The organism is Acidovorax sp. GW835-FHT14G06, from assembly GCF_058793595.1.
In genome coordinates, this window is the sequence record NZ_JBXAGA010000006.1 from 111,199 (window position 1) to 167,920 (window position 56,722).

The 56,722-nt window shown below is 65.9% G+C and carries 48 protein-coding genes, 4 pseudogenes and 1 riboswitch (2 of these 53 running past the window's edge); of the genes and pseudogenes, 25 read left to right on the plus strand and 27 right to left on the minus strand.

The window, feature by feature from the left end; all coding sequences use genetic code 11:
• Positions 1–646 carry the 5' portion of an RNA polymerase sigma factor gene (locus AC1Q64_RS12080; protein WP_492251491.1) on the minus strand. The gene continues 74 nt to the left of window position 1, outside the view, so the window shows 646 of its 720 coding nt (coding positions 1–646); it begins with the start codon at positions 644–646; the stop codon falls past the left edge of the window.
• Positions 647–798: 152 nt separating this feature from the next.
• Between AC1Q64_RS12080 and AC1Q64_RS12085 the strand changes: the two genes are divergently transcribed.
• Entirely contained in the window at positions 799–1,560 is a 762-nt protein-coding gene (locus AC1Q64_RS12085; protein WP_295944409.1) for a metallophosphoesterase, read from the plus strand.
• A gap of 24 nt (positions 1,561–1,584) precedes the next feature.
• On the opposite strand, the pseudogene AC1Q64_RS12090 reads toward AC1Q64_RS12085, so the two are convergent.
• The 3 genes and pseudogenes from AC1Q64_RS12090 to pobA all read right to left on the minus strand — a co-directional run.
• Positions 1,585–1,719: pseudogene (locus tag AC1Q64_RS12090) on the minus strand (integrase); the annotation flags it as partial.
• A 290-nt stretch (positions 1,720–2,009) separates the two neighbouring features.
• Positions 2,010–2,171 carry a hypothetical protein gene (locus AC1Q64_RS12095; protein ID WP_492251660.1) on the minus strand — a complete coding sequence of 54 codons (162 nt, stop codon included), beginning with the start codon at positions 2,169–2,171 and terminating at the stop codon, positions 2,010–2,012.
• Between the two features lie 414 nt (positions 2,172–2,585).
• Positions 2,586–3,758, minus strand: a complete 1,173-nt coding sequence (pobA, locus tag AC1Q64_RS12100) for a 4-hydroxybenzoate 3-monooxygenase (RefSeq protein ID WP_492251492.1) — start codon at positions 3,756–3,758, stop codon at positions 2,586–2,588.
• A gap of 215 nt (positions 3,759–3,973) precedes the next feature.
• On the opposite strand from pobA, the gene AC1Q64_RS12105 reads away from it, so the two are divergent.
• The 5 genes and pseudogenes from AC1Q64_RS12105 to AC1Q64_RS12125 all read left to right on the plus strand — a co-directional run bounded on the left by AC1Q64_RS12105 (position 3,974) and on the right by AC1Q64_RS12125 (position 7,386).
• Complete coding sequence (locus AC1Q64_RS12105; protein ID WP_492251493.1) at positions 3,974–4,882, plus strand: helix-turn-helix domain-containing protein; 909 nt, start codon at positions 3,974–3,976, stop codon at positions 4,880–4,882.
• A gap of 137 nt (positions 4,883–5,019) precedes the next feature.
• Positions 5,020–5,979, plus strand: coding sequence for a DUF535 family protein (locus AC1Q64_RS12110; protein ID WP_492251494.1), 960 nt, complete (start codon positions 5,020–5,022; stop codon positions 5,977–5,979).
• A gap of 231 nt (positions 5,980–6,210) precedes the next feature.
• Positions 6,211–6,588 carry a VOC family protein gene (locus AC1Q64_RS12115; RefSeq protein WP_288852515.1) on the plus strand — a complete coding sequence of 126 codons (378 nt, stop codon included), beginning with the start codon at positions 6,211–6,213 and terminating at the stop codon, positions 6,586–6,588.
• 65 nt (positions 6,589–6,653) lie between these two features.
• Positions 6,654–6,761: pseudogene (locus tag AC1Q64_RS12120) on the plus strand (VOC family protein); the annotation flags it as partial.
• Between the two features lie 70 nt (positions 6,762–6,831).
• Positions 6,832–7,386 (plus strand): EVE domain-containing protein, encoded by a 555-nt coding sequence (locus tag AC1Q64_RS12125; protein ID WP_492251495.1) that lies wholly within the window; start codon positions 6,832–6,834, stop codon positions 7,384–7,386.
• Positions 7,387–7,831: 445 nt separating this feature from the next.
• Here the strand turns inward: AC1Q64_RS12125 and AC1Q64_RS12130 are convergent, their stop codons facing one another.
• The 12 genes from AC1Q64_RS12130 to AC1Q64_RS12185 all read right to left on the minus strand — a co-directional run bounded on the left by AC1Q64_RS12130 (position 7,832) and on the right by AC1Q64_RS12185 (position 23,040).
• A complete protein-coding gene (locus tag AC1Q64_RS12130; RefSeq protein ID WP_492251496.1) occupies positions 7,832–8,542 on the minus strand; it encodes a hypothetical protein in 711 nt (236 codons plus the stop codon).
• A 167-nt stretch (positions 8,543–8,709) separates the two neighbouring features.
• A complete protein-coding gene (locus AC1Q64_RS12135; RefSeq protein ID WP_492251497.1) occupies positions 8,710–12,441 on the minus strand; it encodes a molybdopterin cofactor-binding domain-containing protein in 3,732 nt (1,243 codons plus the stop codon).
• Complete coding sequence (locus AC1Q64_RS12140; RefSeq protein ID WP_492251498.1) at positions 12,438–12,944, minus strand: (2Fe-2S)-binding protein; 507 nt, start codon at positions 12,942–12,944, stop codon at positions 12,438–12,440. Before AC1Q64_RS12140 ends, AC1Q64_RS12135 begins: the two co-directional genes overlap by 4 nt.
• A 17-nt stretch (positions 12,945–12,961) precedes the next feature.
• Entirely contained in the window at positions 12,962–14,134 is a 1,173-nt protein-coding gene (locus tag AC1Q64_RS12145; RefSeq protein WP_492251499.1) for an ABC transporter substrate-binding protein, read from the minus strand.
• Positions 14,135–14,264: 130 nt separating this feature from the next.
• Complete coding sequence (locus AC1Q64_RS12150; RefSeq protein WP_492251500.1) at positions 14,265–15,017, minus strand: ABC transporter ATP-binding protein; 753 nt, start codon at positions 15,015–15,017, stop codon at positions 14,265–14,267.
• Positions 15,014–15,799, minus strand: a complete 786-nt coding sequence (locus tag AC1Q64_RS12155) for an ABC transporter ATP-binding protein (RefSeq protein ID WP_492251501.1) — start codon at positions 15,797–15,799, stop codon at positions 15,014–15,016. The genes AC1Q64_RS12150 and AC1Q64_RS12155 overlap by 4 nt, the downstream gene beginning before the upstream one ends.
• Complete coding sequence (locus AC1Q64_RS12160) at positions 15,796–17,703, minus strand: ABC transporter permease (RefSeq protein WP_492251502.1); 1,908 nt, start codon at positions 17,701–17,703, stop codon at positions 15,796–15,798. Before AC1Q64_RS12160 ends, AC1Q64_RS12155 begins: the two co-directional genes overlap by 4 nt.
• A gap of 176 nt (positions 17,704–17,879) precedes the next feature.
• A complete protein-coding gene (locus tag AC1Q64_RS12165) occupies positions 17,880–19,091 on the minus strand; it encodes an ABC transporter substrate-binding protein (RefSeq protein WP_015012054.1) in 1,212 nt (403 codons plus the stop codon).
• An 81-nt stretch (positions 19,092–19,172) separates the two neighbouring features.
• Complete coding sequence (locus AC1Q64_RS12170; RefSeq protein ID WP_492251503.1) at positions 19,173–19,757, minus strand: amino acid synthesis family protein; 585 nt, start codon at positions 19,755–19,757, stop codon at positions 19,173–19,175.
• A gap of 55 nt (positions 19,758–19,812) precedes the next feature.
• On the minus strand, positions 19,813–20,454 hold the full coding sequence (locus AC1Q64_RS12175; RefSeq protein WP_099731557.1) for an amino acid synthesis family protein: 642 nt from the start codon (positions 20,452–20,454) through the stop codon (positions 19,813–19,815).
• Positions 20,455–20,475: 21 nt separating this feature from the next.
• Positions 20,476–21,396 (minus strand): UPF0280 family protein, encoded by a 921-nt coding sequence (locus AC1Q64_RS12180; protein WP_492251654.1) that lies wholly within the window; start codon positions 21,394–21,396, stop codon positions 20,476–20,478.
• Positions 21,397–21,408: 12 nt separating this feature from the next.
• On the minus strand, positions 21,409–23,040 hold the full coding sequence (locus tag AC1Q64_RS12185) for a 6-hydroxynicotinate reductase (protein ID WP_492251504.1): 1,632 nt from the start codon (positions 23,038–23,040) through the stop codon (positions 21,409–21,411).
• A 175-nt stretch (positions 23,041–23,215) separates the two neighbouring features.
• Here AC1Q64_RS12185 and AC1Q64_RS12190 point away from each other — a divergent pair.
• The 5 genes and pseudogenes from AC1Q64_RS12190 to AC1Q64_RS12210 all read left to right on the plus strand — a co-directional run.
• Positions 23,216–23,308: pseudogene (locus tag AC1Q64_RS12190) on the plus strand (ferredoxin FdxA); the annotation flags it as partial.
• A gap of 273 nt (positions 23,309–23,581) precedes the next feature.
• Positions 23,582–23,815, plus strand: a pseudogene (locus tag AC1Q64_RS12195) (ferredoxin family protein); the annotation flags it as partial.
• 66 nt (positions 23,816–23,881) lie between these two features.
• A complete protein-coding gene (locus AC1Q64_RS12200; protein WP_056057159.1) occupies positions 23,882–24,658 on the plus strand; it encodes a ferredoxin--NADP reductase in 777 nt (258 codons plus the stop codon).
• 50 nt (positions 24,659–24,708) lie between these two features.
• Positions 24,709–25,425 (plus strand): TetR/AcrR family transcriptional regulator, encoded by a 717-nt coding sequence (locus tag AC1Q64_RS12205; RefSeq protein WP_291433310.1) that lies wholly within the window; start codon positions 24,709–24,711, stop codon positions 25,423–25,425.
• A 91-nt stretch (positions 25,426–25,516) separates the two neighbouring features.
• Entirely contained in the window at positions 25,517–26,704 is a 1,188-nt protein-coding gene (locus AC1Q64_RS12210; protein WP_291433309.1) for an amidohydrolase family protein, read from the plus strand.
• Positions 26,705–26,786: 82 nt separating this feature from the next.
• On the opposite strand, the gene AC1Q64_RS12215 is transcribed toward AC1Q64_RS12210, so the two are convergent.
• Complete coding sequence (locus tag AC1Q64_RS12215) at positions 26,787–27,584, minus strand: outer membrane lipoprotein (protein WP_291433308.1); 798 nt, start codon at positions 27,582–27,584, stop codon at positions 26,787–26,789.
• 318 nt (positions 27,585–27,902) lie between these two features.
• Positions 27,903–28,877 carry a YihY/virulence factor BrkB family protein gene (locus AC1Q64_RS12220; protein WP_291433307.1) on the minus strand — a complete coding sequence of 325 codons (975 nt, stop codon included), beginning with the start codon at positions 28,875–28,877 and terminating at the stop codon, positions 27,903–27,905.
• A 328-nt stretch (positions 28,878–29,205) separates the two neighbouring features.
• Here AC1Q64_RS12220 and AC1Q64_RS12225 point away from each other — a divergent pair, with 328 nt between their 5' ends.
• The 4 genes from AC1Q64_RS12225 (at position 29,206) to AC1Q64_RS12240 (ending at position 33,799) form a co-directional block, all read left to right on the plus strand.
• Positions 29,206–29,979 carry an SDR family oxidoreductase gene (locus tag AC1Q64_RS12225; protein ID WP_492251505.1) on the plus strand — a complete coding sequence of 258 codons (774 nt, stop codon included), beginning with the start codon at positions 29,206–29,208 and terminating at the stop codon, positions 29,977–29,979.
• 70 nt (positions 29,980–30,049) lie between these two features.
• Positions 30,050–31,741 (plus strand): long-chain fatty acid--CoA ligase, encoded by a 1,692-nt coding sequence (locus tag AC1Q64_RS12230; RefSeq protein ID WP_492251506.1) that lies wholly within the window; start codon positions 30,050–30,052, stop codon positions 31,739–31,741.
• Positions 31,742–31,848: 107 nt separating this feature from the next.
• Positions 31,849–33,000, plus strand: coding sequence for a serine hydrolase domain-containing protein (locus AC1Q64_RS12235; RefSeq protein ID WP_492251507.1), 1,152 nt, complete (start codon positions 31,849–31,851; stop codon positions 32,998–33,000).
• Between the two features lie 244 nt (positions 33,001–33,244).
• Positions 33,245–33,799 (plus strand): shikimate kinase, encoded by a 555-nt coding sequence (locus AC1Q64_RS12240; protein ID WP_492251508.1) that lies wholly within the window; start codon positions 33,245–33,247, stop codon positions 33,797–33,799.
• Between the two features lie 27 nt (positions 33,800–33,826).
• Here the strand turns inward: AC1Q64_RS12240 and AC1Q64_RS12245 are convergent, their stop codons facing one another.
• The 3 genes from AC1Q64_RS12245 to AC1Q64_RS12255 form a co-directional block, all read right to left on the minus strand.
• The gene (locus AC1Q64_RS12245; RefSeq protein ID WP_492251509.1) at positions 33,827–35,011 is read right to left on the minus strand and encodes a GGDEF domain-containing protein; all 1,185 of its coding nucleotides are present in this window, start codon (positions 35,009–35,011) and stop codon (positions 33,827–33,829) included.
• Positions 35,012–35,145: 134 nt separating this feature from the next.
• Entirely contained in the window at positions 35,146–37,962 is a 2,817-nt protein-coding gene (gene metH, locus AC1Q64_RS12250; RefSeq protein ID WP_291433363.1) for a methionine synthase, read from the minus strand.
• A riboswitch (S-adenosyl-L-homocysteine riboswitch) is annotated at positions 37,920–38,034 on the minus strand. (Overlaps the previous gene by 43 nt.)
• Positions 38,035–38,066: 32 nt before the next feature.
• Complete coding sequence (locus AC1Q64_RS12255; RefSeq protein WP_291433361.1) at positions 38,067–38,498, minus strand: PACE efflux transporter; 432 nt, start codon at positions 38,496–38,498, stop codon at positions 38,067–38,069.
• 105 nt (positions 38,499–38,603) lie between these two features.
• Between AC1Q64_RS12255 and AC1Q64_RS12260 the strand changes: the two genes are divergently transcribed.
• The 6 genes from AC1Q64_RS12260 to AC1Q64_RS12285 all read left to right on the plus strand — a co-directional run bounded on the left by AC1Q64_RS12260 (position 38,604) and on the right by AC1Q64_RS12285 (position 45,707).
• Positions 38,604–39,545 (plus strand): LysR family transcriptional regulator, encoded by a 942-nt coding sequence (locus AC1Q64_RS12260; protein ID WP_492251510.1) that lies wholly within the window; start codon positions 38,604–38,606, stop codon positions 39,543–39,545.
• 175 nt (positions 39,546–39,720) lie between these two features.
• Entirely contained in the window at positions 39,721–39,843 is a 123-nt protein-coding gene (locus tag AC1Q64_RS12265) for an AraC family transcriptional regulator (RefSeq protein ID WP_291433359.1), read from the plus strand.
• Positions 39,844–39,895: 52 nt separating this feature from the next.
• Positions 39,896–40,795: a PPK2 family polyphosphate kinase gene (locus AC1Q64_RS12270; RefSeq protein ID WP_291433296.1), complete on the plus strand. Its 900-nt coding sequence runs from the start codon at positions 39,896–39,898 to the stop codon at positions 40,793–40,795.
• Positions 40,796–40,942: 147 nt separating this feature from the next.
• Positions 40,943–42,250: a Glu/Leu/Phe/Val family dehydrogenase gene (locus tag AC1Q64_RS12275; RefSeq protein WP_291433294.1), complete on the plus strand. Its 1,308-nt coding sequence runs from the start codon at positions 40,943–40,945 to the stop codon at positions 42,248–42,250.
• Positions 42,251–42,546: 296 nt separating this feature from the next.
• Entirely contained in the window at positions 42,547–44,235 is a 1,689-nt protein-coding gene (locus AC1Q64_RS12280) for a class I adenylate-forming enzyme family protein (protein WP_492251511.1), read from the plus strand.
• 8 nt (positions 44,236–44,243) lie between these two features.
• Positions 44,244–45,707, plus strand: a complete 1,464-nt coding sequence (locus AC1Q64_RS12285) for an MFS transporter (protein WP_492251512.1) — start codon at positions 44,244–44,246, stop codon at positions 45,705–45,707.
• A gap of 19 nt (positions 45,708–45,726) precedes the next feature.
• Here the strand turns inward: AC1Q64_RS12285 and AC1Q64_RS12290 are convergent, their stop codons facing one another.
• Positions 45,727–46,869 carry a hypothetical protein gene (locus tag AC1Q64_RS12290; protein ID WP_492251513.1) on the minus strand — a complete coding sequence of 381 codons (1,143 nt, stop codon included), beginning with the start codon at positions 46,867–46,869 and terminating at the stop codon, positions 45,727–45,729.
• 207 nt (positions 46,870–47,076) lie between these two features.
• On the opposite strand from AC1Q64_RS12290, the gene AC1Q64_RS12295 reads away from it, so the two are divergent.
• From AC1Q64_RS12295 to AC1Q64_RS12305, 3 genes are all read left to right on the plus strand, one after another.
• Positions 47,077–47,724, plus strand: a complete 648-nt coding sequence (locus AC1Q64_RS12295) for a DUF8692 domain-containing protein (protein ID WP_492251514.1) — start codon at positions 47,077–47,079, stop codon at positions 47,722–47,724.
• 51 nt (positions 47,725–47,775) lie between these two features.
• Positions 47,776–48,417 (plus strand): hypothetical protein, encoded by a 642-nt coding sequence (locus tag AC1Q64_RS12300; RefSeq protein ID WP_492251515.1) that lies wholly within the window; start codon positions 47,776–47,778, stop codon positions 48,415–48,417.
• Positions 48,418–48,569: 152 nt separating this feature from the next.
• Positions 48,570–49,136: a hypothetical protein gene (locus tag AC1Q64_RS12305; RefSeq protein WP_492251516.1), complete on the plus strand. Its 567-nt coding sequence runs from the start codon at positions 48,570–48,572 to the stop codon at positions 49,134–49,136.
• Positions 49,137–49,151: 15 nt separating this feature from the next.
• Here the strand turns inward: AC1Q64_RS12305 and AC1Q64_RS12310 are convergent, their stop codons facing one another.
• From AC1Q64_RS12310 to AC1Q64_RS12325, 4 genes are all read right to left on the minus strand, one after another.
• Positions 49,152–50,528, minus strand: coding sequence for an SH3 domain-containing protein (locus AC1Q64_RS12310; protein ID WP_492251517.1), 1,377 nt, complete (start codon positions 50,526–50,528; stop codon positions 49,152–49,154).
• Between the two features lie 21 nt (positions 50,529–50,549).
• On the minus strand, positions 50,550–51,989 hold the full coding sequence (gene trhP / locus AC1Q64_RS12315; RefSeq protein ID WP_492251518.1) for a prephenate-dependent tRNA uridine(34) hydroxylase TrhP: 1,440 nt from the start codon (positions 51,987–51,989) through the stop codon (positions 50,550–50,552).
• A gap of 36 nt (positions 51,990–52,025) precedes the next feature.
• On the minus strand, positions 52,026–52,973 hold the full coding sequence (gene ttcA / locus AC1Q64_RS12320; RefSeq protein WP_291433278.1) for a tRNA 2-thiocytidine(32) synthetase TtcA: 948 nt from the start codon (positions 52,971–52,973) through the stop codon (positions 52,026–52,028).
• Between the two features lie 177 nt (positions 52,974–53,150).
• Entirely contained in the window at positions 53,151–54,215 is a 1,065-nt protein-coding gene (locus tag AC1Q64_RS12325) for a homocysteine S-methyltransferase family protein (RefSeq protein WP_492251519.1), read from the minus strand.
• 185 nt (positions 54,216–54,400) lie between these two features.
• Between AC1Q64_RS12325 and recQ the strand changes: the two genes are divergently transcribed.
• Positions 54,401–56,260: a DNA helicase RecQ gene (gene recQ / locus AC1Q64_RS12330; RefSeq protein WP_492251655.1), complete on the plus strand. Its 1,860-nt coding sequence runs from the start codon at positions 54,401–54,403 to the stop codon at positions 56,258–56,260.
• A 139-nt stretch (positions 56,261–56,399) separates the two neighbouring features.
• Here recQ and AC1Q64_RS12335 read toward each other — a convergent pair whose 3' ends face one another.
• Positions 56,400–56,722 carry the 3' portion of a hemerythrin domain-containing protein gene (locus AC1Q64_RS12335; protein ID WP_492251520.1) on the minus strand. The gene runs 106 nt beyond the window's last position, so 323 of the gene's 429 nt are visible here — the last part of the coding sequence; the start codon falls outside the window, past its right edge; its stop codon occupies positions 56,400–56,402.

Genomic DNA, 56,722 nt, shown 5'->3' on the forward strand with positions numbered 1-56,722 from the left:
CAGCAAAGGCAAATACGCTCTCGGCATGCGCCTCAATCTGTGCGCCAAGCGCATCTCGCAACAGGGAGCGAGCGCGCAGGTAGCGGGTTTTGACGACCGCGTCGCTCACCTGCAGGCAGTAAGCCGCTTCGTCCACGCTCATTTCTTGCACGGCGCGCAGGATGAAAACGCTGCGGTAAATGGGCGGCAGCCCCTCGATGGCGGACTGCAGCAGGGCGCGCAACTCGGTGCGTGCCAGCACGGATTCGGGCGATACGCCCGCAGGAGCGCTAAAGGACATCATGTGCTCCGGAGAAGGCTCGTGGTCCAGATCCTGGGAGTCGAGCGGCACTGACCGGCTGCGCTTGCGAAGCGCGTCCAGCGCCACGTTAATGGCAATGCGCGTCATCCAAGTCGCGAGCGATGCACCCCCCTGAAAATCCGGCAACCGGGTGAAGGCGCGCAGATAGGTTTCCTGCACCACATCCTGCGCCTCGGCGTCGTCGGAGACCACTCCGCGCGCCGCACGAAACAGCACCCGGTTGTGGCGCCGCATGATGGCTTCGAAGGCACTCTGCTCTCCTTGCAGAGCCCTCGCCACCAACTGTTCGTCGGAACAGGGGGTAGACACAGTGTGCGGAGCATTGGTCAGGGAGAAGGACTGCATGGTGGGCTCACTTTATTTGGGGCTTGTGACCATTGGACGCTGAAGACGCCAAAAAGGTGACAGCCCCCAAATATCCGCAATGGCCGCATGCACAGGCTGGCCTAGTACTCCGGTCCAGAATGGTCTCTGTATCGTTGCCACGGAACCCGCCCATGAAAATCGCTCTGCTCTCCGACCTGCACCTGTCCGTGCAGCCCCTGGAACTACCGCACACCGATGCCGATGTCGTCGTTCTGGCCGGTGATCTGCAACGCCCTGCGCAAGGCATAGCCTGGGCACGGCAGTTCAGCCAGCCCACGCTCTACGTCGCTGGCAATCACGAGTTCTATGGTTCCGACCTGGTGAGCACCATGGCCAACCTGCGCACCGAGGCGCAGGGCAGCCAGGTGCGCGTGCTAGAACGCGAGGAATGGCGCCATGGCGGCGTGCGCTTTCTGGCCTGCACGCTGTGGTCGGATTACCGGCTGTTCGACTCGCCCGCGCAGCGCGAGGACGGGCTGGAAAAGGCGCAGGCGTTTGTGCGCGACTTCAGCCGCATCGGTTTGACCCCGGATTTCCCGGACCGCTTTACGCCCGCCGTCTCGCAAATGCTGTTTGACCAATCCGTCGCCTGGCTGGAAGCACGCTTTGCCGAGCCCTTCGATGGCCCCACGGTAGTGGTCACGCACTTTGCGCCCTCTCCCGGCAGCATTGCGCCGCAGTTTGTCGGCTCACCGCTGAACGCCTGCTTTGTCTCCAACCTGGAAGCGCACATCCTGCGCTGGCAGCCCCGCCTGTGGCTGCACGGCCACGTGCACCACAGTTGCGACTACCAGGTGGGCGCCACGCGCGTCGTGGCCAACCCGCGCGGCTACGCGCCCAACGGTGTGGTCGAAAATGGGCGATTTGAGCCCAGTCTTTTGATAGACGTGTAGGCGCAGTTAGCGGTGCTCCCCAGATCACGAACTCACTGAGAGTTCCAAGGCGTCAGCCACTTCAATGCCGAGGTAGTGGTCAGCTGACTTGAGTTTGAAGTGTCTCAGCAACAGCTGAACCGTCTGGCAGTTCATCGTTAAGCGGTAGATGAGTGCTGAATCGCCTCCGGGCCTGGGCTATTCATAACGACAGGTGTTGGCGGATGCTGTCGTTCAGGTAAAGGGCCTTGAATGACTCCGATCAGCCTGAAGCAGGCCGCTCAAAAACACCTGCTTTGCTCGTGTCTTGCCCCGCTTGCGCAGGAGATCAATTCACGCCATCGATTACCAGCGGGTCACAGTGCTGAGGTTCCGCCAAATAATGGCCTTGGCAGGGCTGAACTTCTGGATTGGGGTGATTCGCAAATAGTTCGGTTGATGCAGCCCAGACCATCGTCAGAAATCAGCGACTATTCCGACGCGTCCAGCGTCTGTTCAGTCAAGCCTTGCTGCTTGCTGGCCTCTTCTTTTGCCTTCTTCCCTTGGTCGTGATGCCACTTGATGGCGTAGAACATGCAGGTGCCAAACACGAGCACCTTGAAGGTGATGAAGACTATCGGGACCCAATCCATTTTTGAGATTTTCCTGGCTGTTGATTGGCACTGTCGGGTGTGACGTGCATTGCCTCAAAACGCTGCGTCAGCAGCTTCATCGTGTTCAAGCCATCGTCGATTTGCACATCGACACCACGGGGCCAATGATCTGAAAACTTGGTGTGATGCTATCGGGCCTGGTATGCGGGCGTAAGCATCAGTTCTGCCTAAATTTTGCGTAGCAGATGGCGATTGCCGTGCACGGGGGCTGCATAGAAAGCGGCTTTGTCATTGGGTCCCGCAAGGGGGCCGCAGTACGCAAGTCGTAGGGCGCGCCGCGTGAACAGACGGAGCGCCGGTTGTAAGCAACGCCGACCGCACACACAAAAATAGGCCTGCATGAGGGAACCCCATGCAGGCCTTTGATTGGGTAGCAGTGCTACTGCCGGGCGCTCAAAACGGCAACCCCACATAGTTCTCCGCCAGCGACCCCAGCGCCTTCTCGGACGAGAACAGGTACGCCAGGTCCGTGTCCTGGAGCTTCTGGTCGTAGGCCAGCGACTCGGGGAAGGTGTGCAGCATGGTCGTCATCCACCACGAGAAGCGCTGGGCCTTCCACACGCGGGCCAGGGCCTTCTCGGAGTATTTGTCGAGGCCGGTGCTGTCGCCGTTTTGGTAGTGGGCCACCATGGCGTGGTACAGGTAGTAGATGTCCGACGCCGCGCTGTTCAGGCCCCGCGCGCCAGTGGGCGGCACGATGTGGGCGGCGTCGCCCGCCAGGAACAGGTTGCCGTAGCGCATGGGCTCGGCCACGAAGGAGCGCAGGGGGGCGATGGACTTTTCGATGGAGGGGCCGATGATGAGTTGGGCGGCCACCTCGACGGGCAGGCGGCGTTTCAGCTCGGCCCAGAAGGCTTCGTCGGACCAGTCTTCCACCGTGTCGGTCAGCGGCACCTGGATGTAGTAGCGGCTCAGCACCTGCGAGCGCAGCGAGCACAGCGCAAAGCCGCGTTCGTGTTTGGCGTAGATCAGCTCGGGCGAGACGGGCTTGGTGCGCGAGAGCACGCCCAGCCAGCCGAAGGGGTAGACCTTTTCATACTCCTTGAGCACATCGCGCGGGATGGACTTGCGGCTTACGCCGTGGAAGCCATCGGCGCCGATGACGAAGTCGCAGTCGATGCGCACCACCTCGTCGCCGTTGCGGTAGGTCACATACGGGTTGGCACTTTTCAGGTCGTGCGGCTGCACATCTTCGGCGTTGTGGATGACGATGCCCTTCATGCGGTCGCGCGCTTCGTACAGGTCGCGTGTCAGCTCGGTCTGGCCGTAGACCACCACCGAGCTGCCGCCGCTGTACTTGTGCAAATCGACCCGGTCCATCTTGCCGTCATGGGCAATGATGAAGCCGTCGTGGATCTCCCCTTCCTTGTCCATGCGCTCGCCGCACTGGGCCTCGCGCATGAGTGCGGCAAAGCCGTGCTCCAGCACGCCGGCGCGGATGCGGCCCAGCACGTATTCGCGGCTTTGGCGCTCCAGCACGATGGTATCGATGCCCTTGAGGTGCAAGAGCTGCGAGAGCATGAGGCCCGAGGGGCCCCCGCCAATGATGCAAACCTGGGTTTTCATGGTGTCTCCTGTAGTGGCGAGCGGCTCACAAAACTCCCCTGGCGTTGTTGTCCCGCCTTGCCGTACTGCTTGTACTGTCTGCGGCAGGACGCTTGGCCAGGGCCGCTTCGCTGAGTTGTGTGAGCCGCTCTGTTGGGTTGATGACATGGGTCAAAACGACCACCCAAAGATACGTGGCACAGTCGCCGCGTTGAATGGACGGATGGAGCCAGAACATGCACTTTTCGAACATCGATGGCATCCGCTCGTACAGCCTGTTCGGCGAGTCGCAGCACCTGCCCGATGTGCTGCACTGCGAGACGATTGCCGAGCGATCGGCGCTGCACGACTGGGAGCTGGCGCCGCACCGGCACACACGGCTGCACCAGGTGCTGCTGATCACCTCGGGCGGGGGCGTGGCGCACCTGGATGGCGAGCGGATTGCGCTGTTTGCCGGTGCACTCATCAACGTGCCGCAGGGGCATGTGCACGCATTCCGCTTTACGCAGCACACGCAGGGCTGGGTGGCCACGCTGGCCGATGAATTGATGGACGAAATTTTTGTGCGCGTGGGCGATGTGCGCCGCGACCTGGCGCGGCCCGCCGTGGCGCCTGCGCCGCCACAGCTGCACCAGGCCATGGGCCAGGTCTGGCAGGAGTTCTCGGGCCGTGCCAAGGCGCGTGCGCTGGTGCTGCGGGGCCTGAGCGCCACGCTACTGGGCTGGGTGGCGCGCGCGATGGAAGACCACAGCCCGGACGACACCCACGCGCCAGAGTCCAGCCTGGTGCAGCGGCTGGAGGCGCTGATCGAGGCGCATTTTCTGGAGCACTGGCAGGTGGCCGACTACGCGCGGGCGCTGGCTGTGTCGCCCACGCACCTGAGCCGCGTGGCGCGGGCCGCCACGGGCGTGTCGGCCCAGCGGCTGATTGAGGCGCGGCTGATGCGCGAGGCGCGGCGCAACCTGGCCTACACCCACCTGGGCGTGGCCACGATTGCCTACACGCTGGGCTATGCCGATCCGGCGTACTTCACCCGCGCCTTCACGCGCGATGCGGGGCTGTCGCCGCGTGCGTTTCGGGCGCAGGTGGCGACTGCCGGGTCGACAGCCAGCGCGGACAGAGGGGCGCTGGCCATCAGCGCCTGACGCCTGGGTTGACCCCTTTTCGCCAGCCATGCAACGGCGCGGGGCCGAGATGGGTCAGGTCATTCGCTTACCCAGGTTTACGTTAATTTACTTGTCTTTACAAAAGGGTACTATCCGCGAAATTTTTGATGTTGGTCATGACCCAGCTCCTTTTCGCGAATCCTCTGCGCCGCGCGTGGCGCTACACACCCCATGCTGTGCGCTATCCCAGTTGGCCGGGTATGGCCGACGTTTTGGGTGTGCAGCGCGCCCGGCGCCCTGGCGAGGGGGTGAAATATGGGCTGCGGGCTTGGTTGTTCCAGCGCAGCCGTCAGCGGTTTGCTCGGCAGTTGGCGTCCTTGCCTTCCTGGGCCGCCATGTTCCGGGACGACCCCACCCTGTACTTCATACCCTGGCGCGCGTTTCTGGATGGGCGCTGGGGCATGGCACAGCGCCTCTCTGCCTGCGGGGAGGATCTGGTTGCAGCCCATGGCGTCTTTGGCCCCGAGCGGTGCGAGCATCTGCGCCATGGCAAGCGCATTGTTCTGTGCCAGACAGAAGACTTTGCCATTCAACTGGGCAAGAACCAAATCTGCTGCCACGAGGGCTTTTGGGCGCTGACACTGCTGGACGCACAGGGTACGGCGCTGTTCAACCTGAGCTTTGGCTTTCTGGCGGAACGCCATGTCCTGGTAGCGTCGCTACAGGGGTTGCAGAAGTCCCAAGACGACACACAGGATCGGATTCGCCTGCTGACCAAGCGGGCCCATGGCCTGCGCCCGCCCATGCTGTTGCTCAATGTCTTCGTGATGCTGTGCCAGCACTGGGGCATGCAACGCATTCAGGGCATCGATCCCGACTTCCAGATCAAGCAACGCAACCGCGCCCCGGGCAAGGGCTTTACGTTTGACTACCGCGCCCTGTGGGAAGAAGCCGGAGGGAAGCGCGAAGGGTCAGGCCATTGGGATCTGCCCTGCGCACTGCCCGAGCGCGCTGCGGTCGACATCCCCACGCACAAGCGCGCCATGTATGCGCGGCGCTATGCCCTGCGCCACCAACTCGCGCAGCAGATTGCGCAGCAGTGGGCACAAGCCGACGCTGCGCCAACGGTGCGCTGACCACACCATCCGGCCGTTGCCGACGTACCCTGCTGGGTCCAGCTTGGCCCTGCAGGCAGCATCCTGCAGGGTTTGACCGCTGGCGGTTTCCCTTGCGGGGGCTGTTGCAGGGGTCTGTTGCAAGGGGACACACACCCCACCGAACCCTACTGACACGCCGCTGTCAGCAGCCTCCATTCACCATCACGGCTTCTTTCTTTCCATCACCCATTGAACGACAAGGAGCCTTTCATGAAAAACGCCATCGCCTGGTTTGAGATCCCCACCACCCAGCTGGACCGCGCCCAGGCCTTTTACGAAGCCGTGCTGGGCCAGCCCATGCGCCGCGAGAACATGGGCCCGAGCGAAGGCGCCGTGTTTGCCTACGACCCCGAAGCCGATGGCGCGGGCGGCGCGCTGATGATGGGCCCCACGGCGCCCCAGGTGTCGGGCAGCGGCACGCTGGTGTACCTGGACGCATCGCCCTCACTCGACGCCGCGCTAGAACGCGCGGTGGCCCAGGGCGGCCGCGTGGCCCTGCCCCGCCAGGCGCTGCCGCCGGGCATGGGCTTCTTTGCGCACATCCACGATCTGGATGGCAACCGCGTGGGTCTGCACGCGCTGGATTGACCCCCCGGAGGGCCGCCACATGGAAGCGCTGCAAATGCACCGAGGCCGGTTGATTGGCGAACGCGCCTAGCGACTACGCCGCGTTGGTGATGGACCCGGATGGCAACAACATTGAGGCGGTGTTCCATGGCGAGGCCCGGCGCAGCGCGCCGTCGGTTCAGATCACGTTCTGAAGCGTGGTCTGCAGCCCAGCTACACCGTGCCGGTATCCGTCACGGCATCTTTGCGCACGAGGCGCCTCTCATGACGAACACCATCATTCAACCGCCCCTGTGGCAAGACGCAGAACCCACGCGCATATTCACGCCACAGGCACAAACGCCCCGTGTGGCACAGCACCCGGTGGCCCAGGCGCGCCGCAACTGGATCGCGGTGGCCTGCGCCGATCACGCGCGCCGGGGCTGCGCTACGCCCGGCACGGGCTACATGCAGGTGTGCCATGGCAAGGCGGCGCCGCTGCAGCGCATACGGCCCGGCGACCGCGTGGCGTACTACGCGCCCACCGTGACTATGCGAGGCAAAGACAGGCTGCAGGCGTTTGTCTCCATCGGCATCGTGCTGCCGGGCGCGCCGTATGCGTTTGACATGGGCGGCGGGTTTGTGCCGTCGCGGCGGGACGTGGCTTACGTGCCTGCGCGCGAAGCCGCAATTGCGCCACTGCTGGACGCGCTGGAGTTTGTGGACGACCGCCAGCGCTGGGGCAGCAAGTTCCGGTTTGGGCTGTTCGCGGTCAGCGACCACGATATGCGCCTGATCGCGCAGGCGATGCAGGCGGAGCTGCAATCATTACATTTTTGATAGCGCCTCAGGCAATCAGCACTAGCGCATCCGGCCAAAATGGGCCCAAAGCAGCTCTGCGATGCCCCAAAGCGCCCCGCAGGCGCACGCAGCCACGGGGGGCGTCAGCACACCGCCATCAGCGTGTCCACCACCCTGCGTTGGGCGGCGGTCAGGGCGGTATAGCCTTCACGCAGCAGTCGCAGCACGATCTCGTGGATTTCCAGTTCACTAGCGGGCATGGTCTTCTCCTTGAACGACAGTGGGTGGCCGCCGCAGGGGCAGCCCGATGACATGGGCGCCAGCCACAACAATGCGGGTGCCCGGGCCTGCCCCACCATGGACCAAGCCCCGATGCCACTGTGCCGAGGTGGCGGCGCAGGCGGTGGCGCGATAAACAGGGAAGTTCGCGGCCTTTTTCGCGCGCCGCGGCCAAGCCGAAGCGCCTAGGGACCCTCTGCACGAATCAGGGCGCGGTGGCCCCGGGCACGTAGGCGTCGATGACCGGGGGCTCGCTGTCCCCCGCAGCGGTGCGGGCCAGCTTGAACCAGGTCCAGGTCTCCACATCGGGCGCGTCGTAGCTGCCGTAGGACTGCCCGCCCCACGAGAAGTACGAGCCTTTGTTGCCCGTGCTGAGGGTGCGCTTGCCCACAGCCAGTCCGCCATCCTTGAGCAGCGCCAGCCTGAAACCCTGCAGCACGCCCGAGGACCCAGGCTCTTTGCCCGACGGCGCGGTCTGCGGAACCAGGTCGAGCATGCCAGAGCTGCAACGTGCCTGTGCACCGCCGTAGGTGACCAGGCTCCACTGCCGGGTCAACGAGGTACGCACGTTGCGCGCGCGGTTGATGGTGCGCGTGCGCAGCGTGGTTTCGCCGCGCTGTTGCTGCACCCAGACCTGCATCTCGGGCGAGCCGGTAAAAAACGGCAGGCTGCCCCGCACGCCACCGGGCTCCACTGGCGGCCAGGCGTACACCCCTTGCAGGGACGGGCAGCCGAACCAGCTGCTCTGCACGGGGCCAAACGCCGGGGGCGGCTTGGGCGACCCCTGCACGTCAGGCCCGCAGGCTGTGAGGGCAAGGCAACACACGGCCAGCGTTGCGGCCCCGCCTATGCGCTGCACGCGCCGGTGCGGGGTGCGCAAGGCGCTATGCGATAGCGAAAGGACAGCGGGTGTCATGGTGTCTGGGCGGTGGTGCAGCCCGATTGTCAGGCCGAACACTGCACCTGTGGGCGCTCCACTTTTGATAGCTGCTTGCGCATATTCCACTAGCGCCTCAGCACCAAAAGGCTTCAAAACCGTTTTGGCGATCCCCCAGACATGACCTTGAGGATCGTCAGAACCGTCTAAGGATGCGCAGACCCCGCCCGCACGCGGGCCAATGCCTCGGGCACATCGCGCCATGCCGGGCGGCCCGGTGCGTAGCGCTGGCGCATATAGCCCGCCAGCTCGGTGATCTGCGCATCGCTGAGCGCGTGACCAAAGCCGGGCATGAAGCCGATGTCCCGCGCGGCGGGCTCACGGATGCCGTGCACGATGACCTGCAGCAGGTTGTCGGGCCGGTCGCTGTGCAGGTTGCTGTTGAGGGCCAGGGGCACGTTCACGCCCAGCAGGCGCGGGCCGTCGCCGTCGTGGTGGCAGGCGGCGCAGGCGCCGTCGAACAGGCGCTGGGCCTGGCCGGGTTGCGGGGCCAGCGCGGCAGCCTGGGCCACGGCGGTTTGTGCCTGCATCTGGGGGTCGGCCGCTGGCTCAGTGGCGGTGAACGAGGCCAGGTAGCCCGCCATGGCGCGGATGTCGTCGTCGGGCAAATGCGCCAGCTCGCGCACCACCGGCGCCATGGGGCCGGAGGCGCTGCCGTGCTGCGGGCTGTGGCCGTGGCGCAGGTAGCCGTACAGCGCATCGGCCGTCCACGGCACCGGCGCCTTCGACAGGCCCGTGAGCGCAGGCGCCTCCCAGCCATCAATCATGGTGCCCGAGAGGAACGCAGCCCCACCCAACTCGGCCCCCAGCGCGTTGCGCGGCGTATGGCAGGCGCCGCAGTGGCCCACGCCCTGCACCAGGTAGGCGCCCCGGTTCCATTCGGGCAGGCGGGCCGGGTCCGGCTTGAACGGCGTGGCGTCGTGGAACAGCGCGTTCCAGCCCGCCATGAGCGGGCGCACGCTGAACGGGAAGGTCAGCTCGGTCTTCGGCACCTCGGCCCGCACGGCGGGCTGCGCCATGAGGTAGGCGTACAGCGCGGTCAGGTCGTCGTCGCTCATCTTGGCAAACGACGTGTAGGGGAAGGCGGGGTACAGGTGTTTGCCGTCGCGCGAGATGCCTTCGCGCATGGCGCGCTGGAAAGCGCTGAACGACCACTGGCCGATGCCGGTCTCCACGTCGGGCGTGAGGTTGGTGGTGTAGACCTTGCCAAACGGGGTGTCCATGGCGCGGCCCCCCGTGTTGGGCGTACCGCCCGGTGCGGTGTGGCACACCACGCAGTCGCCCGCAGCGGCCAGCAGGCGGCCCCGCTCGATGGTGGCGGCGTTGTAGACCGACGCGCCCGCCGTCTGCACCACGGGCGCGATGGAGGGGCGCCAGCCCAGCAGTGCCGCGCCCATGGCGATGCCACCAGCGGCCAGGGCCAAGGCGCGCGCCCAGGGGCTGCGTGTGCGGGGCCATGTGGCGCTGGCGGGCACGGTGGGTGCGGGCAGCTCCAGCGTGGGTAGTACCTCGGCAGGCTCGGTGGGTGCGGTGCTGCCTGCTGCGGCCTCGCCCGCGCTACCGGGCAGGCGGTTGAGCCCGGCGCGCACCACCTCGGGCGTGAAGGGCGGCGCACGAAAGCGCACACCGGTGGCATCAAAGATCGCATTGGCAATCGCCGCCGTGCCCGGCACGGACGACGACTCACCGGAGCCCAGCGGCGCCTCGTCCTGCCGGGGCATGTGCATGACCTCGATGACGGGCACTTCGCGGAAGCTCAGGATGGGGTAGCTGCCCCATTCGCGGTTGTCCACGGCCTGCTTGACGGGCTCGAACGTCACCTGCTCCTTGAGCGCGCGGCTGGTGGTCTGCAGCACGTTGCCGTGCACCTGCTGCTCCACACCGGCGGGGTTCACCATCAGGCCCGCGTCGTGCCCCACGACCACGCGGCGCACGTGCACCTCGCCGGTCTTTTTGTTGACCTCGACATCGGCCACCCAGGCCGCCCAGGCGGCGCCAAAGCCAGGCCACTTGCTGTGGATGTAGCGGGCGTAGGCGAAGCCCTGGCCTTGCACCCAATCACCATCCAGCTCGCGTTGCTGCGGGCCGGTGCGGCGAATCCAGCCCGCCTTCTCGGCCGTGGCCTGCACCAGCTCGGCGGCGCGCGGGTCGTTCAGCAACTGCAGGCGAAACTGCACCGGGTCCACACCCGCAGCGGTGGCCAGCTCGTCCACATAGGACTCGTGCGCGAAGGAATTGGGCAGCGCCGACACGCCCCGCAGCCACGACGCGCGCACGATGGGCGGCATGTCGTTGACGGCCACGCGCAGGTTGTCGTACTGGTACGGCGGGCGCGCCGTGCGGTCGCCCATCTCGTAGGCCTGGGCCACGGGCTCGATGGTGCGCGTAAGCAGCAGGGCCAGCGTGGGCGCGCCGTTGGAGGGGTAGGACGTCTCGAAGTCGTACGCCGCCACGGTGCCATCTGCCTTGAGCCCGCCGCGCACCTGCATGAGCTGGGCCGTGCCCTTGGGCTCCCACAAATGCTCCTGCTCACGCGTGAGCTGCACGCGCACCGGGGCGCCCACGGCGCGCGAGAGCAGTGCGGCATCGGCAGCTACATCGTCGGCGCCGTTGCGGCCATAGCAGCCTGCGGCCTCCATGCGGATGAGGTCGATGTCCACATCGGCCAGGCCCATCAGGCGGGCCAGGTCGGCACGCAGCACATGGGGGTTCTGCGTGCCTGCCCACACCGTCATGCGTGGGCGGCCCGTGCTGTCATCACTGCGCCATTCGGCCACCGCGCACGATGGGCCGATGGAGCCATGCATCTGGTACGGCCACACATAGGTGCGCGGCATGGGCTGGCCGTCAGCAGACAGCGCGGCCAGGGCGCCCTCCACATCGCCCTCGTCCACCAGGCGGCGCTGCGTGGCGGGGTTGGCACGGATGGCTTGTTCCAGCGCCTCGGTGCTGTCCTGGCGGGGGAAGCCGGGCCAGTCCTTCCAGTGCACTTTCAGGTCACGCAGCGCCTGCTCGGCCTGTTCCTCGCGCTCGGCCACGATGCCCACAAAGTCGCGGATCACCACCACGGCGCGGATGCCGGGGATGTGCGCGATGGACTGCTGGTCCACCGATTCGAGCGTGTTGCCGATGAAGTCGCCATGGTCCGCCCCCGCATACGGCGGGCGCACCACGCGGCCGTGCAGCATGCCGGGCACGCGCATGTCGTGCACAAACACCAGCTCGCCACTGACCTTGGCGGGGATGTCCACGCGCGGCACGGACTGGCCGACCACGGTGTAATCGGCGGCGGCCTTGGTGGGCGTGGCGTCCACCAGCTCCAGCGTGGTGTGCGCGCCTGCCAGCAGCGCGCTGTAAGCCACTTGCCGCGACGGGTCTGCAATGACCTGCACCACCCCCGCACGCACCTGCAACTGATCCACTGGCACGCCCAGCCGCTCTGCGGCCTGCGCCACCAGCCAGTGGCGCGCCTGCGCGGCAGCGGTGCGCAAGGGTTTTGCGTGGATCTGGATGGACGCGCTCGCAATGGTGGCGCCCTGGTTGGGCGCGCGTGTGGTGTCGCCCAGCACCATGTTCACTTGGGCCAAGGGCACATCCAGCTCTTCGGCCACGATCTGCGCGAGTGCGGTGCGGATGCCGGTGCCCAGGTCCACATGGCCGCTCAGCGCAGTCACGCTGCCGTCGTCCCACACGGCGATCAGTATCTCCACGCCCTCGGCGGGGTTGCCCGCCACGAGCGCGGGCTGGCCCTTGACGGGCGGTGGTGCGGGGGGCGGGTTGCGCACCACCAGCAGCACGCCCTGGGCGGCATGGAAGTCGGCGCGGGTGAGCGGGCTGTGGGCGCGCAAGGGTGCGGCATTGTCAGGTGTGGCGCTCATGCCTGGGCCTCGCGCATCAGCACTGCCGCGCGCAGCACGGCGCGGATGATTTCGACATGCGTTCCGCAGCGGCACAGGTTGCCCGACAGCTCGCGGCGCACGGCCGCTTCGTCGGGGTCAGGATTGCGCTCCAGCAAGGCCACGGCCATCATCACCATGCCGTTGAGGCAGTAGCCGCACTGCGCGGCCTGCTCATCCACAAAGGCCTGCTGCACCGGGTGAAGTCCTGCGCTGCTGCGGCAGCGCCCAGGCAGACCCTCCAGCGTGGTCACCTCGCGGCCTGCCACGCCCTGCGCCGGGATCACGCAAGCCCGCGCGGCAATGCCATCCACCAGCACAGTGCAGGCACCACACTGCCCCAGGCCACAGCCGTACTTGGGCCCGTTGAGCGACAGGTCGTTACGCAGCACGTGCAGCAGCGTGGCGCTGGCCAAGGTGCTCTGCGGCAGGGCAAACGGCTGGCCATTGACGACGACCAGGGAGAGTGAAGCGGGCGCGTGCATGTCTCGGTGGGGTGTTCTCAGCGTCGCAGCGACCCGCTGCGCGTGTACATCTCCAGGTCCACAAAGTTGGACCCATTGTGGTTGCCCGGGCCGTACACCAGCGGAAAGTCGCCGATCTTGGTGGTGCCCATGTCTTCCATGGCCTTGATGAAGCCTTCGCGCGTGAGCGCTTTGCCTGCGCGCTTGAGGCCCTCCACAAACACGCGCGCGGCGATGTAGCCCTCGAGCATGGTGTAGCTGTCGATCTTTTCGCCCGCGTCCGCGCGGTCCTTGCGGTAGTCGGCCACGATACCCATGCGGCTGGCCTGCGGCGAGGGCACGATGCTGGCCGTGACCAGTCCTTCGATGCCGCCGTTCAGGCGCTGGGCAGACCCCGGTGCATCGGTGATGCCCACCGAGATGGTGTACAGCGGCGACGCGGCACCCGCCGCCCGGTAGTCGCGCAGGAACACCTCCACCATCTTGCCCGCCATGATCATCACCACCGCGCCCGGCTGGGCCTTGGTGAGCTGTGCCACCTGGGGCTTGGCGTCGGTGGCGGCGATCTCCATAGGCACGGAATCGACCACCCGGACCTTCAGGCCCTGGGCAATCTGCAGGCAGGTGTCGAGGTTGGATTTGCCAAACGCGCTGTTCTGGTAGATGACGGCGATGTTGTTGATGCCCAGCGTGGCCAGGTGGCCCACGATCTTGCGCAGCTCGGTCTCGTAGCTGGCGCGCACGTGAAACAGGTAGCGGTTGTGGTTGGTGCGAAACGAGGTGGTGCCCACCAGCGGCGCGAACATGGGCACGCCCGCCTTCTCTGCCAGGGGCATGGCGGCGATCAGGTTGCCGGTGGCCACATAGCCGATCAGGGCGAAGACCTTGTCTTCGTCAATGAGTTTGGCGGTGTTCTCGGCGGTCTTCTTGGGTTCGTACGCATCATCGTGCGACACCAGCTCCAGCGTGCGCCCCTGCACGCCGCCGGTCTTGTTCACCTTGTCGAACGCCAGCGCAATGCCCGCCTTGTAGTCCACCCCGAAATCCTTGGCCGGGCCGGTGAACACCGCCGACTGCCCCACTTTGATGCGGGTGTCCGTCACACCGGTCTCGGCAGCAGCCGGGCCTGCCCAGGCCATCCCTGCCGCCGCCAGGCCCACCATGGCGCTGCGGCGGTCGATGCATCCATCCTCCACTCCTTGACACTTCATGTAGTGCTCCTTACATCAAAGGCCAAAGTTTCCGTGCGAGGGCAAACATCGTGCAAGTGCTTGTAGAGGTGTTTTTTGTAACCAACGGCACACGTGGGCCACACACCACACGCGCGCGTCGGCAGTGGGTTCAGACGCTCAGGTAAGCGCGCCGCACCTCTTCGTTGGCGGCCAGCTCTTCCATGCTGGCCTGGTAGCGGATCTGGCCCTTTTCGAGCACATAGGCGCGGTCGGACACCAGCTCGGCAAAGTGCATGTTCTGCTCGGACAGCAGGATGCTCACACCCTGCTCCTTCAGCTCCAGGATCATGTGCGCCATCTGCTCCACGATCACCGGGGCCACGCCTTCGGAGGGCTCATCCAGCAGCACCAGGTAGGGGTTGCCCATGAGCGTGCGCGCCACGGTGAGCATCTGCTGCTCGCCACCGCTCATGCGACCGCCAGGGCGCTGGGGCATCTCGCCCAGGTTGGGGAAGAGCTTGAACAAGCGCTCGGGCGTCCACACAGGCGCAGCGGTGCCGTCGGGCCAGGTGCGGGCGGGCTGGCGGCCCACTTCCAGGTTCTCCATCACCGTGAGGTCGGTGAACACGCGGCGGTCTTCAGGCACAAAGCCCAGGCCCAGACGCGCGGCGTCGTGCGGGTCGCTTTTGGAGATGTCCCGGCCCATGAACTGGATGCTGCCCTTGCGCTTGGCCAGCATGCCCATCAGCGTCTTGAGCGTGGTGGATTTGCCTGCGCCGTTGCGGCCCATCAAGGCCACGACTTCGCCACGGCGTACGTCCAGGTCCACGTCATACAGGATTTGTGCCGCGCCATACCAGGCCTGCAGCCCTTTGGCCTGCAGCAGCAGTTCTTTGGGTTCGTTGGTCGTCGTCATGCTCATGCGGCCTCAGCAGCAGCGGCTGCCGTTTTCTTCTCGAAGGTCTTGCCAGTGCCGAAGTAGACCTCCTGCACCTTGGGGTGGTCGCGCAGCTCCAGCGGCTTGCCCTCGGCAATCAGCCGCCCGCGCGCCAGCACGATCATGCGGTCGGCATAGGCAAACACCACGTCCATGCTGTGCTCGGTGAAGAGCACGGCCATGTGGCGGTCGATCACCAGCTGCTTGGTCAGCGCCATGAGTTCGTTGCGTTCCTTGGGCGCCATGCCGGCGGTGGGTTCGTCCATGAGCAGCAGCTTGGGAGAATTGGCCATGGCAATCGCCAGCTCCACGCGCTTCACATCGCCATAAGCGAGCACGCTACAGGGCCGGTCGGCCTGCGACTTCATGCCCACCTGGTCGAGCAACGCCAGGGCTTCTTCGCGTTTGTGGTCGGCAGCCCTGCGCCACATGGAGAACAGCAGACCGTCGTTGGAGATCAGTGCCATCTGCACGTTCTCCACCACCGTCAGCGATGCAAAGGTTTCGGCGATCTGAAAGGTGCGGCCCACCCCCATGCGCCAGATGTCGCGGGGCTTGCGGCCCACCAGCTCCTGGCCGTTGAGCTGGATGGAGCCTGCATCGGCAGGCAGCTGGCCGTTGACCATGTTGAACGTGGTGGACTTGCCTGCGCCATTGGGGCCGATGAGTGCCAGCAGCTCGCCCGCCGCCAGCTCGAAGTGGATGCCATCCACTGCCTTGACGCCGCCAAACGATTTGCCCAGGCCGGTAACTTTGAGGAGGCTCATGCTGCGCCCTCCTTGGTGTTCTTGGCGTAGCGCATGTTGTCAAAAATCTGTTTGATGGTGCCAGCGATGCCCTGCGGAAAAAGCAGCACCAGGATGAGGATGATGGCGCCCAGCATGGCGCGCCAGTAGTCGGTGTTGCGTGCCACAGTGTCGTGCAGCCAGGTGAAGGTGACCGCACCCACCACGGGGCCCGCCAGCGTCTGGATGCCGCCGAGCAGCACCATCACCAACCCGTCCACCGATTTGCCCACGGCCAGCGACTCCGGCGAAATGCTGCCCTTGGAGAACGCATACAGCGCTCCCGCCAGCCCTGCAGCCGTGCCCGCCACCACAAACGCCGCCCACTGCATGCGCTTGACGTCGATGCCGATGGCGTCTGCCCGCAGCACAGAGTCGCGTCCCGCGCGCAGCGCATAGCCAAACGGCGAGAACAGCACGCGGCGCAGCCACCACACCCCTGCACCCACCAGTGCCAGCGTGAGCCAGTAATACATGCGCTTGTCTGCCAGCCAGGCCGCAGGCCAGACACCGGTCAGGCCGTTGCTGCCGCCCGTGAAACTGTCCCACTGGTAGGTGATGGCCCAGGTGATCTGGGCGAAGGCCAGCGTCAGCATGGCGAGGTACACACCCGACAGCCGCACTGCAAACCACCCGTAAACAAACGCCCCGGCCGCCGCCACCAGCGGCGCCACCACCAGTGCGATCTCCATCGGTAGCCCGAGCGAGCGCACCAGCAGGGCCGCGCCATAGGCGCCCAACCCGAAGTAGGCGGCATGGCCGAACGAATGCATACCCGCAGGCCCCATGATGAAGTGAAGGCTGGCCGCAAACAGCGCTGCGATCAGCAGGTCAATCAGCAACACCGTGGTGTACGGCGACTGCGCGGTCAGCAGCGGTGCTGCCGCCAGCAGCAGGCCCAGCACGGCGGCCGCTACCAGATAGGCCTTGCCCGGCCGACGCAGCGGCTCCTCCTGCATGCCCACATAGCGGCTGGGTGCCTGTGGTCGGCCAAACAGCCCCCATGGGCGCCAGACAAGCACCACAGCCATCACCAGAAAGTCGACCACCAGGGTCAGCTTGGAGAAGGAAATGCTCATGCCGAACACGTCGACCACACCCAGCCAGATGCAGATGGCCTTGATCTCGGAGATCAGCAGGGCGGCGGCGTACGCGCCCGGGATGGAGCCCATGCCACCCACCACCACCACCACGAAGGCGGCACCGATGGTGTGCAGGTCCATCTCCAGCGTCGCGGGCTCGCGCGGCAGTTGCAGTGCGCCACCCAGCCCGGCCAGCATCGCGCCCAGCGCAAACACGGCCGTGAACAACCAGGCCTGGTTGACGCCCAGGGCGCTCACCATCTCGCGGTCTTGCGTGGCGGCACGCACCAGCGTGCCGAACCGGGTGCGCGTGAGGAGCAGCCAGACCGCGCCCAGCACCAGCGGACCGACCACGATGAGGAACAGGTCGTAGCTGGGAAACTGCCGCCCGAGCAGGCTCACGGAACCCGAAAGGCCCGGCGCGCGCGGGCCCAGCAGTTCGTCGGGGCCCCAGAGCCACAGCACGGCGTCCTTGATGACCAGCACCAGTGCAAACGTGGCCAGCAGCTGGAACAGCTCGGGCGCCTTGTAGATGCGGCGCAGCAGCACCACCTCGATCAGCGCCCCCAGCACGCCAACGATCAGCGCGGCCAGCGGCAAGGCCACCCAGAAGCCCAGGGCACCGCTCAGGCGCTCGACCAGCGAGTACGCGACGTAGATGCCCACCATGAAGAACGAGCCATGGGCAAAGTTCACGATGCGGGTCACGCCAAAGATCAGCGACAGACCCGCCGCCACGAGGAACAGCGACGACGCGCTCGCCAGCCCGTTGATGAGCTGAACGATGAAACCCGAAAAACTCATGTTCAATAAACCCTGTAGGGCCTGTTCACACTATTTTTGCCAGCGCGAAGGCCATGAAAGAAGCCGGCCGTGCCCCAGCCGACACCAGCCAGCACCCGCAGAATTTGCCTGTGCCGGGCTGCCGGTAGCGTCTGCCGGGACCGAGGCGCGGCAGGCGCCTCAGACCTCAGAGGGAATCAATCAGCGCTTCGCGACTTCTTCACGTCGGCAGCGGACGGCTGGTACTTGGCATCGGCGCCATCCAGGTAGACGTAGTCCACCATCACGCCCTTACCGCCTTCGTTCTTGGTGCGACCGACAAACGCGCCCATGGTGGCCTGATGGTCTTCAGGACGGTAGGTGATCTTGCCGAATGGGGTGTCTACCTGCAGACCCTTGAAGGCTGCGACCAGCTTGTCGGTGTCAGTGCTCTTGGCTTTGGCAATACCGGCTGCAGCCGACTTGATCATGCTGTAGCCCACCACCGAGCCCAGGCGCGGGTAGTCCTTGAACTTGGCCTGGTATGCCTGCTCGAACGCCTTGTGTGCGGGGGTGTTGATGCCGTACCAGGGATAGCCGGTCACCAGCCAGCCGTTGGGGGCCTCGTCTTTCAGGGGGTCCATGTATTCGGGCTCGCCCGTCAACACGCTGACCACCTCGATGCCCTTGAAGAGGCCGCGCGTGTTGCCTTCGCGCACGAACTTCGACAGGTCCGCGCCAAACAGCACGTTGAAGACGGCGTCGGGCTTGGCATCGGACAGCGCTTGCACGACGCTGCCGGCATCCACGCGGCCCAGCGGTGTGGCTTGTTCGGCCACAAACTCCACGTCGGGCTGCGCGGCCTTGAGCAGTTGCTTGAACGCCGCCACCGCAGACTGCCCGTATTCGTAGTTGGGGTAGACAACGGCCCAGCGCTTTTTCTTCATCTTGGCGGCCTCGGGTACCAGCATGGCGGCCTGCATGTAGGTGCCGGGACGCAGGCGGAAGGTGTACTGGTTGCCGCCTTGCCAGGTCATCTTGTCGGTCAGCGGCTCGCCTGCGAGAAAGAAGAACTTCTTCTGCTTGGCGAAGTCGGCAACTGCCAAGCCGGTGTTCGACAGGAAGGTGCCAGCCAGCACATCGACCTTCTCGCGCGACACCAGCTCTTCGGCCACACGAACGGCGTCGCCGGGGTTGGCGTTATCGTCGCGCGTGATCAGTTCGATCTTTTTGCCATTGACGCCGCCCGCAGCGTTGATCTCATCGACCGCCAGCTCCATGCCTTTCTTGTAGGGCTCCAGGAAAGCGGGCTGCGCCTTGTAGCTGTTGACCTCGCCAATCTTGATCACGCCTTGGGCAAAAACAGGGGCCAGGGTAAGGGCCAATGCAGCCGCAGCCGTGGCACGCATGAGGTTTCGTCGCATCGTCATGGGGAGACTCCTGAAGGATGGTTGGAGAGAGATCGAACGGGGGGTGAGACAGGACAGGTGTATGTTGTACGCGCGCCGGGCTCAGCGCAGGCCGTCAACGCCTTTTATTTCAGAGGCCGTGAGGCCGCCGACACGTGGCAACGGCCGTCCGCTGTCGGTCACGACAACGGCCACCACGATTTCATTGGCCCGCGGGGCATCGGCTACACGGGCTTCCATGGCGTCGAAATGGCTGCGCACGTAAGCCGCATCCTTGTGGCCCAGGGGCACGTCGATGGCCGTGCCGAGGCCGCCCATCTTCTTGCTGGATGGGACCAACGCGGCACCCTTCGCGACAGCCACACGCAGTGGTGCGCCCAGCTTGGGGTGGAGGATGGCGGCGGCGTGCTCCAGCTCGCCCGCCTCGCCCACGATGGCGGCCTTGCCGTAGCTGTGCGCATCGCCCGGGGCAATGCCCAGGGCCTGCACGCAGCGGGCGCCCAGAAGGCCTCCCAGCTCCTCACCGATAGCGATGAGTTCGTCGAGGTTTTCCACATAACGTCCGGCAAAGGGGTTCTCGATCACGGCCATGGCCAGCGCCTTGCGCACCGGGGGCTGAACGTCACGCCCCATTTCCACGCGGACCTCGTCGGTCTGGACGATGATCTTTCGAATCTTGGCTGGCATTTTTTGACTCCTTGGGATCTTGTCTTGTTCGATGGTGTGCGGGTCGGCGCGCGGCTCAGCGCAAGCCGTTCCACTGGCTGATGTCTGCCGCCTTGAGTCCTCCGACACGGGCGTGGATGCGCGGGCCCGTGGTCATGGCAAGTATGAACACGATCTCATCAGCGGAGGGCGCGCCCGGAACACGCACTTCGATCGCGTCGAAATGGCTACGTACATAGCTGGCGTTGATGTGGGTGAGCGGCACGTCCAGCGCCGCACCGGGGCCACCCACCTTCTTGGTGGAGGGCACGATAGACAGCGCATTCGCGGGTTGCCCGGTCTTCTCTTCGGCCTGACCCTTGGCGTAGGCGTTGCGGTCGCCCTTCCAGCCCAGCAGTTCGCGCATGGCGTAGCCGCCGGGCACATGCCACAGCGCGCCGTGTTCCAGCTCGCCGGCCGCGCCCACGATGGCGCCTTTGCCATAGGTCTCGATGCGCTCGGCAGGCACCGCCATGGCCTTCAGGAGGCGCTGGGCCATGTCCAGCCCCACGTCCTGCAGCGCGTCCATCATGGGGAGGATGTCGGGCTCGTAGCGCCCCGCAAAGGGGTTGGTCAGCACCGCGCCGATGGCACCACGCAGCAACGGCACATCGGCCACCGGCCCGAATTCGTGCCGGATTTCCTCAAGATGGGTGAAAACGCGTCGTATCTGGATCATTCTGTAAACCTGTGCAATTCGTTAAGCAAATACTGAACCAACTTCCGATTCCATCACTGCGTGTGGGAGCCACACGGCACCCGCCAGGGCTTGTGGTGCTGCGGTCGCCACGAACTGCCCCTGGCACGCCAGCAGTGCAAACCACAGCAGGCCGCCGGACTGCAATTCTTGCGCTTTTTGCAACCCCTGATGCAAGGCCCTGCGAACCTGCTCCTCGGGCAAGGCAGGAACGTCCACAGTGACGGGAATGGCACCCAGGTCACTGTCGTCCCGCACTTGCCACGCCGGCATGCGACCAATGCGCGCGTCCTGCACATCGACCGCATTGGCCACAATGGTCGCCGCCGCATCGGCCTGCGCCGCCGTGCGCGCCAGCACCGTGACACTGTCCGCAATACCCAGCGACTGGCTGCGCCCGCGCCACCCACTGGTGGCCACACCACGCACCGGCATGGCGCTGTCGATGCGGATCTGCCCATCCAGCACCAGGCCGTTGCGCAACTGTGCGGCGTTCAGTGCAGCGATGTCAGCGTACACCCCCACCGTGACCGACTGGCCATGCGCCAGGTGCAACGCAATGTCGCCCCCGTTGTTGACCCAGGCGCGGTCAATGCCAGGCTGGTCATAGCACGCCAGAATCTCCTGCGCCACCGAGCCTGCCACTGCCGCCATTGATGTAATGAAGCCCGTGCGGTAAGGACTGCAAGCAGCCCACATGCGACGCGCCACCACGCCCTGCACACCACAGCGTTCGCCCACCGGCGCCCGCAAACCCGGGAGTTCACTCACCAGTTCCTGCAACAGCCGGTCAAAGCGTTGCCATGCGCATTCATGCGCCTGCACTACGGCATTGCGCTCCCCTTCGGCCTGGAGGATGAGGTCCATCGGCCCATGCTGGAAATGCCAGCGGCCATCGGACAAGAGCTTGCGGCAGGCGTTCACAGAGCGACCCACTCAGCCCAGCAGAGGTGGGCGGCCCAACGGCCACGGATTGGCGGCAGGCAAGGTCTGCCAGACGCGCGCCTGCGGTGCACCATCGTTGTGCCACGCACCGCGCTCCAGCACGTCGCGCAGGCTGCGAATCTGTTCGGTGTGCCCGCCCAGCGCTTCGTAGTCCGCACGGCGCATGCTGAACTCGATGGGCGCCACGATGGCGGGCGTGGGCACGGTGCCAAAGCTGTTGTCCGGCATGCGCAGCACGTCTACCATCACGGTGATACCGCCGCCAGGCCATACATAGGCAGGGGCACCGCCACAGGTCACGTTGACCAGCGCGTTTTTGATGGAGCGCGTGAGCAGCACCGGGTTCTCGGTGACCCCTGCGCGCAGGCTGCCGCCGGCTCCGCCGAGGAACAGCACGGAGGCCAGCGAGGGCTCGCAGTTTTCGCCAATGCGGTCCACGATACGGCGCACCTCGGCAGGCATCTCGGATTCAACCGGATGGAGTTGCTCGTCCAGCACGTACCAGGAGGCATGCTCGCCGGTGGTGGAGGTCATCAACAAGCGCAGCCCCGGCCAGGCCACGGATTCGTCCCAGCCCTCGATGATGGACAGCGGGTCGGCAATGTCGGTGCCGCCCCAGCCGGTGCCCGGGTTGGCCACCTGAAAGTAACGGCCCGGTGTGGACTTGCGCCCGCGCATCTGGATGCCCGAAGGCTTCATGTCGAGGCAACGGCCCGCCTGGTGCTCGGTGAGCACGCCGGTGATGTGGTCATCCACCACCACCACCTCGTCCGCATGGCCGAAGAACTGGCGCGCAAAGATGCCAATGGCCGCAGAACCGCAGCCAACACGCATGCGCTGTTCGGCCACACCGTTGACGATGGGCGCCCGCCCCGCCTGGATCACCAGTTGCGAGCCACCGTCGATGGTGAACTCCACGGCCTGCTTGTTGCCCAACGCCTGCATCATCTCGGCGGTGATGCGGCCCTCCTTCTTGGTGCCACCCGTGAGGTGGTGCACACCGCCCAGCGACAGCATCTGCGAGCCGTACTCTGCCGTGGTCACATGGCCCACCACCTCGCCCTTGCAGCGCACGTTGGCCTGCTCGGAGCCGAGGAAGCGGTCGGTGTCGATCTTCACCTTGAAGCTGCAGTAGCTGAAGATGCCCTCGGTGACCACGGTGACCATGTCCACGCCATCGGTCTGGGAACCCACGATGAAGGGCGCAGGCTTGTAGTCGGGGTAGGTGGTGGACGAGCCCACACCCGTGACAAAAACCTCTTCACTCAACAGCAAGTCGCCAGACCAGGGCTGCGGCGCGACCGCAGACTCTGCGTCGGCACCCTCTTGCCCATCGCTAGTCCCTGCGCGGCTCACAAACGGCACCAGCGTGGCCTCGCCTGCCTCCAGGGTTTTGCGCAGCAGCACCACCGGATCCAGCCGCACGAGCACGCCGGCATGGTTGGCGTAACGGTCACACGCGCCTGCCCGGCCTTCGGAAATCTGGCACAGCACCGGGCACGCGTTGCACTCTACCTTGGCGGCGTTCATGCGCTCGTTACGGGGCCGGGCGCGCTCGAGCACCTGCGGCAGATCTGGCGCGTCCATGCCCGGCAGCCCATCGGTCTTGGTGTGTTCAGTCATCGTGGCAACCCATTCATTGCATTGTTGCAGGTGCTTGTACGCGCATTGCATTTTGTGTAGCATTCACTTAACTTAAATGTTGTGAACACTACATCTAATGTCAATGTAGCGGAATCAACCAGACTCTGCAATGGTGTTTTCGCACCCCCAAAAATGGTGCACAAGGAGCCCCAAAATGACGCACGTTGTGACGGACGCATGCATTCGGTGCAAGTACACCGACTGCGTCGATGTGTGCCCTGTTGATTGCTTCAAGGAGGGGCCTGGGAACCTGCTCAAGGTCTTTTCGGGGATCGCGTTGGAATGCAATCGGGATGAGTGGATGCTTCGGATGCGCCGCATGGGCTCATGCCCATGCAAGCGGCCGGGGCGTCCAATCACCCGATTTCATTCCAACCCTTCGGGCAAGTGCCTTTTCGGGTGGTCTGCAGCGTTGCGGCGCTTGCCAAAAGCACGGGCTATTGGCTGCACACCGCGCCTTGCATCCCACCCCGAGAAGGGACTTGCGCGACCCCGAAAAGACCTTGAGCAGGTTCCATCCCTGGTCATTGACCCCGACGAATGCATCGACTGCGCGGTGTGTATTCCGGAGTGCCCGGCCAACGCCATCTATGCAGAAGACGACCTGCCCGAAGGGATGGAAGTCTTTCTGCAGTTCAACAAAAAGCTGGCGCCCCCGCTCCCCACAATCACCAAAAGAAAAGCGGCTTTGCCAGATGCGGAACAATGGAGGGTTGTGAGCCACAAGCTTTCAGGCCTGAACATTGCGCTGTAGAGCGCATGTGGCCCTGCTCTTCAGCCAAATTCCTTATTTGCTTCCAACTTTTCCATCTAACGCACCATGAGCGCCTTTCTTGACGAACGCGTACTGACGGTCCACCACTGGACGGACCGCCTTTTCTCCTTCACCACCACGCGCGACACCGCGCTGCGCTTCTCCAACGGTCATTTCACGATGATTGGCCTGCGCGGCGAAAACGGCAAACCGCTGCTGCGCGCCTACAGCATCGTGAGCCCCAACTACGAAGAGCATCTGGAGTTCCTCTCCATCAAGGTGCCCGACGGCCCGCTGACCTCGCGCCTGCAGCACATCAAGGTGGGCGACACCATCGTGGTCGGCAAGAAGCCCACAGGCACCCTGCTGATCGACTACCTGCTGCCCGCCAAGCGCCTGTACATGCTCTCCACCGGCACGGGCGTGGCCCCGTTCCTGAGCCTGATCCGCGACCCAGAGACCTACGAGAAGTTCGAGGAAGTCATCCTGGTGCACGGCGTGCGCGAGGTGAAGGAGCTGGCCTACCACGACTACATCACGCAGGAGCTGCCGCAGCACGAGTTCTTGGGCGAGATGGTCACCAAGCAGCTCAAGTACTACCCCACCGTGACGCGCGAGCCCTTCAAGCACCAGGGCCGTGTGACCACCGTGATCGAAAACGGCCAGATGGCGCGCGACCTGGGCCTGCCCGCGCTCAACCCCGCCGAAGACCGCGTGATGATCTGCGGCAGCCCCGAAATGCTGCGCGACCTCAAGCACATGATGGAAGAGCGTGGCTTCAAGGAAGGCAACACCACGAAGCCCGGCGACTTCGTGATCGAACGCGCGTTCGCAGAGCAGTGATCCCCGGCTGGCCCGCTCTGCAGGGCCAGCGTCATCCACCAGGACCCGCCATGTCTGCCACTCCCACCAAGACCCGGACCGCGTCCACCCGTTCCACATCGGCCCGCAAGACGGGCGTGCGCGAGCAGGCCGCACAGACCACGCGCGACAACATCCTGAAGGCGGCGACCAAGGTGTTTGCCCGCTACGGCTACGAAGGCGGCAGCGTGGAGAAGATCTCCAAGGCGGCCAAGTCCTTCGATCGGATGATCTATTACTACTTCGGCAGCAAGGAAGGCCTGTTCATCGAGGTGCTGGAGGAAACCTACCGGCGCATGAACGATGCGGAATCCAAGCTCGACCTGGACACCACCCAACCGGTGGAGGCGTTGCAGGCCGTGATCCGCTTTGTGGTGGGCTACTACCGCAAGAACCCCGAGTTCATCACGCTGCTCAACACCGAGAACCTGCACAAGGGCAAACACATCTCCAAGTCGATGCGCGCCCGTGAATACTCGTCGCCCGCCATTGAGGTGATCCGCCGCGTACTCGAAAGCGGCCAGGCGCAGGGCCTGTTCCGCAAGGACGTTTCAGCGCGCGATGTGTACCTGCTGATTGCCGCCACGGGCTACTTCTACATGTCCAACCGGCACACGCTGTCGGCCTTTCTGGGCGAAGACCTGGAGACGCCCGATGCGCTGGCGCACTGGGAGTCCTTCGTCATCGACAGCGTGCTGCGCACCGTGGCGCCCGGCCCCAGCCTGCCCAAGGGCAAGGCGACCGTCTGATGGCCCTTCGCCACACACGAGCCCCACAGACATAACGATTTTTCTTAGCGAGGTCCGATGGGACCTGTGTCACACCCCACGAGGAGAATCCATGGCAGAAGCAGCAGCAGGCGGCAAGTCGGGCAAGGTCGTCATCCAGAACATCGGTCTTTTGTTGTCGGGCGACCTGGACCGCCCCATCCTCGACGCCGACACCATCGTGGTGAACGACGGCCTCATCGTGGCCGTGGGCCGCTACAAGGAGTGCGACACGGACCACGCCAACACCGTGATCGACGCACGCCAGACCTGCGTGGCGCCAGGCCTGATCGACAGCCATGTGCACCCTGTGTTCGGCGACTGGACGCCGCGCCAGAACCAGATCGGCTGGATCGACTCGACCATGAACGGCGGCGTGACCACCATGGTCTCGGCCGGTGAAGTGCACCTGCCCGGCCGCCCCAAGGACATCGTGGGCCTGAAGGCGCTGGCCATCACCGCGCAGCGCTCGTTCGACAACTTCCGCCCCGGTGGCGTAAAGGTGATTGCAGGTGCCCCGGTCATCGAGAAAGGCATGACCGAGCAGGACTTCAAGGACCTGGCCGACGCCGGCGTGACGCTGCTGGGCGAAGTGGGCCTGGGCTCCGTCAAGGCGGGCTACGAGGCCCAGCAAATGGTGGCGTGGGCGCGCAAGCACGGCATCCAAAGCACCATCCACACGGGCGGCCCGTCCATCCCGGGATCGGGCCTGATCGACAAGGACGTGGTGCTGGAGGCCGATGCCGACGTGATCGGCCACATCAACGGCGGCCACACCTCGCTGCCCTGGAAGCATGTGTGCGAGCTGTGCGAGAAGTCGTCCCGCGCCATCGAACTGGTGCACAACGGCAACGAGAAGATTGCCATCCAGGCCGCGCGGGCGGCCATCGAACTCAAGTGCCCACACCGCGTGATCCTGGGCACCGACGGCCCGGCCGGCTCGGGCGTGCAGCCACTGGGCATGCTGCGCATGATTGCGCTGATATCGAGCTTTGCCGACATTCCTGCCGAGCTGGTGTTCTGCTTTGCCACGGGCAACACGGCGCGCATCCGCAACCTGAACTGCGGCCTGATCGAGGTCGGCCGCGCGGCCGACTTCGTCTTCATGGACCGTGCCCAGCACACCGCCGGCACCACGCTGTTGGAGAGCGTGCAGCTCGGCGACATCCCTGGCATCGGCATGGTGATGATCGACGGCCTGGTGCGCTGTGGGCGTAGCCGCAACACGCCGCCTGCGACCGAGATCCCGGTGGTGCTGTAACCCACCCGCCAGTCAGCCATCGGCTGGACAAAACAAAAGCCCGCGTTATCGGGCTTTTGTTTGGGGGAAGCGACCGACTGGTTCAGTAGGTGTCCGACACCCGCACCGCACCCGGCTGGGGCTGTGGCTGCGCATAGGGGTCTGCAGCGCGGGCCGAGCCGCCCTGGTCCACGCGGAAGCCCTTGCCTTGCAATACCACGGGCGTGCCCACAGCAGTGGGTTCGGTGCGCTGGAAGTGGCGCAGCGAGCCATCTTCCATGCGCACCGCCACCTGGTACACCGTGTGGGTGCGGGTGCGCTCTTCGACCTTGTGGCCCACATAACCACCGCCCACGGCACCTAGCACGGTGGCAGCGGTGCGGCCGCTGCCCTTGCCGATCTGGTTGCCCACCACGGCGCCCAGCACACCACCGGCCACGGCCCCCACGCCTGTGGCGGGGGCGGCTTGTTGAACGGCCTGCACCGACTCGACGCGACCACAGCTGCGGCACACGGGCGCTGCAGAACGCACGGGCTGGGCAGCGCCCCCGGGGGCCATGCCACCCGCCATGTCGCCGGACCGGCCTGCGCTGCCGCCGGTCTGTGGACGGTAGTTTGCTCCGCTATTCATAGCACTCTGGGCAAGCTTAACCGGCGCTTGGGCCCGTTTTTCTTCAATGATCTCGGATTCGGGCGTGCGGGGGGCCGCCGCCAGGGTGGCGGGGGCTGCAGCATCGGCTGCCGAGGGCGTGCGGTTTTGCATCACCAGGGTGGCACCCAAGGCCAACACGCTCACGCCCAGCGCGCCAATGGCCGCCCACATCCATTTCAGGGCCGGGCCCGCAGGGGCTGCAGCAGGTACAGAAGCAGGCGGGTTGGGAGAAGAAACCGTCAGGTTCATGGTCATTTCCTTGTTCAGGTCAGAGGAGTCCGCAGGGGGTAGGCGTGTAGAAAAAGCGCTGTGCGCCCGCTACGGAATGGGGCCGTAGTGTTCCAACGGCCTGGATGGTGCAAAGGTACACAGCGGCAGGCGCTGAGGTGTGGCCGGTTTGTAAGTGGCCGTAAGCAGCGGTAAACCTCTTTGGCTGGCGCTTGCCGCCTCAGGCCAAGGGTGCGGGCGCTGCCCGCGCAGCCCGGCAGCGCAATGAGCGCGACCATGACGGCCTGCAGGACCAGGGCGCCGCGCCGGCGCCCGCTTGCTGCATGCTGTTGCCAACATTTACAGCTCCTGCACCCGTGCGCGGGCCAATGCCCTCCACCGTGCCCAGGCCGGTGGGCGGCGGGGGCCGGAGTGCAGGGCATCCTCCAGCGCCTGGGCGCAGCTGGCAGAAAAGAGCAGGATGGCCGATGAAAAATAGATCCACATGAGCAACACCACCAGCGAGCCCGCCGCCCCATAGGCCGACACCACGGCTGCCGTGGACAGGTACCAGGCCAGCAGCTGCTTGCCCACCGTGAACAGCGTGGCCCCCACCACGGCGCCCATCACCAGGTAACGCAGCGACGGTTTGGGGCCCGCGCCGATGCGCATGAGCCCCACAAACAGGGCCACCGCAAACCCGAAGGCAATGGCTTCGTTGACGACCTGCAGCAGCGGTGCCAGGGGCGCCAGGGTGGGCAGGTGGGCCATGGTCAGCCGCTCTCCAGCCCAGCCCGCCAGCAGGTGGATCAGTGTGGACAACGCCAGCGACACCATGAGCAAAAAGCCCAGCGCCAGCACATAGGCCAGCCCCCGCAGCCGCAGCGACGCCATGCGCCACCACGCGGCCCGCTGGGGCGGTGTGTAGCCATCCCGGCGCCACAGCCGCTCCAGCGCGGACTGCAGCTCCACAAACACCCCGGTGGCGCCCGAGACCAGCACCACAAACCCGATGGCCGATGCCAGCCGCCCCTCGGACGGCGCCTGGGCGCTGGCCATGGCCTGGCGCACCACATCGGCCACCTGCTGGCCCATCACCGACTGCACCTGGGCGACCAGGCTGCTCTCCAGGTAGCTGCGGTCCACCCACCAGCCCAGCACGCCCACCAACAGCAGCAGCAGGGGCGCCAGGCTGAGCATGCCGTAGAACGACATGGCCGCGCTCATGCGCAGCCCATCGGCGTCCAGCCACATCTGCGCGGCGCGCCAGAACGGCTGCACCAGGCGCCAGAGCGGCAACAGGGGCTGGGCGATGCGGGCAAGCGAAGTCGCCATCAGGGACGGAGGGGGCGCGGTCATCCCCGCGAGCGTAAGGCCTGGCGGCAGCCCCATCCATCCGCCGCAGCCGCGAGGCGGGGTAGGCGCTGTCCCACACGCAGCGTGCCGGGCGCAGCGCACAGAGTTTCAAAGGTGACAGCACCGGTTTTACACGGTGCCTGGGCAGGGCTAGCATGGGGCGCAGTCGGTTGACTCGACCGCCATTGACACAGCGGCCACCGCCGCCCCAGCCGCACCTCCTCACCCACTCTGCGAGCCACAAGCCGTCGGGCCGGTCTTGGCATTCATTCACCTTCACCCCTCTCTGCACGAAAGCGTTTTTTCCATGAGCGTCAAGCAACTCTTCGATCTCACCGGCCAGGTCGCCCTGGTCACTGGCGGCTCGCGCGGCCTGGGCCTGCAGATGGCCGAAGCCCTGGGCGAGATGGGCGCCAAACTCGCCATCACCGCACGCAAGGCCGACGAACTGGCCGAAGCCAAAAAGCATCTGGAAGGCCTCGGCTACGAGGTGCTGACCGTGGTGAACGACCTGCAAAAGACCGAGGACATCCCCGGCCTGGTGGACCAGGTGGTCGAGCGCTTTGGCACCATCGACATCCTGGTCAACAACGCGGGTGCCACCTGGGGCGCCAAGGCCGAGGACTACCCCGACGCCGCCTGGCACAAGGTGATGGACCTGAACGTGAGCGCGCCGTTCTTCCTGTCGCGCGAAGTGGGCAAGCGCTGCATGATCCCGCGCGGCAAGGGCTCGATCATCGTCACGGCTTCGGTGGCCGCGCTCAAGGGCACGCCCCCCGGCATGAACACGATTGCCTACAACACCTCCAAGGCCGCCGCCCTGCACTTTGCGCGCACGCTGGCGTCCGAATGGGGGCACTACGGCGTTCGCGTCAATGCGATCTGCCCCGGCTTCTTCCCCAGCAAAATGGCCAGCGGCCTGATTGAAAAGCTGGGCCCTGCGATGATCGAGCGCACGCCCCTGCGCCGCATTGGCGGCGAAGAGGACCTCAAGGGCGCGGTGGTGTTCTTGGCGTCCAACGCCTCGCGGCACATCACGGGCGAGTCCATCGTGGTGGATGGTGGCGCTAGCTTGATTTAACGCCCCCTGGGGCGCGACCTGCTTCGTCAGGTCTGCGCCCCGCACGAACCAACCCAGCGTTCCGTAACCCATGTCCGACCGCCACCTCGCCCATTGGCCGCCCGGCCTGTCGCGCCACCTCACGCTGCCGCAGACCCATCTGTTCCACAACGCCGAGGTGTCGGCCGCGCGTTACCCGGACAAGCCTTTTCTGGTGTTCTACGACACGCTGGTGACTTTCCGGCAGTTCCAGCAGCAGGCGGAGCACATTGCGGGCTTCTTGCAGCAGGTGTGTGGCGTGAAGGCGGGCGACCGGGTGCTGCTGTACATGCAGAACAGCCCGCAGTGGATCCTGGCGTTCTACGGCATCCTGCGCGCCAACGCGGTGGTGGTGCCGGTGAACCCCATGAACCTCACCGACGAGCTGCGCCACTATGTGCACGACAGCGGCGCGACCGTGGCCTTTGTGCCGCAGGACCTGCATGCACAGGCCCAGCCGCTGGTGGATGTGGCCGGCGGTGAAGGCAAGCTCCAGCACCTCATTGTGGCCGCCTACAGCGACTACCTGCAGGTACCCACCGACCTGCCCGTGCCCGCGTTCGTCAGCGCACCGCGCCAGGCGATTGATGCGCCCGGCGTTACGCTGTGGAGCGACATGCTGGCGCAGCAGCGCACCCCCGGCCCCATCACCACCGGGCCCGACGACTTGTGCGTGATGCCCTACACCTCGGGCACCACGGGCAACCCCAAGGGCTGCATGCACACGCACCGCAGTGCGATGAGCACGCTGGTGGGCGGTGTGCAGTGGTTTTCGCGCACGCAAGACGCCACCTACCTCGCCGTGCTGCCGCTGTTCCACGTCACCGGCCTGTCGGGCAGCATGAACGGGCCGCTGTTTGTGGGCGCCACCGTGGTCGTGCTGCCGCGCTGGGACCGCGACGCGGCCGCCCAGCTCATCCAGCGCTACCGGGTGACCATCTGGCAGGCCATCTCGACCATGGTGGTGGACTTTCTGGCCAACCCGTGCATCGCCGATTACGACATCAGCAGCCTGCAGGCCATCCGGGGCGGCGGCGCGGCCATGCCCAAGGCCGTGGCGCAGCAGCTGAAGGACCTGACCGGGCTGGACTACGTGGAAGGCTATGGCATGTCCGAAACCATGGCCGCCACGCACATCAACCCGCCGCACCGGCCCAAGCCACAGTGCCTGGGCATCCCGGTGTTCGACGTGGACTCCCGCGTGGTGGACCCGGCCACCTTTGCCGAACTGCCGCCGGGTGAGATTGGCGAGATCGTGGTGCACGGCCCGCAGGTCATGCTGGGCTACTGGAACAACCTGCAGGCCTCGGCCGACAGCTTTGTGACGCTGGACGGCAAGCGCTTTCTGCGTACCGGCGACCTGGCACAGGTGGACGATGACGGCTACTTCTTCATGGTGGACCGCTTGAAGCGCATGATCAATGCGTCGGGCTTCAAGGTCTGGCCCGCCGAGGTGGAGGCCATGATGTACGCCCACCCCGCCATCCAGGAGGTGTGCGTGATCGCCGCGCACGACGAACGCCGGGGAGAGACGGTGAAGGCGCTGGTCGTGCTGCGCGACGCCTTCAAGGGCCAGGTGGGCGAGCAGGCCATCATCGACTGGAGCCACGAACACATGGCCGCCTACAAAAGCCCGCGCATCGTGCAGCTGGTGGACAGCCTGCCCAAATCCGGCACGGGCAAGGTGCAGTGGCGCGAGCTGCAGGAGCAGGAGCGCAGCCGCGCCGCTGCCGCGGCGTCCTGAGACAACCACAAAAGGTCTGCGATATACGCTCTGTTTTTGGTAGCTACTAGCGCAACATCCACTAGCGCTATCGGCCAGATTCACCTCAAAACACACTTCCAGCCACCATGAACCCCACCGCCCTCGCCCGCCTGCGCTCCGTGCTGCAAACCCATGTGGACCGGGGCTTACTGCCCGGTGCCGTGGCCCTCGTCCACCACCAGGGCCACACCGTGCTGCACACGGCCGTGGGCCACCAGCGCCCACCCACCGCAGGATCTGCCACGCCCACCATGGCGCCCGACACGGTGTTTCGCATCTACTCCATGACCAAGCCCATCGCCTCGCTGGTGGCGATGATGCTCATGGAAGAAGGCCGCCTGCTGCTGTCGCACCCCGTGGCGCACTACCTGCCCGCGTTTGCGGGCCAGCGCGTGTACGACGAGGCCACCGGCACCACCGTCCCCGTGCAGCGCGAGGCCACGGTGCACGACCTGCTGCGCCACACCGCCGGCCTGAGCTACGCATGGGAGGCTGGCACCGTGCCCGACGCCTACCGCGCCGCGCGCGTCGGCTCGCGCCGCCACAGCAATGCTGATCTGGTCGCTGCACTGGGCCCATTGCCCCTGGTCCACCAGCCCGGCACCCGCTGGGAATACAGCCGCGCCACCGACGTGCTGGGCGCGGTGCTGGAGGTGATCGAGGGCGAGAGCCTGGGCGCCATCCTGCAGCGCCGCGTGTTCGGCCCTCTGGGCATGCACGACACCGGCTTCGCGGTGCCCGCAGCGCAGCAGCACCGCCTGGCCGAAGCCTTTGAGCGCGACCCGCAGACCGGGCTCGGCATGCCGCTGATCGACGTGACCGCCCCGCCCGTGTTCGAGTCGGCCGGTGGCGGCCTGGTCTCCACCGCCAGCGACTACGCGCGCTTTCTGCAGCTCATGCTGGGCCGGGGCACCGCCCCCGGGCCCGACGGCCCCGTGCGCCTGCTGGGCCGCTCCACCGTGGACTTCATGACCGCCGACCACCTGGGCAGCCTGCCTGTGGCGGGCGACATCCTGCCCACCGGCTACGGCTTTGGCCTGGGTGTGGCCGTGCGCACCGCCACCGGCCAGGCCACCCGCCCGGGATCAGCCGGGCACTACAGCTGGAGCGGCCTGGGCGGCACCTTCTTTTTTGTGGACCCTGTGGAAGACCTGTTCGCGATCCTGCTCACCCAGGCGCCCGGCCAGCTGCGGTACCTGTGCGAGCTGTACCCGGCGCTGGTGTATGCGGCATTGTGATTAGCCCCCCTGAGCGGCTTTGCCGCTTCCCCCCGCTCTCGCGCTGCGCGCGGGCGGGGGGACGACGCCCTCGCTGCGGGGCGGCCCTTGCTCGGCGTCCCTGGCGGGGGCGGCGCCAGTTGCAAAGGCTACGCTCTACGCCCGGCGCCAGAGGGGCAGGCTTACACTCAGCGTCCAGTCACGGCACGCAGCGGCCTCCCATACCTGCTGGCAAGCCCGTCCCCCAGACCTCTTTCTTGAACCTATGCAGATTCGCTGCGCACTGGTCGGCATGCCCGGCTCGGGCAAATCCACCGTTGGCCGGCAACTGGCCCACCGGGCGGGTGTGCCCTTCATCGACCTGGACCACCGGCTGGAACAGACCCTGGGCACCACCATTCGCAGCTTCTTCGAGGCCGAAGGCGAAGCGCGCTTTCGCGACATCGAATCCCAGGTGCTGGCCGAAGTGGCCCAGCAGCCCGGCGGCATGGTCCTCTCCACCGGCGGCGGCGCCGTGCTGCGCCCCGAGAACCGCGAGGTGCTGCGCCAGTTTGGCAACGTGCTGTATCTGCGCGCATCGCCCGAAGAAATCTTCAAGCGCGTCAAACACGACAAGACCCGCCCCCTGCTGCAAGGCGGTAACCCCATGGACAAGCTGCGCGACCTCTACGCCCAGCGCGACCACCTGTACCGCGAAACCGCCCACTACGTGATCGAGACCGGGCGGCCGTCGGTGCACACGCTGGTCAACATGGTGATGATGCAGCTGGAGATGGCGGAGAGTGCGGGGGGCTCCGACATGCCAAACACCCCCACCTGAAGATTCTTGCTGGGCTCGCGCAGCCCGTCAGGCGGGCAACCCCTGGGCCTGCGATGCCGGTGCGCACTCTACGCGATTGCGGCCCGACATCTTGCCCCGGTACAGCGCCGCATCGGCCTGTTGCAGCCTCTCGTCCAGCGCCTCTGCACTGGCAAAGCGCTCCGAAATCCCGAGGGTGGCCGTGCACCGGATGGCCTCGTGCGCATGGCCATCAGACACCTGGCTGCATTCAATCGCATCGCGCACCCGCTCTGCCAATTGCATGGCCCCGGTGCCGTCCGTATCGAAGGCGATGACCACGAACTCCTCGCCGCCCAACCTGCAGACCAGATCGCCCTGGCGAGCCGTGTGTCGAAGGACCTCGGCCACACCGCCCAGGACGAGATCGCCCACCTTGTGACCATAGGTGTCGTTGATGCGCTTGAAGTGATCGACGTCCACGATCAGCAAATGCGCCGTCGCGGCTGGGCGCGAGCGGAAATGCGCCTCCAGCGCATCCATCAGGCCACGCCGGTTCAAAAGCCCGGTGAGCGGGTCGTGCGCAGCCATCACGTGCAGATCATCCGTCAGGCGGTGCAGGACGAGCCATACCACCGCCGGGGGGAGCACCGTCCCCAGGAACGACATGTAAATGTAAAACGCCGTCTGGAAGGGGGTGCCCATATCGAGGCTCTCCAGGCCCCCTGAAAGAACCATCACAAGCTTCGCAGAGTTCATGGCACCCAGGCCGCCGATCAGGATCGCAAACACTGCCATCTCTGCACGCAGATGCCGGGCGAAGGTGCGGGTGCCATAGAGCAAAACCACTGCCATGGCCACAAAGAGCACAGCGCACGCAGCGGCCAGCAGCGCATAACGGGCCTCTGACCCCAGCACCGCGTGCACCAGCCACTGCGCGGCGGTGTAGCCTCCGGCCAAGGCGAGCAGGGGACGTGCCACGGGGACAGGCCGATCAAAAAACCGGGCTGCACCCAGCCCATAGGCCACGGGGGCGCAAAGCGTCAGGGTATGGTTGATGACACTCATCACCCCCCAGTGGGCAGCGCCACCCAGAAGCTGCAACACGTAGGCGATCCCCAGCAAAAGGCTACCGAGGGCAAAGACATCGGTGCCCATCTTCTTGCCACGCAGCCGGGTGCTGATCAGCACGAACATCCCGCTGAAGCAAAGAAGGTGCACGCAGAGCATGCCCAGGACAACGGTAGCGACCATGGATACGTGCAGGCTAGAAGGAAGCGACGGCGGCTGCACCGCCCGCGTCACAGCGCAACCACACGCCTGCTAACCGCCCGACCGATCGACGCTGTCTCTGTACGCAACTGTCCATGGCCGTCGCACGCGCAGCGCTACAGGTTCGGCGCCAGCAGCCGCTCCAGCACCTTCTCATCCATGCCCCTCCGCTGTGCCATGTCATGCAGCTGGTCTTCACCGATCTTGCCGACGTTGAAGTAAGCGCTGTCAGGGTGGCCGATGTAGAAGCCGCTCACGCTGGCCGCAGGGGTCATGGCCAGGCTCTCGGTCAGCCCCATGCCAATGTCTTCGGCGTTCAGAACGCGGAACAGGTCGGTCTTGGCGCTGTGGTCCGGGCAGGCGGGGTAGCCGGGCGCGGGGCGGATGCCCTGGTACTTCTCGGCAATCATGTCGTCGTTGCACAACTGCTCGCCCGCTGCGTAGCCCCACAGGTCAGTGCGCACACGATGGTGCAGGGCTTCGGCAAAGGCTTCGGCCAGGCGGTCGGCCAGGCTTTTGAACAGGATCGCGGAGTAGTCGTCCAGCGCGTCGATGAAGGCCTTTTCCTTCTTCTCGATCCCAAGGCCTGCCGTCACGGCGAACATGCCGGCGTAGTCGGCAACGCCGCTGGACTTGGGCGCCACAAAGTCGGCCAGGCAGCGGCTGGGGCGGGTCACGCCGTCGATGGTGTGTTTCTCGGCCTGCTGGCGCAGGCCGTACCAGGTCATGGCCACTTCGGTGCGGGTGTCGTCGGTATAGAACTCGATGTCGTCGTCGTTCACGCTGTTGGCGGGCAGCAGGGCCATCACGCCGCTGGCCGTGAGCCACCGGCCTTCGATGATCTTCTTGAGCATGGCCTGCCCATCGGCAAACACACGCGTGGCTTCCACGCCCACGATCTCGTCGGTGAGGATGGCAGGGTACGGGCCGGCCAGGTCCCAGGTCTGGAAGAACGGGCCCCAATCGATGTACTTGGCCAGCTCGGCCAGGTCGAAGTTCTTGAACACGCGGCGGCCCAGCGCGCGCGGCACGGCGGGCTGGTAGGCCGACCAGTCCACGGGCGTCTTGTTGGCGCGGATCTTGGCCAGGGGCCACAGGGGCGTGGCCTTTTTGTTGGCGTGCTGGGTGCGCACCTTGTCGTAGTCGGCATTCAGCTCGTCCACATAGTTCTGCACGCCATCGCCCAGCAGGCTTTGCGCCACGCTCACGCTGCGCGAGGCGTCGGGCACATAGACCACGGGGCCTTCGTAGTGCGGAGCGATCTTGACGGCGGTGTGCACGCGGCTGGTGGTAGCGCCGCCAATGAGCAGCGGGATCTTCTTGATGCGAAAGTGCTCATCCTTCTGCATCTCGCCGGCCACGTACTGCATCTCTTCAAGGCTGGGGGTGATAAGGCCCGACAGGCCCACGATGTCTGCCCCCTCGACCTTGGCGCGCGCCAAAATCTCGTGGCAGGGCACCATCACGCCCATGTTCACCACTTCAAAGTTGTTGCACTGCAGGACCACGGTGACGATGTTCTTGCCGATGTCGTGCACGTCGCCCTTGACGGTGGCGATGACGATCTTGCCCTTGCTGCGCACGTCGCGGCCTGCCGCTTCGTCCTGGCGCTTTTCTTCCTCGATGTAGGGGATGAGGTGGGCCACGGCCTGCTTCATCACGCGGGCGCTTTTGACCACCTGGGGCAAAAACATCTTGCCCGCGCCGAACAGGTCGCCCACCACGTTCATGCCGTCCATGAGCGGGCCTTCGATGACGTGCAGCGGGCGGCCGCCCTTGGCCAGGATGGCGCGGTAGGCCTCTTCAGTGTCTTCGGTGATGAAGTCGGTGATGCCGTGCACCAGCGCGTGGCTCAGGCGCTCGCCCACGGTCTTGGGGTGCTCGGGCGTGCCGCGCCATTCGAGCTTCTTGCTTTCGTCCTTGGCACCGCTCTTGGCGGTTTCGGCGATCTCGACCAGGCGTTCGCCGGCGTCGGGGCGGCGGTTGAGCACCACGTCTTCGACGCGCTCGCGCAGCACGGGCTCCAGGTCGTCGTACACACCCACCATGCCCGCATTGACGATGCCCATGTCCATGCCCGCCTGGATGGCGTGATACAGAAACACGGTGTGGATGGCTTCGCGCACGGGGTCGTTGCCCCGGAAGCTGAACGACACGTTGGACACGCCGCCCGACACCTTGGCGCCCGGCAGGTTCTGCTTGATCCAGCGCACGGCCTCGATGAAATCGACGGCGTAGTTGTTGTGCTCTTCGATGCCCGTGGCCACGGCAAAGATGTTGGGGTCGAAGATGATGTCCTCGGGCGGAAACCCCACTTCATCGACCAGCACGCGGTAAGCGCGTTCGCAGATCTCGATCTTGCGCGCGAAGGTGTCGGCCTGGCCTTGCTCGTCAAACGCCATCACCACGGCGGCAGCGCCGTAGCGCTTGACGAGGCGCGCCTCGTGCTTGAACTTCTCCACGCCCTCTTTCATGCTGATGGAGTTGACGATGCCCTTACCCTGGATGCAGCGCAGCCCGGCCTCGATCACCTCCCACTTGGAGCTGTCAACCATGATGGGCACGCGCGCGATGTCAGGCTCGGAGGCGATGAGCTGCAGAAAGCGCACCATGGCTGCCTTGCTGTCGAGCATAGCCTCGTCCATGTTGATGTCGATGACCTGGGCGCCGTTCTCCACTTGCTGGCGCGCCACGGCCAGGGCTTCTTCGTACTGGCCGTTCAAAATCATGCGCGCGAACGCCTTGGAGCCGGTGACGTTGGTGCGCTCGCCGATGTTGACGAACAGCGTGCCCTCGCCAATGGAGACGGGCTCCAGGCCGGACAGCTTCATGGGGGGCAGGGAACGGGCAGACGCGGACATAGGACTCACCTGTGCAGGGGCAGCAGAAAAACAGGTGAGCGTCGTTGCGGTGGTGGCTGGGGCCTTGCGCAGGCCCCGCGTGCCCAAGCCTGACGACCGCCCCCGAGAGGAAAGGGATGGGCCGCTGCAACGCTCCTTGGACAGCCTGTGATTTTAGCGGCTGACGTGCCAGCAGCTTAGGCAGCGGCAGGCTGCGCAGACGCAGGCAGGCCAAATACCCGGTCGAACCCCCAGTTGAAGACAAAGGTGTAGACGAGGAAAAACACGATGAGCGCCAGGTCCATCACGAAGGCCTGCCACAGGGTCACATCAAACCACCAGGCAAACAGCGGCACCAGGGTAAAGACCAGCCCCCCCTCAAACCCCACTGCATGGGCCATGCGGCGCCATACCGTGCGGCCCCGCACGGCCTGGCGGGCCTCCCAGCGCTCGAAAACCCAGTTGAACAGCAGGTTCCACGCCACGGCGATGACCGAGGCCGCAACCGACGCCACACCGGAGTGCGCCGCGCTCTGGCCGGTGAGCACCGCCAGCCCGAAGGTGGCCACCACGATGGCGATCAGCTCGTACAAGGTGACATACAGCACACGGCGGCGAACGCCCTGCAGGCCAGGCGCGGAAGAAGTCGAAGAAACATTCATGGAGCTACTTTATGTGCGTCATGCTGATATATAAAGTCAGCTTATTTCAGATTTACTGATAGATAGACCCCCATGGCCTTTTCGTCCGATAGCGTGCAGGTGTTTCTGGCGGCGCTGGACCACGGCTCGTTCTCGGCCGCCGCGCGGGCCTTGTCGCGTGTGCCGTCGGCGGTGAGCATGACCATTGCGCACCTGGAGGCCGAACTGGATGTACAGCTGTTTGACCGCAGCGGGCGCGAGCCCCGGCCGACCGCAGCCGCCCGCGCGCTGGAGCCCCAGGCCCGGCTGCTGGCGGGGCAACTGCAGCAGCTCAATGCCCAGGCGCTGGCGCTCACGCAGGGGCTGGAGGAGCGGCTGACCCTGGCGATTGCCCCCGAGCTGCTGGCCTCGCGCTGGACGGAGGCGCTGGCGGCACTGGCGCAGGAGCACCCACTGCTGCAGATCGAGGTGCTGGCCGCCCCGCAGGTGGATGCGCTGGCGCTGCTGCACAGCGGCCGCGCACAGCTGGCGCTGGTGTTCGAGCGGCCCAGCATCGATGGGCGCGAAGGTTTTCAGGAAGTGGGCACCGAAACCCTGGTGGCGGTGATGGCGCTGCAGCACCCGGTGCTGGTCGCTGCCCGCAGCGCCGTCCAGGCGCGCGGTGCACCGCCCGAGGACGCCATGCTGCGCGAGGAGCACCTGACCACGACGCGCCAGATCGTGGTGGCCAGCCGCGACCTGGCACAGACCGACCCGCGTTTTGTGTTTGCCCGCCACCACTGGCGCACCGACAACCACCTGGCCGCGTTGGGACTGATCGAGGCCGGCCTGGGCTGGGGCTGGCAGCCGCGCGCGCTGGTGCAGTCGCGCATCGAGGCAGGGAGGCTGGTGGAGATGCCGTTTGAGAACCTGAGCAACGGCACCGCGCTGTGGGTGGATGTGGTGTGGTCCAAGGAGCGACCTCTGGGCCTGGGCGCTGCCCGTTTTGTGGCGCTGATGCGCGACGACCGGGCACTGCAGGCTGACCTGGCGTGATATGGACCATTTCCGGGCGATAGCGCTAGTCGATCATGTCGTCAAAGCTATCAAATTCATAGCATTATCCTCGACCGCTGGCTTCCGATAGTCCCGGCACTTGCCATCTTGTGGTACCCACAGGCGGTGCACCCACCCACCGCGCGCTGCCAGGGCGCGCACCTGGGCACGGGTGGTGGGGCTCAAGCGAATTGCCGAGGACCTGGGCTTTGCCAGCGAGGCCGGACTGCACCGCGCGTTCCGCCTGGTCACGGGACAAACGCCGCGGGCCTACCGCGTGGCGCATGGGGTTCGCTGAGCCACGTTACGCTCAGCGGACCAAACACCGACACCAGCCCAAGGAGCCCTACATGCCCAACAACCTGCCCAGCGTTCAGACCTCCCCCGTTTTTCAGGCCAGCGACAAAGCCCTGGCCGAGCTCTGGGCCCAGTGGCAGCCGGGCCCGCCCCGCCTGCCTGGCCAGGGCGCAGGCAAAGCGCCCACGCTGGACCACTTCAGTCCTGGGGACAAGCCGCTTTCAGCGGGCAACAAGGCCGCTGACAAGGCAGCGGTCGAGGCCTTGGCCACTGAGTTGGATGCGCTGCAGAACCTGTTCTACGCGGACAAGCGCTACAAGCTGCTGGTGGTGCTGCAGGGCACTGACACCTCGGGCAAGGACGGCACCATCCGGGGCGTGTTTGGCCGCATGAGTGCACTGGGCGTGCACGCCGTGGGCTGGAAGGCACCCACCGAGACCGAACTGGCGCACGACTACCTGTGGCGCATTCACCAGCAGATGCCGCAAGCAGGCGACATCACGGTGTTCAACCGCAGCCACTATGAGGATGTGCTGGTGCCGGTGGTCAACGGCTGGATCACGCCCGAACAGCAGCTTCAGCGCCTCGCCCACATCAACGACTTCGAGCGCATGCTCAGCGAAACAGGCACCATCGTGCTGAAATTTCTGCTGCACATCAGCCCCGAGGAGCAACGCGAACGCCTGCAGGAGCGGCTCGACGACCCGGCCAAGCACTGGAAGTTCAGCATGGGAGACATCGAAGTGCGCAAGCAGTGGGCCGACTATCGCAAGGCCTACAACACCCTGTTGGCCGCCACGCACACGCCTTGGGCGCCATGGACCATCGTGCCGGCCGACTCCAAAACCCACCGCAACCTGATGGTGGCCACGCTGCTGCGCGAGGTGCTGCGTAATCTGGATCTGCGCTATCCCACGGGGGACGCTGAGCTCGAGCACTTCACAGTGGAATAGCACTGCGGCGATGCGGCAATGCAGCATTTCCGGGGCTTCGCCAAGTTATGCATTCAATGCATAACCCACAAACACACTGGCCTTGGACAGTGCCTCAGGCGAGGCATAAGCTTCGCAGCCTGAACTGATCCCACAAGGAAATTCACCATGTCGCAACCCGTCGGCGCCCCTGCCGCACAATCCCACCCCGTGCCCTCGTACCTGCAGGCCGACCACCTCGGCCCCTGGGGCAACTACCTGCAGCAGGTGGACCGCGTCACCCCGTACCTGGGCAGCCTGGCGCGTTGGGTGGAAACACTCAAGCGCCCCAAGCGCATCCTGATCGTGGACGTGCCGATTGAGCTGGACAACGGCACCATCGCCCACTACGAAGGCTACCGCGTGCAGCACAACCTGAGCCGTGGCCCCGGCAAGGGTGGCGTGCGCTTCCACCAGGACGTGACGCTGTCCGAAGTGATGGCCCTGTCGGCCTGGATGTCGGTGAAGAACGCGGCGGTGAACGTGCCCTACGGCGGTGCCAAAGGCGGCATCCGCGTGGACCCCAAGAAGCTGTCAATGGGTGAGCTGGAGCGCCTGACGCGCCGCTACACCAGCGAGATCGGCCTGCTGATCGGCCCGTCCAAAGACATTCCTGCGCCTGATGTGAACACCAACGGCCAGATCATGGCCTGGATGATGGACACGTATTCGATGAACACCGGCGCCACCGCCACCGGCGTGGTCACCGGCAAGCCCGTGGACCTGGGCGGCTCGCTAGGCCGTGTCGAGGCCACCGGCCGCGGCGTGTACACCGTGGGCGTGGAAGCCGCCAAGCTGACCGGCCTGGCACTGGACGGTGCCCGCGTGGCCGTGCAGGGCTTTGGCAATGTGGGTGGCATTGCCGCCAAGCTGTTTGCCGAAGCGGGTGCCAAGGTGGTGGCTGTGCAAGACCACACCGGCACCATCTTCAACAGCAAGGGCGTGGATGTGCCCGCGCTGCTGGCGCATGTGAAGACCCGTGGTGGCGTGGGCGGCTTTGCCGGCGCCGATGTGATGAAGGCTGAAGAGTTCTGGGGCGTGGACTGCGAGATCCTGATCCCTGCCGCCCTCGAAGGCCAGATCACCAAGGACAACGCGGGCCAGATCAAGGCCAAGCTCGTGATCGAAGGCGCCAACGGCCCCACGACCACCGAGGCCGACGACATCCTGCACGACAAGGGCGTGCTGGTGCTGCCCGACGTGATCGCCAACGCCGGCGGCGTGACGGTGAGCTACTTTGAATGGGTACAGGATTTTTCCAGCTTCTTCTGGAGCGAAGACGAGATCAACGCCCGCCTGGTGCGCATCATGCAGGAGGCCTTTGCGGGCATCTGGCAAGTGGCGCAAGAGCACAAGGTGAGCCTGCGCACCGCCACCTTCATCGTGGCCTGCCAGCGCATCCTGCACGCCCGCGAAATGCGCGGCCTGTATCCATAAGCCCTCGCCCGCCCCAACCGGCCCGCCCCTTACCCGGGGCAGGCCGCCACACCACCGCCAGCCGCTGCGATCCAGCCCTGGCGGTTTTTATTTGCCCAGGCCTTGCGCAGCCACCGTGGCTGTTGCGCCGTGGCGACGCTGCAAGCGCGCGCAACGGCCGTTCAAGGCCCCAGAACGACCGCGCAGCCGCCGCAGAAACCAAAAGATACGCACACATACAAATGGTGATCTTTCCCCCGGACCTTGCGTGAAAAACTGCCTGGACTTCGCACTCACGCCGTCTTCGGGAGATTCTGGTGGCCCTTCCATCCCTGCGCAGCCTGCTGGCGCGCTTTCTGCTCAGCCGCCTGCGCACCGCGCGCTCCGTGGCCCGTCTGGCGTACCGCCTGCACCCCCATAAACCCGCGCTCATCGACCGGCGCGGCACCCTCACCTACGCGCAGCTGCAGGATCGCGTGTACCGCCTGCAAGCCTGGATGCAGGCCCAGGGCGTAAAAAAAGGGGATGTGGTCTTCACCTGGCTGCCCGAGACCGGTGAGCAGTACGAAACCCGGCTGGCCACCTTCGAGAACGGCACCATCTTTGCCAGCTTCCACAAGCACCTGCCGGCCGAGGCAGCGCTCACGACCATGGGCCGCGTCAAGCCCGCCGTCTTCATCCATGACCCGCTGCTGAGCGCGCCCATCGTGCAGGCCGTGCGCGAGCAGCTGCCCGGCCTGCGCATGCTGGCGCTGGGGGATGAATACGAGCGCGCACTGGCGCAGCAGACCCCGTCCGCTGGTGCGACCGATGTGCACGAGGACGATGTATTTGCGCTGCACATGACCTCAGGCACCACGGGCCTGCCCAAGTCTATTGGCTACAGCAACCGCAAGTACCTGGACAGCGTGCGCCTGATCTCGCGCGCCATCGACTTCAAGCCGCCAGCGAACGGGCCGGACGTGAACATGCTGGGCCTGCCGCTCACCGGCCCGGGCTCGGGCCTGGTGCTGCCCACGCTGCTGGCGGGCGCGGCGCTGGTGATGCCCGAGGACTTCCGCGCCACCACGCTGGCCGGGCTGATCCAGAAGCACCGCGTGTCGCGCGCTTTCCTGTCGCCCTCGGCCATCATCGACCTGCTGGACGAGCCCACGCTGGGCCAGTACGACCTGTCGTCCCTGACCCATGTGCCCTACGGCTCGGAGATGATGCCCGCGCCCAAGATCGCCGAGGCCATCCGCCGCTTCGGCCCCATCTTCCAGCAGGGCTACGGCTGCCTGGAGGCCCTGCCCCCCATCACCTGGTTGCTGCCCCACGAGCATGTGGACGCGCAAGGCAACCCGCTGGGCAACGACATCCTCTCCACCGTGGGCCGGGTGATGCCGGGCGTGGACGTAGTCATCCGCGACGAGCAGTTTGCGCCGCTGCCGCTGGGACAGATGGGCCTGATCACCGTGCAGACACCGGTGCGGTTTGATGGCTACTGGCTGGACCCCGAAAAGACCAGCGAAACCCTGCGCGACGGCTGGGTGGTGATGGGGGACCTGGGCTATTTCGACGCCGCCGGCTATCTGCATGTGCTGGGTCGCAGCGCCGACCGCGTAGTGCGCCACGGCCAAGCACTCAACCCGCGCGAGATCGAGGAAGTGGCGCACTGCCACCCTGCCGTCAAGGAAGCCTGCCTGGTGCAGCACGGCGCCGCCGCCGTGCTGGTAGCCAGCCTGCGGCAAAGCTGGCGCAATGACCGGGGCACCCAGGCCCTGGAGCACGACCTGGCGGAGTTTCTGGTGCAACACCTGCCGCCTGAGATGCAGCCCGACGATGTGCGCCTGGTCACAGAGATTCCGCGCAGCTTCCTCAACAAGATGCTGCGGCGCGAGGTGCGCCTGATGCTGGAGGCCATGCCGCCGCGCAGCAGCGCGGCGCACACGGCGCGCGCAGAGCCTGTGGCGGGCTCGATGGCGACTGCTCCCCAGGCCGAAGCAATGGCATCCGCACACCCATGACAGCCCCCATGAACATACAGCCCGCTCCGCTCAGCCTGGGCACCAAGCTCGGCTACGCCGTGGGCAATGTCGGCCTGCAGATGCTGATTGCAGCCATGAGCTTCCTGCTCATGATCTTCTATACCGATGTGGCCCTGGTGCCTCCGGCCGTGGCCGGTGCAGCGCTGCTGGTGGGCAAGGTGTGGGACACCATCAACGACCCGCTGTTTGGCTGGCTGACCGACCGCACGCGCTCGCGCCACGGTCGCCACCGCGTGTACCTGATCTACGGCGCCCTGCCCCTGGCGGTGGTGGCTGCCGCCGTGTGGATGGTGCCGCCAGGCCTGAGCCCCTGGGCAGCGTTTGTGTGGATTGCCGTCACTTACACCTTGTTCGACACCGTGATGACGCTGGTGCAGCTGCCCTACCAGGCCATGGCCGCCAACATGACACAGGACTACGACGAGCGCACCAGCCTCACGGCTTTTGCATCCATGGGTGCCCTGCTGGGGTTTTTTGCGGGCAGCGTGTTCATGCCTCTGCTGGTGCGGGCCGCGCCGGATGCACGCACGGGCTACGCACTGGCAGGCGCCTGTTTCGGGCTGGCCGCCGGGGTGGCCGTGGCGGTAGTGGCCTGGCGCGTGCGCGAGCCCGCCACCACCGTCAACGCACCGCCCGCAGCCACCGCAGCGGCAGAACCCGGCTGGGTGTCGGTGCGCAGCACCCTGCTGGCCACGCTGCGCAACCGCCCGTTTGTGATGCTGGTGAGCGCTGCGGGTCTGGTCCGGCTGGGCCTCACGCTGGTGCAGGCCTCGCTCGCATATTTCGTCATCTACCAGCTGCAGGGCGACAAGGGCGATCTGCCACGCATCATGGGCATCCTGCTCGCGGTGGTGGGCGTGTCACTGTTCGTCTGGAAGCGTGTGGTGGACCGCTGGGAGAAAAACCGGGCCTACATCCTCGGGCTGGTGCTCTGCTGCGCAGGGCTGGTGGCGCTGTACTGGGTGGGCCCAGGCCAGCAGGCCCTGGTGACGGGCATCCTGGTGGTGGTGGGCATTGGCATGGGCGCGCACTGGATCGTGCCGTTTGCCATGGTGCCCGACACCATCGACCACGGCCATATGCAGGCGGGCGAGCGCCAGACCGGCATGTACTACGGCCTGTATGGACTGGTCGACAAGCTCGCGCGCACCCTGGCCACGGTGCTGGTGGCCGGTATGCTGGAGCTGACCGGGTATGTGCCCAACGTGGCCCAGTCTGCCCAGGCGCTGCAGGGCATCACAGCCATGACGGGGCTGCTGCCGGCGCTGTGCCTGGTGCTGGCGATTCCACTGCTGATGGCCTACCCCATCACCCGCGCCCGCCATGCGGCCATGGTGCACGGCGTGGGCGCAGCAGCCCCTGCCCACCAGAGCGAACACACCCACCGCCCTGCGTGGGAACCGTCACGCACCCTGCCCGGTGGAGGGCACGACTTCGCACACAGCCGTTAGAGAGCCTGAGGGCGCGCCCTCAGGCAGACGGCGAAGGCCCCACCGGCCCGGGTGGCAACACGCCACGCAGCGCCAGACAGAAAGGCTGCGCACACTCTGCGCGGGCTGCATACGGGCAACCCACGGTCTCGCACAGGCCAGATGCCCCATTGCGCGCACGCTCGTCCTCGCGCGGCACCTGCCCGCTGGCCTGCAGCACGGCCATCTGGGTCCAAGGGTCCAGGCGGCCCGTGGTCTGCTGCAGCATGTCGCGCCCGTACACGGTGGTGGCCAGCTGCGGCTGCAGGTCCAGCACCAGCAGCGCGCTGGTACGCGGCGCGGCGGCATCCATGCCCTGCAACACCAAGGCCATCACCCCCGATTGCAGCGCCTGCCCGCCCCCGGCAAAAGGCACCTGCAGCGCGCCCGCAACGCTGGCACCGGCGCCCGTCTGCGCTGCCGATACGCTGGCTGCTGCAGGTGAGGCCTGTGCCGCCAGCCACGGCACCGGCGCGCGCAGGGTGAGCGCCAGCCCGCGCGGCCCCTCGGGTGTTGCCACCACGCCCTGGCGCACCAGCCAGGTCTGCAAGGGCGGCTGTTCGGCATCCAGCGCCCCACTCTCCAGCGCCTGGGCCATGCCCATGGGCCAGGGCTGCGCGGCCACCACGCGCTGCGGCACCCCGGCCTGGGCCGTGACCTCTGCCACCAGAGCACTCACCATGCGCAGCAGCGGCGTGCTGAGGCCGGACGCGGGCCAGGCTGCGCCACTTGTGGCGGAGGCTGCGGACGCCGCCACATGGCCAAACGTACCCGGGGTTGCGCCACGGGGCAGCGCCGATGCCCCCGGGGACGCAGCCTGCGCGGCGCCCTCGCCCCTGGCGCCCTGCAAGCGGCGATCGGCCCCGCCCGCCCTGCGCGGGTCAAAGCCCGCCGCCAACTGTTCGCGCGCCTGGGGCGAGATGCTGGCCTGGTCCGCCGGTGTAGGCAGCGGCCCGCCGGGCGGGCTGGGTGATGTGACCGATGGCGGCGGCGCGCTGGGGTCTGCGGCAGGTAAGGGTGCCGGTGCAGCGGGTTTGGGTTTGTCCAGCCCCAGCAACGCCGTCTGCCGCTGCAGGGCCGCCTCGGCCAAGAACTGGGCCACCGGCGGCAGTGCCGTGCGGGACGGATCGATCGGGAAGGTCATGCCGGGCTGCCTGGGTAATGGATGTCCGATTCTGTAGCGATTCTTACGGCGTGAACAGGCCATGGTATGGGCTGGCTTGCCACGCGCCTCAGCTATCAACTACATAGCAAAAGGTGCAATAAAGTCCAGCGCTACCGGCGCTTTTTGCCCACAATCCGGTTCCACTGCCCGCCGCGTTGCCTCTCAGCGCGCAGCCACCTCCCCGCCATGCACCCGCACACCACCGCCCGCTCGCGCCTTGTTGATCGCCACCCCATGCCCCACACCGGGGTTGCGCCAGCCCTGCTGACGGCCGTCCTGGGCTTCCTGCTGTTCAGCGGGTGGATGTATGCGCCGCAATGGGAGCGAGCCTTCCGCTCGGACGGCTCGCCGGTGTCGTGGCTGTCGAGTGCTCTGCTGCTGGCGCTCAGCATCACGGCCCTGCGGATGGTGGGGGACCGCGCCTTGCCCCGGCGGCTGGGTGCCTGGCTGGCGCTTGCGTTTTTTGTACTGGCGCTGGACGAGCAGTTCATGCTGCACGAGCTGTGGAAGTTCCGCTGCCATGAATGGACGGACGCCTGCCGCTGGGCCCCCGTGCGCGAAGCCCCCATGCTCGCCGTGGCGGTGGTGGGCCTGCTCACCATGGCTTGGCTGCACCACGCCTTGTGGCACCCCGGCACCCGCGCGCTGCTGTGGGCGGGCCTGGCGGTGGGCTGGCTGGCGATAGGTGTGGACCAATGGCCCGAAGTGCAAGCGCACTGGTCCCGCCTGCCCGAGCTGCCCGCCCTGCTGGGCACGCTGGAAGAAGGGCTGGAAGTGGTGGCCGAGGCGCTGGTGCTGGGGGCGCTGTTGCGACAGCCAAGCCGCCAAGATTGACACACCATGCCTGCGACGCAGCTACGATTCAGCGCCAACAAGAGGTATTCCATGCCACGCGTTCACAACATCCTGGCCTTCGCCGTCGTCCTGGCCGCAGCCACCAATTGCGCACTCGCCCAAACCCCGGCCTTTGCCCACCCCGATGCAGCGATCGCAGCCCTGTTTCCACAGCGGACGTTCGTGGAGTGGACTTCCACCACCGGCGACTGGAACGGTGACGGCGTGCCAGACATCGCCTTGCTTCTCAATGAAGTCAATGGCCCCTCGGACCGGCCCATGGAAATCCGCCTGGTGGTTCTGGCAGGCAAGCCGGGCGGCCAGTACGCGCCACTGTCTGCCTCTGCCGGTTACTGCCGGGCCCAGAAGTTCTTCAACCTGGAGGCCAAGGGCACATCGCTGTTTGTCACTGCGGTGGACAAGGCAGAAGACAACGCGTCGGGCCACACCACACTGCAGTTCCGTTTCAACCCACAGCGCGGCGACTTTGAGCTGATCGGCAAGGAGACCGTCTGGACCTCTGGCAAGGAAGGTGGCCGCAGCAGCGTCAACTACCTGAGCGGCAAGTTCATCACTTCTGAACGGGTCAAGGGACGGCTCAAGACCAGCCAGGAAAAGCGCTTTGCGGTACCTGCGCTGGCGGTGTTGAAGGGGTTTGACTGTGATGTCTACGATGACGGGGGGACGCCTTGAGGCGTGACTGCTATGCGGGTTTCGCAGAATTTTTATACTTGGAAGGTCAAAAAGGCCCCCGCTCGCAAGCCTTTGCTGTAAACCACTTTCCGGAGAAATCAGTGTCCCCAATATCCCGCACGGTCACGTTGAGCGTCAGGGGAGCCCCGCTGATGAAACTCAAGACCCTGGTGCTACTTGCGCCCCTGCTTCTAGGTGTCGGGGCGGGCTACGCCTCCGAGGTCAGTAGCAAGCGGTACGACCAAACGTTTGTCTACTGCCGTGATGTGGATGGGTACTTGGTGACACCACCGGAATGGAAGCAACCTCAGGCTCCGCAAGAGATATCGGCAAGCAACAGCTTTTCACCGCTCCCCGATGCCCTGCTGCGGCAACTCAAGGTCAAAGGGAATGTGCTGACTCCCGCCGCCATCAAAAAGCTGGAGCTGACGGTGGACGCACTCAGTCTTCCCCAGCACGGCAACATCAGGGACCTCACGCCCCCCGATAAGCAGTATGAGACCCACATTGCTGGTGGGAAGACGGCACCCCTCCCCCTCGGAACCACGTCCTACCACTACACCTTCATGCCCCACCTCGGGTATCTGGGGAAAGACCAAGCGGCGTACGAAGTCCGAGCAAACGGAAAGCGCTACAAGGTGGTCGTCCACTTTTTGGTCGTGACTGCGGTCAGAGAACGTGGCCCGTCACAGTGCAGCGCCGAAAAGTTCAACGACTGACGCCCCATCACGCCTTCACGTGCACTCCTGGTCCACCCAATACCCCGCCGGAAACCACTGGCCGTTGATATTGAGGTACCAGCGCCATTCAAAGATGGGCTCAAAGCTCATGCCGCCCGGCGATGGCGTGTCGATGCGCAGGATGTCCGCTACGCCGTCGCGGTCCAGGTCGATCTCGTGCACCGTCACCGCTGTTTTCTTGCGCTCGGGCTGGGGCCGGTAGGGCGGGTCGGCGGGCATCATCCAGCTGGTGGCATAGCGCCTGGAGCGCACCTTCACCGCATCGGGCGGCAGCCTGCCGGGCACCACCAGGCGCACCAGCACGTCGGCCGACTCTGACACCTTGGCATAGCCGCGCACGGCAGTGGTCTCATCGTTTCGCGGGTCGTCAAAGCCCTTGCCCGGGTAGTGGCCGCCGCAATAGTGGTCTGCATTGCTGATGTCCCAATACCGCCGCTCCATGGTGCGGGCGCCCACCAGGCCCTGGTGCGTGATCGCGTACAGCGTGAGCGCCGGGGCAAAGGCCAGATCGGCACCGCCCACGTCCCAGAAGCCGGTCACGAACTCGATCTCGGGTCCGCTGTGGCGGTTGAAGCTGCCATAGGGCACAGCGGTGGGCTCCACGGCAATGCGGCTGCTCGCCACGGCCGCGATGCCGTCGGCCTCGGTCTCGTGCAGCAGGGCCACGCTGGTGTGGCTGCGGAAGTACGACGGAGCAATGGCAGGCAGCGTGGGGGCGGATGCCAGGGGCGCCACGGCCGGGATATGGTCCACGGCGCGGGTGGCCAGCTTCAAGTTGTCCAGCGGGTTGACGGGGCGGCCCCGGTCGATCTCCTGCTCGGGCCGCAGCAACACGCCGCCGCGCATGAGCTTTTTGGCAGCCTCCCATTCGGGGCGCAGGGGGTACTGCACGGGCATCCGGGGCGTGTGGCTTTTCGCCAGCGCGGGCAGCTGCAAGGCAGCCGGGCGCGGCAGGGCGTTGCCATAGGCCCGCATGCGGTTGGCGGACGGCGCCACCCAGAAGGCGCGGGCGGCGTCCTTGCCCGCCTGGGCCAGGGTCAGGGGCTGGTCGGCCAGCAGGTTGCAGGCCACATGGGCTTGCAGGGGCTCAGGCAAAGGCGGGCCCAGGCGCGCATCGCCCGTGTAGAGAACGGCGCACCAGCCGTCGCGCTCGGAGAGCTGTTGCAGCACGGTGTTGGCGGGCACCTGGGCCACGATGCGGGCCTGCGACTGGGCAGCATCGCGCAGGTTGACCCAGGAGCCCTGCACATAACGCTGCTTGGCTGGCGCCACAGCCGGCGTCTGGGCATTGGCCGGGCCTACGAGAACTGCGCCCAGCAAAGCAGCCATGGTCCAGTGGCGAGGCCGTGTGGCGTGCACCAAGGTCTTCATGCTCCAGCCCCTGCGAGAGAGTTACACCGCCAATGCAGGCTCTGCCGCTGCAGCAGGCGGTTGCGATTCAATCACCCGCGCCAGCAGCGCGCCGCTGAAGCGCGCGGGCAGCGGGATCCACACGCGCACCGGGCTGCCCTGCGCGACCTGTACAGGCTGGCCTTCCACATTGCGCATTTCCTGCAGGCGCACGGTGATGTTGCCGCTGGGGTGCACCACCTCAACCAGGTCGCCCACAGCAAAGTGGTTCTTGGTTTCCACCTGCACCCAGTCGCCTGACAGCCCCACCTCGGCCTGGCCTACAGCACTTAGCACCTCGCCCACGAACTGGCTGCGCTGCGTGGCCGAATGGCCGTTGATGTAGTTTTGGTAGTCGTTGCTCGGGCGGCGCTCCAGCAGGCCGCCGGTGTAGCCACGGTTGGACAGGCCTTCCAGCTCGATCAGCAGCTCGGGGTTGAAGGGGCGGCCCGCCACGGCGTCGTCAATCGCGCGGCGGTACACCTGGGCGGTGCGGGCCACGTAGTACAGGCTCTTGGTGCGGCCTTCGATCTTGAGCGAATCCACGCCGATCTGCGCCAGGCGGGCCACGTGCTCCACCGCGCGCAGGTCCTTGCTGTTCATGATGTAGGTGCCGTGTTCGTCTTCCATGATGGGCATCATCTGCCCGGGGCGGCCCGCCTCTTCGATCAGGTAGACCTTGTCGGCCTTGGGGTGGCGCTCGCCGTTGCCGGTGGTCGATGTGAAGGCCTGCTCGGCCTTCTGCTGCGCGGCCTCGAAGTTGAAGTCGCCTTCCATTTTTTGCGCAATGGCTTCACCCGTTGTGGGGTCGATGTCGGCGGCGTGCGTGGCGTAGTTCCAGCGGCAGGCATTGGTGCAGGTGCCCTGGTTGGGGTCGCGGTGGTTGAAGTAGCCGCTGAGCAAACAGCGGCCCGAGTACGCAATGCACAGCGCGCCGTGCACGAACACTTCCAGCTCCATGTCAGGGCATTCCTGGCGGATTTTCTCGATCTCGTCCAGGCTGAGTTCGCGCGAGAGGATGACGCGCTCCACGCCCATCTTTTGCCAGAACTTCACGGCCGCCCAGTTGGTGGTGTTGGCCTGCACCGAGAGGTGCACCACCTGCTCGGGCCACTTCTCCTTGACCATCATGATCAGGCCCGCGTCGGCCATGATGAGGGCGTCGGGTTGGCAGTCGATCACGGGCTCGATGTCGCGCAGGTAGGTGCGGATCTTGTCGTTGTGCGCAATCAGGTTGCTGGTCACAAAGAACTTCTTGCCGCGTGCGTGGGCCTCGTCAATGCCTTGCTTGATCTGCTCCATGCGGAACTCGTTGTTGCGCGCGCGCAGGCTGTAGCGCGGCTGGCCTGCGTACACGGCGTCGGCGCCAAAGTCGTAGGCGGCGCGCATCTTGTCGAGCGAGCCGGCGGGCAGGAGCAGTTCGGGGGCTTTGAGCGTGGTCATGGGGTGGCCCAATCTAAAAATCGTCGGGGGTCGGGTTCAGCGGGGCATCAGGGGCAGGCCCGCGAGCATGCCCACGGCCTGCGCAGGCAGTTCTTCGGCGTCAAAGGCCTTGTCACCATCGGCGTCGGCCACGCCGTTGGGTACCAACCCCTTGAAGTCGAACTGGCGCGGGTCCATGAAGTGCGAGGGCACCAGGTTGCGCAGCGCCACGGCCATGTTTTCGATGCGGCCGGGGTAGAGCTGCTGCCAGTCGCGCAGCATCTGGCCGATCTGCTTGCGCTGCAGGTTCTCCTGGCTGCCGCAGAGCGTGCAGGGGATGATGGGGAATTTGCGGTGCTCGGCCCAGCGGGTGAGGTCGTCCTCGGCCACATAGGCCAGCGGGCGGATGATGAGGTGGTCACCCCTGTCGCTCTGCACCTTGGGCGGCATGCCCTTGAGCTTGCCACCGAAGAACATGTTCAAAAAGAACGTCTGCAGCATGTCGTCACGGTGGTGGCCGAGCGCTATTTTTGTGCAGCCCAGCTCGTCGGCCACGCGGTACAGGATGCCCCGGCGCAGGCGGCTGCAGAGGCTGCACATGGTCTTGCCTTCGGGGATATGCTCCTTGACGACGCTGTAGGTGTCCTGCGTTTCGATGTGGAAGGGCACGCCCACTTTCGTCAGATATTCGGGCAGCACATGGGCCGGAAAGCCCGGCTGCTTCTGGTCGAGGTTGACGGCGATCAGCTCGAACTTGTGGCCGTTGCGCTGCTGCAGCATGCGCAGCACGTCGAGCATGGCGTAGCTGTCTTTGCCGCCCGACACGCACACCATGACCTTGTCGCCGTCTTCAATGAGGCCAAAGTCTGTGATGGCCTGCGCTACTTGGCGCACCAAGCGCTTTTCGAGCTTGAGCGCGGCGTGGGCGGCGGCCTTTGCGGCCACTGCGGGTGCGTCGTCGCCTTCAACGGTTGATTGAGCGGGCGGGGTGGCGGTATCAAGCATGGGGTGGGCAGACCAGGGGGCGGTATCGGGGAGGCGCAATGGTGGGGGATTGCAAGGTTGCCGCACCGGGCGCCACCCTGCAATGGGCTGCCGCACTGCGCTGGTACGGCATTGACTACTATTTCTATAGCTGTTGGCGCTTATGGAATAAGCGCCAACAGCCCATTTCACTCACATTCAGGCTTCGGCAGGGTAGAACATCTTGCGCGTAGGCACGCTTTCCACAGCCTTGGCGATGGCGCCAATGTGGTCCGGCGTGGTGCCGCAGCAGCCGCCCAGAATGTTGACCAGCCCCTCGGCCGCGAACTCATGCACCAGGCGGCTGGTGATCTCGGGGGTCTCGTCAAAGCCGGTGTCGCTCATGGGGTTGGGCAGGCCGGCGTTGGGGTAGCAGCTGATGAAGGTGTCCTCGGCCACGCGGTTGAGCTCCTGGATGTAGGGGCGCATCAGCGTGGCGCCCAGCGCGCAGTTCAGGCCAATGGCCAGCGGGCGGGAATGGCGCACGCTGTGCCAGAAAGCCGTGACCGTCTGGCCCGAGAGGATACGGCCCGAGGCGTCAGTGACGGTGCCGCTGATGATGAGGGGCAGGCGCTCGCCGCTCTTTTCAAAGAACTCGTCAATCGCGAACAGCGCCGCCTTGGCGTTCAGCGTGTCGAAGATGGTCTCGACCAGCAGCACGTCGGCGCCGCCTTCGACCAGTGCCTCGACTTGCTCGTAGTACGCCGCGCGCAGTTGCTCAAAGTCGATGTTGCGCGCACCGGGGTCGTTCACGTCGGGGCTGATACTGGCCGTCTTGGGCGTGGGGCCGAGGGCGCCTGCGACAAAGCGGGGCTTGTCGGGCGTGCTGTACTTGTCGCAGGCGGCGCGGGCCAGCTGGGCGGACTTGAGGTTCATCTCGCGCGCCAGTTCGGCCATCTTGTAGTCCTCCTGCGCGATGGTCGTTGCACCGAAGGTGTTGGTCTCGATGAGGTCGGCGCCTGCGGCCAGGTAGCGCTCGTGGATGTCGCGGATCACGTCCGGGCGTGTGATGCTCAGCAACTCGTTGTTGCCCTTCACGTCACGCGGGAAGTCCTTGAACCGGTCGCCCGCCCCATCCGGGCCGTTGTAGCCTTCGCCCCGGTACTGCGCCTCACCCAGCTTGAAGCGCTGGATCATGGTGCCCATGGCGCCGTCGAGGATGACGATGCGTTGGGCGAGGATGTCGGGCAGTTGCGCGGCGCGCGTGTAGTGGAGGGCTTGCATAGCCCGCTATTGTAGAAAGCCAGCCCCTCGCCCTCTTGCAGCGCACAATATGCGCCTGCCGCGCACGGGGCCAAGCCCGGGCGCGCCCAAAAATTTTGGCCCTATCGGCACCAAGCGCTTGTTTTGTATGCGCTGGCAGCTATCAATTTCAGAGTATCCGCTTGTCCTCTCGCCTGTCTCCCGCGCTGTCCCCTGCCCATTCCGTTTTGCAGGACGTTTTTGGCTACGAGCAGTTTCGCGGCCCGCAGCAGGCCATTGTTGAGCATGTGATCGCTGGCGGCGACGCCCTGGTACTCATGCCCACGGGCGGGGGCAAGTCGCTGTGCTACCAGGTGCCGGCCATCGTGCGCCAGCAGCAGGGGCGCGGGGTAACCATCGTGATCTCGCCGCTGATCGCGCTGATGCACGACCAGGTGGGCGCGCTGCACGAGGCGGGGGTGGATGCGGCGTTTCTCAACTCCACGCTGAGTTTTGACGAGGCGCAGGATGTGGAGCTGCGCCTGCAGACGGGTGATATCACCCTGCTGTACGCCGCGCCCGAGCGGCTGAACACGCCGCGTTTTCTGGGCCTGCTCGACAGCCTGTACGAAGGCGGCCACCTCTCGCTGTTTGCCATTGACGAGGCGCATTGCGTGAGCCAGTGGGGCCACGATTTCCGCCCCGAGTACCGCGCACTCACCGTGCTGCACGAGCGGTATGCGGGGGTGCCGCGCATTGCGCTCACCGCCACGGCCGACGACCTCACACGGGCCGACATCATCGAGCGCCTGCAGCTCGAAGACGCGCGCCTGTTCATCAGCAGCTTTGACCGGCCCAACATCCGCTACACGATTGTCGAGAAGAAGGACGCCACCACCCAGCTGCTGCGCTTCATCGAACGCGAGCATGCGGGCGAGGCCGGCGTGGTGTATTGCCAGTCCAGGAAGCGCGTGGAAGAGCTGGCCGCCACGCTGAGCGACGCGGGCATCACCGCCCTGCCTTACCACGCGGGGCTGGACACGAAAGTGCGCCAGAAGAACCAGGACCGCTTCCTGCGCGAGGAAGGCATCGTGATGGTGGCCACCATTGCGTTCGGCATGGGCATCGACAAGCCCGATGTGCGTTTTGTGGCCCACGTGGACATGCCCAAGAACATCGAGGGCTACTACCAGGAAACGGGCCGTGCAGGCCGCGACGGGCTGAACGCCGACGCCTGGATGGCCTATGGCCTGAACGACGTGGTCAACCAGCGCCGCATGATCGACGAGAGCCCGGCGGGCGAAGAGTTCAAGCAGGCGCTGCGCGGCAAGCTCGATGCGCTGCTGGCGCTGGCCGAAGCCACCGACTGCCGCCGCGTGCGGCTGCTGGCCTACTTTGGCGAGCAGTCCACGCCCTGTGGCAACTGCGACAACTGCCTGAACCCACCGGCGGTGTGGGACGCCACGGATGCGGCGCGCAAGCTGCTGTCCACCATCTACCGCGTGAACCAGGCCAGCGGCATCAGCTTTGGCACGGGGCACATCATGGACATCTTGCGCGGCAAGAAAACAGAGAAGGTGGCGCAGTTCGGGCACGAAAAAATCTCCACCTTCGGCATTGGTGCGGACCTGACAGAGCCCCAGCTGCGCGGCGTGCTGCGCCAGCTGATCGCCACCGGCGCGTTAGGCTTACAGAAGGTGATGCTGGACAGCGGCCACAGCTTTGACACGCTGTGCCTCACCGAGGGCTCGCGCGCGGTGCTCAAGGGCGAGGTGCCGGTGCAGCTGCGCGAATCGGTGTCGTCCGCCCCCGCCAAGCGCACGCGCAAAGGCAGTGCCCCCCCGGCCGCCGCTGCCAACCTGGGACCCGATGCACAGGTGCGCTTCATCAACCTCAAGGCCTGGCGCGCCGAGGTGGCACGCGAGCACAACCTGCCCGCGTATGTGATCTTTCATGACGCCACGCTGGCAGCCATTGCCGAGCGCAACCCCACATCGCTGGACGACCTGCAGGGCATCAGCGGGATGGGGGCGAAGAAGCTGGAGGCGTATGGCACCGAGGTGCTGAGGGTCAGCCAGCAGGGCTGACCCTCTGTCGAAGGCTCTAAGAAACCAGCGACAGATGCCAAGGTCAAAAAAAACCGGCCTGTCAGGCCGGTGAAGGAAGGTGCCCAAAGGCCCTACCGATGGATGGGGGAAATCCTGGTACGCGCGGGTATTGCGTCTTTCAAGCGCAGGCGATGGCCTCCTCTTCCTCGATGCGCGGATAGAAGTCATGATCTTCGCGCTGCATGCGCTCGAACACGCGGCGCAGCACCACATTGGCCTCGTTGCGGAAACCCTGCGCATCGCGGCGCACGTTCTCGGCCGTGTTCCAGCGACGCGCAAAGGCGTCGTAGGTGCTGGCGATGGACGCCATTTCGCTCTGGTACTGGCGGCCCAGGCGCGCCAGTTCGGCGTTGCCGCCGCGCTGCAGTGCGGGGTACAGCACCTGGTCTTCCACGGCCAGGTGCAGCTTGATGGTGCCGCTCATCGCCACGATGCCCTGCG

What these genes read in the sequence shown, in the direction of transcription:
- AC1Q64_RS12095 (WP_492251660.1), bottom strand. Translation starts at nt 2,171, where the DNA reads ATGGATTGGGTCCCGATAGTCTTCATCACCTTCAAGGTGCTCGTGTTT.
- pobA (WP_492251492.1), bottom strand. Translation starts at nt 3,758, where the DNA reads ATGAAAACCCAGGTTTGCATCATTGGCGGGGGCCCCTCGGGCCTCATG.
- AC1Q64_RS12200 (WP_056057159.1), top strand. Translation starts at nt 23,882, where the DNA reads ATGAGCGCCTTTCTTGACGAACGCGTACTGACGGTCCACCACTGGACG.
- AC1Q64_RS12130 (WP_492251496.1), bottom strand. Translation starts at nt 8,542, where the DNA reads ATGACACCCGCTGTCCTTTCGCTATCGCATAGCGCCTTGCGCACCCCG.
- AC1Q64_RS12145 (WP_492251499.1), bottom strand. Translation starts at nt 14,134, where the DNA reads ATGAAGTGTCAAGGAGTGGAGGATGGATGCATCGACCGCCGCAGCGCC.
- AC1Q64_RS12240 (WP_492251508.1), top strand. Translation starts at nt 33,245, where the DNA reads ATGCAGATTCGCTGCGCACTGGTCGGCATGCCCGGCTCGGGCAAATCC.
- AC1Q64_RS12270 (WP_291433296.1), top strand. Translation starts at nt 39,896, where the DNA reads ATGCCCAACAACCTGCCCAGCGTTCAGACCTCCCCCGTTTTTCAGGCC.
- AC1Q64_RS12105 (WP_492251493.1), top strand. Translation starts at nt 3,974, where the DNA reads ATGCACTTTTCGAACATCGATGGCATCCGCTCGTACAGCCTGTTCGGC.
- trhP (WP_492251518.1), bottom strand. Translation starts at nt 51,989, where the DNA reads ATGACCACGCTCAAAGCCCCCGAACTGCTCCTGCCCGCCGGCTCGCTC.
- AC1Q64_RS12310 (WP_492251517.1), bottom strand. Translation starts at nt 50,528, where the DNA reads ATGAAGACCTTGGTGCACGCCACACGGCCTCGCCACTGGACCATGGCT.
- AC1Q64_RS12140 (WP_492251498.1), bottom strand. Translation starts at nt 12,944, where the DNA reads ATGCACGCGCCCGCTTCACTCTCCCTGGTCGTCGTCAATGGCCAGCCG.
- AC1Q64_RS12325 (WP_492251519.1), bottom strand. Translation starts at nt 54,215, where the DNA reads ATGCAAGCCCTCCACTACACGCGCGCCGCGCAACTGCCCGACATCCTC.
- AC1Q64_RS12235 (WP_492251507.1), top strand. Translation starts at nt 31,849, where the DNA reads ATGAACCCCACCGCCCTCGCCCGCCTGCGCTCCGTGCTGCAAACCCAT.
- AC1Q64_RS12215 (WP_291433308.1), bottom strand. Translation starts at nt 27,584, where the DNA reads ATGAACCTGACGGTTTCTTCTCCCAACCCGCCTGCTTCTGTACCTGCT.
- AC1Q64_RS12290 (WP_492251513.1), bottom strand. Translation starts at nt 46,869, where the DNA reads ATGACCTTCCCGATCGATCCGTCCCGCACGGCACTGCCGCCGGTGGCC.
- AC1Q64_RS12245 (WP_492251509.1), bottom strand. Translation starts at nt 35,011, where the DNA reads ATGGTCGCTACCGTTGTCCTGGGCATGCTCTGCGTGCACCTTCTTTGC.
- AC1Q64_RS12110 (WP_492251494.1), top strand. Translation starts at nt 5,020, where the DNA reads ATGACCCAGCTCCTTTTCGCGAATCCTCTGCGCCGCGCGTGGCGCTAC.
- AC1Q64_RS12230 (WP_492251506.1), top strand. Translation starts at nt 30,050, where the DNA reads ATGTCCGACCGCCACCTCGCCCATTGGCCGCCCGGCCTGTCGCGCCAC.
- AC1Q64_RS12285 (WP_492251512.1), top strand. Translation starts at nt 44,244, where the DNA reads ATGAACATACAGCCCGCTCCGCTCAGCCTGGGCACCAAGCTCGGCTAC.
- AC1Q64_RS12185 (WP_492251504.1), bottom strand. Translation starts at nt 23,040, where the DNA reads ATGACTGAACACACCAAGACCGATGGGCTGCCGGGCATGGACGCGCCA.
- AC1Q64_RS12165 (WP_015012054.1), bottom strand. Translation starts at nt 19,091, where the DNA reads ATGACGATGCGACGAAACCTCATGCGTGCCACGGCTGCGGCTGCATTG.
- AC1Q64_RS12115 (WP_288852515.1), top strand. Translation starts at nt 6,211, where the DNA reads ATGAAAAACGCCATCGCCTGGTTTGAGATCCCCACCACCCAGCTGGAC.
- AC1Q64_RS12170 (WP_492251503.1), bottom strand. Translation starts at nt 19,757, where the DNA reads ATGCCAGCCAAGATTCGAAAGATCATCGTCCAGACCGACGAGGTCCGC.
- AC1Q64_RS12260 (WP_492251510.1), top strand. Translation starts at nt 38,604, where the DNA reads ATGGCCTTTTCGTCCGATAGCGTGCAGGTGTTTCTGGCGGCGCTGGAC.
- AC1Q64_RS12150 (WP_492251500.1), bottom strand. Translation starts at nt 15,017, where the DNA reads ATGAGCATGACGACGACCAACGAACCCAAAGAACTGCTGCTGCAGGCC.
- AC1Q64_RS12135 (WP_492251497.1), bottom strand. Translation starts at nt 12,441, where the DNA reads ATGAGCGCCACACCTGACAATGCCGCACCCTTGCGCGCCCACAGCCCG.
- AC1Q64_RS12155 (WP_492251501.1), bottom strand. Translation starts at nt 15,799, where the DNA reads ATGAGCCTCCTCAAAGTTACCGGCCTGGGCAAATCGTTTGGCGGCGTC.
- AC1Q64_RS12305 (WP_492251516.1), top strand. Translation starts at nt 48,570, where the DNA reads ATGAAACTCAAGACCCTGGTGCTACTTGCGCCCCTGCTTCTAGGTGTC.
- AC1Q64_RS12220 (WP_291433307.1), bottom strand. Translation starts at nt 28,877, where the DNA reads ATGGCGACTTCGCTTGCCCGCATCGCCCAGCCCCTGTTGCCGCTCTGG.
- AC1Q64_RS12085 (WP_295944409.1), top strand. Translation starts at nt 799, where the DNA reads ATGAAAATCGCTCTGCTCTCCGACCTGCACCTGTCCGTGCAGCCCCTG.
- AC1Q64_RS12225 (WP_492251505.1), top strand. Translation starts at nt 29,206, where the DNA reads ATGAGCGTCAAGCAACTCTTCGATCTCACCGGCCAGGTCGCCCTGGTC.
- AC1Q64_RS12300 (WP_492251515.1), top strand. Translation starts at nt 47,776, where the DNA reads ATGCCACGCGTTCACAACATCCTGGCCTTCGCCGTCGTCCTGGCCGCA.
- ttcA (WP_291433278.1), bottom strand. Translation starts at nt 52,973, where the DNA reads ATGCTTGATACCGCCACCCCGCCCGCTCAATCAACCGTTGAAGGCGAC.
- AC1Q64_RS12275 (WP_291433294.1), top strand. Translation starts at nt 40,943, where the DNA reads ATGTCGCAACCCGTCGGCGCCCCTGCCGCACAATCCCACCCCGTGCCC.
- AC1Q64_RS12295 (WP_492251514.1), top strand. Translation starts at nt 47,077, where the DNA reads ATGCACCCGCACACCACCGCCCGCTCGCGCCTTGTTGATCGCCACCCC.
- AC1Q64_RS12125 (WP_492251495.1), top strand. Translation starts at nt 6,832, where the DNA reads ATGACGAACACCATCATTCAACCGCCCCTGTGGCAAGACGCAGAACCC.
- AC1Q64_RS12205 (WP_291433310.1), top strand. Translation starts at nt 24,709, where the DNA reads ATGTCTGCCACTCCCACCAAGACCCGGACCGCGTCCACCCGTTCCACA.
- AC1Q64_RS12210 (WP_291433309.1), top strand. Translation starts at nt 25,517, where the DNA reads ATGGCAGAAGCAGCAGCAGGCGGCAAGTCGGGCAAGGTCGTCATCCAG.
- AC1Q64_RS12175 (WP_099731557.1), bottom strand. Translation starts at nt 20,454, where the DNA reads ATGATCCAGATACGACGCGTTTTCACCCATCTTGAGGAAATCCGGCAC.
- AC1Q64_RS12160 (WP_492251502.1), bottom strand. Translation starts at nt 17,703, where the DNA reads ATGAGTTTTTCGGGTTTCATCGTTCAGCTCATCAACGGGCTGGCGAGC.